45 protein-coding genes and 1 tRNA gene are annotated in these 52772 nt (G+C 57.2%); 9 read left to right on the top strand and 37 right to left on the bottom strand.

All coding sequences use genetic code 11. From position 1 onward, the window contains the following. Positions 1-246: 246 nt before the first annotated feature. From ACNKU7_RS18500 to ACNKU7_RS18475, 6 genes are all read right to left on the bottom strand, one after another. A complete protein-coding gene (locus ACNKU7_RS18500; RefSeq protein WP_418298469.1) occupies positions 247-591 on the bottom strand; it encodes a hypothetical protein in 345 nt (114 codons plus the stop codon). Positions 592-1145: 554 nt separating this feature from the next. Beyond that, positions 1146-1751, bottom strand: coding sequence for a hypothetical protein (locus ACNKU7_RS18495; protein ID WP_418298468.1), 606 nt, complete (start codon positions 1749-1751; stop codon positions 1146-1148). Positions 1752-1806: 55 nt separating this feature from the next. Then, entirely contained in the window at positions 1807-2205 is a 399-nt protein-coding gene (locus ACNKU7_RS18490) for a hypothetical protein (RefSeq protein ID WP_418298467.1), read from the bottom strand. 1697 nt (positions 2206-3902) lie between these two features. Next, positions 3903-4313: a hypothetical protein gene (locus tag ACNKU7_RS18485; RefSeq protein WP_418298466.1), complete on the bottom strand. Its 411-nt coding sequence runs from the start codon at positions 4311-4313 to the stop codon at positions 3903-3905. Between the two features lie 144 nt (positions 4314-4457). Then, positions 4458-4904, bottom strand: a complete 447-nt coding sequence (locus ACNKU7_RS18480; RefSeq protein ID WP_418298465.1) for a hypothetical protein — start codon at positions 4902-4904, stop codon at positions 4458-4460. Positions 4905-5739: 835 nt separating this feature from the next. After that, positions 5740-6549: a S1 family peptidase gene (locus ACNKU7_RS18475; protein WP_418298464.1), complete on the bottom strand. Its 810-nt coding sequence runs from the start codon at positions 6547-6549 to the stop codon at positions 5740-5742. A 395-nt stretch (positions 6550-6944) separates the two neighbouring features. On the opposite strand from ACNKU7_RS18475, the gene ACNKU7_RS18470 reads away from it, so the two are divergent. Further along, on the top strand, positions 6945-7925 hold the full coding sequence (locus ACNKU7_RS18470; protein ID WP_418298463.1) for an integron integrase: 981 nt from the start codon (positions 6945-6947) through the stop codon (positions 7923-7925). A 54-nt stretch (positions 7926-7979) separates the two neighbouring features. Here the strand turns inward: ACNKU7_RS18470 and groL are convergent, their stop codons facing one another. The 3 genes from groL to ACNKU7_RS18455 all read right to left on the bottom strand — a co-directional run bounded on the left by groL (position 7980) and on the right by ACNKU7_RS18455 (position 10649). Next, positions 7980-9620, bottom strand: coding sequence for a chaperonin GroEL (gene groL / locus ACNKU7_RS18465; RefSeq protein ID WP_418298462.1), 1641 nt, complete (start codon positions 9618-9620; stop codon positions 7980-7982). A gap of 47 nt (positions 9621-9667) precedes the next feature. Next, a complete protein-coding gene (locus ACNKU7_RS18460) occupies positions 9668-9961 on the bottom strand; it encodes a co-chaperone GroES (protein WP_105104448.1) in 294 nt (97 codons plus the stop codon). A 217-nt stretch (positions 9962-10178) separates the two neighbouring features. Continuing rightward, positions 10179-10649 (bottom strand): FxsA family protein, encoded by a 471-nt coding sequence (locus ACNKU7_RS18455; RefSeq protein ID WP_418298461.1) that lies wholly within the window; start codon positions 10647-10649, stop codon positions 10179-10181. 254 nt (positions 10650-10903) lie between these two features. On the opposite strand from ACNKU7_RS18455, the gene cfa reads away from it, so the two are divergent. Continuing rightward, the gene (gene cfa, locus ACNKU7_RS18450; RefSeq protein WP_418298460.1) at positions 10904-12049 is read left to right on the top strand and encodes a cyclopropane fatty acyl phospholipid synthase; all 1146 of its coding nucleotides are present in this window, start codon (positions 10904-10906) and stop codon (positions 12047-12049) included. 143 nt (positions 12050-12192) lie between these two features. On the opposite strand, the gene ACNKU7_RS18445 is transcribed toward cfa, so the two are convergent. Then, positions 12193-12954 (bottom strand): SDR family oxidoreductase, encoded by a 762-nt coding sequence (locus ACNKU7_RS18445; RefSeq protein ID WP_418298459.1) that lies wholly within the window; start codon positions 12952-12954, stop codon positions 12193-12195. Between the two features lie 55 nt (positions 12955-13009). Further along, positions 13010-14026: a DUF481 domain-containing protein gene (locus tag ACNKU7_RS18440; protein ID WP_418298458.1), complete on the bottom strand. Its 1017-nt coding sequence runs from the start codon at positions 14024-14026 to the stop codon at positions 13010-13012. Between the two features lie 44 nt (positions 14027-14070). Between ACNKU7_RS18440 and ACNKU7_RS18435 the strand changes: the two genes are divergently transcribed. Continuing rightward, entirely contained in the window at positions 14071-14439 is a 369-nt protein-coding gene (locus ACNKU7_RS18435; protein WP_418298457.1) for an MGMT family protein, read from the top strand. Between the two features lie 33 nt (positions 14440-14472). On the opposite strand, the gene ACNKU7_RS18430 is transcribed toward ACNKU7_RS18435, so the two are convergent. From ACNKU7_RS18430 to ACNKU7_RS18400, 7 genes are all read right to left on the bottom strand, one after another. Further along, complete coding sequence (locus tag ACNKU7_RS18430) at positions 14473-15831, bottom strand: AmpG family muropeptide MFS transporter (RefSeq protein WP_418298456.1); 1359 nt, start codon at positions 15829-15831, stop codon at positions 14473-14475. Between the two features lie 65 nt (positions 15832-15896). Continuing rightward, the gene (locus ACNKU7_RS18425; RefSeq protein WP_418298455.1) at positions 15897-16493 is read right to left on the bottom strand and encodes a YbhB/YbcL family Raf kinase inhibitor-like protein; all 597 of its coding nucleotides are present in this window, start codon (positions 16491-16493) and stop codon (positions 15897-15899) included. Positions 16494-16538: 45 nt separating this feature from the next. Next, complete coding sequence (locus ACNKU7_RS18420; protein WP_418298454.1) at positions 16539-17546, bottom strand: threonine ammonia-lyase; 1008 nt, start codon at positions 17544-17546, stop codon at positions 16539-16541. Between the two features lie 36 nt (positions 17547-17582). After that, complete coding sequence (gene ampE / locus ACNKU7_RS18415) at positions 17583-18509, bottom strand: regulatory signaling modulator protein AmpE (RefSeq protein ID WP_418298453.1); 927 nt, start codon at positions 18507-18509, stop codon at positions 17583-17585. A 68-nt stretch (positions 18510-18577) separates the two neighbouring features. Then, a complete protein-coding gene (gene ampD / locus ACNKU7_RS18410) occupies positions 18578-19153 on the bottom strand; it encodes a 1,6-anhydro-N-acetylmuramyl-L-alanine amidase AmpD (RefSeq protein WP_418298452.1) in 576 nt (191 codons plus the stop codon). Positions 19154-19347: 194 nt separating this feature from the next. Continuing rightward, positions 19348-21768 (bottom strand): DUF1631 domain-containing protein, encoded by a 2421-nt coding sequence (locus ACNKU7_RS18405; RefSeq protein ID WP_418298470.1) that lies wholly within the window; start codon positions 21766-21768, stop codon positions 19348-19350. Positions 21769-22278: 510 nt separating this feature from the next. After that, positions 22279-24558, bottom strand: coding sequence for a DUF1631 domain-containing protein (locus ACNKU7_RS18400; protein WP_418298451.1), 2280 nt, complete (start codon positions 24556-24558; stop codon positions 22279-22281). 445 nt (positions 24559-25003) lie between these two features. Here ACNKU7_RS18400 and nadC point away from each other — a divergent pair, with 445 nt between their 5' ends. Then, complete coding sequence (gene nadC, locus ACNKU7_RS18395) at positions 25004-25864, top strand: carboxylating nicotinate-nucleotide diphosphorylase (protein ID WP_418298450.1); 861 nt, start codon at positions 25004-25006, stop codon at positions 25862-25864. A 17-nt stretch (positions 25865-25881) separates the two neighbouring features. On the opposite strand, the gene ACNKU7_RS18390 is transcribed toward nadC, so the two are convergent. From ACNKU7_RS18390 to ACNKU7_RS18320, 15 genes are all read right to left on the bottom strand, one after another. Further along, positions 25882-26970, bottom strand: coding sequence for a glycosyltransferase family 2 protein (locus ACNKU7_RS18390; RefSeq protein WP_418298449.1), 1089 nt, complete (start codon positions 26968-26970; stop codon positions 25882-25884). Beyond that, a complete protein-coding gene (locus ACNKU7_RS18385) occupies positions 26967-27341 on the bottom strand; it encodes a GtrA family protein (RefSeq protein WP_418298448.1) in 375 nt (124 codons plus the stop codon). Before ACNKU7_RS18385 ends, ACNKU7_RS18390 begins: the two co-directional genes overlap by 4 nt. Positions 27342-27378: 37 nt before the next feature. Continuing rightward, positions 27379-28860, bottom strand: a complete 1482-nt coding sequence (locus tag ACNKU7_RS18380; protein WP_418298447.1) for a hypothetical protein — start codon at positions 28858-28860, stop codon at positions 27379-27381. 83 nt (positions 28861-28943) lie between these two features. Further along, positions 28944-30314 (bottom strand): isoprenylcysteine carboxylmethyltransferase family protein, encoded by a 1371-nt coding sequence (locus ACNKU7_RS18375; RefSeq protein WP_418298446.1) that lies wholly within the window; start codon positions 30312-30314, stop codon positions 28944-28946. 103 nt (positions 30315-30417) lie between these two features. Further along, complete coding sequence (locus ACNKU7_RS18370; protein ID WP_418298445.1) at positions 30418-32208, bottom strand: glycosyl hydrolase family 18 protein; 1791 nt, start codon at positions 32206-32208, stop codon at positions 30418-30420. A 526-nt stretch (positions 32209-32734) separates the two neighbouring features. Continuing rightward, a complete protein-coding gene (locus ACNKU7_RS18365; RefSeq protein WP_418298444.1) occupies positions 32735-33601 on the bottom strand; it encodes a sulfite exporter TauE/SafE family protein in 867 nt (288 codons plus the stop codon). Then, on the bottom strand, positions 33602-33823 hold the full coding sequence (gene ccoS / locus ACNKU7_RS18360; protein WP_418298443.1) for a cbb3-type cytochrome oxidase assembly protein CcoS: 222 nt from the start codon (positions 33821-33823) through the stop codon (positions 33602-33604). Positions 33824-33840: 17 nt separating this feature from the next. Next, the gene (locus ACNKU7_RS18355; protein ID WP_418298442.1) at positions 33841-36372 is read right to left on the bottom strand and encodes a heavy metal translocating P-type ATPase; all 2532 of its coding nucleotides are present in this window, start codon (positions 36370-36372) and stop codon (positions 33841-33843) included. Continuing rightward, entirely contained in the window at positions 36369-36908 is a 540-nt protein-coding gene (locus tag ACNKU7_RS18350) for a FixH family protein (protein ID WP_418298441.1), read from the bottom strand. Before ACNKU7_RS18350 ends, ACNKU7_RS18355 begins: the two co-directional genes overlap by 4 nt. A 127-nt stretch (positions 36909-37035) precedes the next feature. Beyond that, positions 37036-38451: a cytochrome c oxidase accessory protein CcoG gene (gene ccoG, locus ACNKU7_RS18345; protein ID WP_418298440.1), complete on the bottom strand. Its 1416-nt coding sequence runs from the start codon at positions 38449-38451 to the stop codon at positions 37036-37038. A gap of 184 nt (positions 38452-38635) precedes the next feature. Further along, positions 38636-39544 carry a cytochrome-c oxidase, cbb3-type subunit III gene (gene ccoP / locus ACNKU7_RS18340; protein ID WP_418298439.1) on the bottom strand — a complete coding sequence of 303 codons (909 nt, stop codon included), beginning with the start codon at positions 39542-39544 and terminating at the stop codon, positions 38636-38638. Continuing rightward, positions 39541-39765, bottom strand: coding sequence for a cbb3-type cytochrome oxidase subunit 3 (locus ACNKU7_RS18335; protein ID WP_418298438.1), 225 nt, complete (start codon positions 39763-39765; stop codon positions 39541-39543). Before ACNKU7_RS18335 ends, ccoP begins: the two co-directional genes overlap by 4 nt. A 13-nt stretch (positions 39766-39778) precedes the next feature. Then, complete coding sequence (gene ccoO, locus ACNKU7_RS18330) at positions 39779-40396, bottom strand: cytochrome-c oxidase, cbb3-type subunit II (protein WP_418298437.1); 618 nt, start codon at positions 40394-40396, stop codon at positions 39779-39781. A 12-nt stretch (positions 40397-40408) separates the two neighbouring features. Then, positions 40409-41869 (bottom strand): cytochrome-c oxidase, cbb3-type subunit I, encoded by a 1461-nt coding sequence (gene ccoN, locus ACNKU7_RS18325; RefSeq protein WP_418298436.1) that lies wholly within the window; start codon positions 41867-41869, stop codon positions 40409-40411. 144 nt (positions 41870-42013) lie between these two features. Then, positions 42014-43234: an argininosuccinate synthase gene (locus ACNKU7_RS18320; protein WP_418298435.1), complete on the bottom strand. Its 1221-nt coding sequence runs from the start codon at positions 43232-43234 to the stop codon at positions 42014-42016. Positions 43235-43586: 352 nt separating this feature from the next. Here ACNKU7_RS18320 and pyrC point away from each other — a divergent pair, with 352 nt between their 5' ends. From pyrC to ACNKU7_RS18300, 4 genes are all read left to right on the top strand, one after another. Continuing rightward, on the top strand, positions 43587-44633 hold the full coding sequence (pyrC, locus tag ACNKU7_RS18315; RefSeq protein ID WP_418298434.1) for a dihydroorotase: 1047 nt from the start codon (positions 43587-43589) through the stop codon (positions 44631-44633). Positions 44634-44699: 66 nt separating this feature from the next. Then, positions 44700-45371 (top strand): ribonuclease T, encoded by a 672-nt coding sequence (gene rnt / locus ACNKU7_RS18310; protein ID WP_418298433.1) that lies wholly within the window; start codon positions 44700-44702, stop codon positions 45369-45371. Positions 45372-45553: 182 nt separating this feature from the next. Then, a complete protein-coding gene (locus ACNKU7_RS18305) occupies positions 45554-46516 on the top strand; it encodes an extracellular catalytic domain type 1 short-chain-length polyhydroxyalkanoate depolymerase (RefSeq protein WP_418298432.1) in 963 nt (320 codons plus the stop codon). Between the two features lie 204 nt (positions 46517-46720). Beyond that, a complete protein-coding gene (locus tag ACNKU7_RS18300) occupies positions 46721-46918 on the top strand; it encodes a hypothetical protein (RefSeq protein WP_418298431.1) in 198 nt (65 codons plus the stop codon). A 198-nt stretch (positions 46919-47116) separates the two neighbouring features. Here the strand turns inward: ACNKU7_RS18300 and secF are convergent, their stop codons facing one another. The 4 genes from secF to queA form a co-directional block, all read right to left on the bottom strand. After that, positions 47117-48118, bottom strand: a complete 1002-nt coding sequence (gene secF, locus ACNKU7_RS18295) for a protein translocase subunit SecF (protein WP_418298430.1) — start codon at positions 48116-48118, stop codon at positions 47117-47119. A 10-nt stretch (positions 48119-48128) separates the two neighbouring features. Continuing rightward, complete coding sequence (secD, locus tag ACNKU7_RS18290) at positions 48129-49997, bottom strand: protein translocase subunit SecD (protein ID WP_418298429.1); 1869 nt, start codon at positions 49995-49997, stop codon at positions 48129-48131. 206 nt (positions 49998-50203) lie between these two features. Then, entirely contained in the window at positions 50204-51319 is a 1116-nt protein-coding gene (gene tgt, locus ACNKU7_RS18285; protein WP_472439835.1) for a tRNA guanosine(34) transglycosylase Tgt, read from the bottom strand. Between the two features lie 47 nt (positions 51320-51366). Next, positions 51367-52422 (bottom strand): tRNA preQ1(34) S-adenosylmethionine ribosyltransferase-isomerase QueA, encoded by a 1056-nt coding sequence (queA, locus tag ACNKU7_RS18280; RefSeq protein ID WP_418298427.1) that lies wholly within the window; start codon positions 52420-52422, stop codon positions 51367-51369. 165 nt (positions 52423-52587) lie between these two features. On the opposite strand from queA, the gene ACNKU7_RS18275 reads away from it, so the two are divergent. Beyond that, positions 52588-52674: transfer RNA gene (locus ACNKU7_RS18275), tRNA-Leu, on the top strand. Positions 52675-52772 lie beyond the last annotated feature (98 nt).

Below are 52772 nucleotides of genomic sequence, written 5' to 3'. Positions count from 1 at the left end.
CTTCTTACCCATGGTGCACCTCCGTGTTAGGCCGAAACCTAACTATACAAGGTGTCTACTAAGCGTGGGTAAGTCTTCACCATAACGCCCACAGCAGGGGCGGCTTACCTTATGCGCGTTTTGCGCAAAAATAGGAGCGAAGCGACTTGCGCAAAATGTGCATAAGGTAAGCCGTCCCGCAGAGGCCCCGTCAGGGGCCGGCGCAAACTGCCTGTGTTTGTTAAGCAGTTCTGGCAGAGAATTAAATTACTCTACGCACTTAAAATTGATGAATACAGTGCTAGATGTAGCTGCAAATGTCAGATTGCCATGTGTAGAGAACGTAGGATTAGACTCTGACGATCCAGCATCCAATATTGCATACTTACCATTACATGCTTCATACATTTTCTTGTATGCATCCTTTTTCCTTGCATCCCTCACTGCCGCAGCCCCCTCATCCAGATATTTGACGGTGCCGAAGTTGTCTGAGCCAGCATTCACTGGAGCGTACTCAGATGGAATAGAGCTCACACCAGGAGCTTTAACCAGCGTTGCGCTGGTACATCCACTGAGAAGTCCTACAAGTAGTACTGCTGATATTTTCTTCATTTTTATACCTACTTTTGGTTGTGTAATTGCTTAACGCTGCCGGCAGGGGCAGCTTACCTTGTGCGCGTTTTGCGCAAAAATGGGAGCGCAGCGACCTGCGCAAGACGTGCTCAAGGTAAGCTGTCCCGCGGAGGGCCGAAGGCCCGGAGCAAATTGCCCGGCCTTGTTAAGTATTCGCACGGAGCACCCTAATACGTGTTATGCCAAAGAAAAGAAACACCAAGGAAAACAACCCGGAACTACCAGCTAGGATTAGAGCCAATTGCGGCTGCCGGCACCGAAACTCGTCATGGAATAACGAAAAATTTCCCTTGCAATAATCGTGCGCCAGGTGAGAAGAAGAAACAACCCACATAAGCCCGTACAATGATACGAGCATAAAAATTCCGAACAGTGATACTAGAGCGATTCCCTTCTTCATAGTTTTACTGACACTTAACGCCGCGCTCAGCCGCGGACAATTTTGGGCGCTTTATGCGCAATAATCGGAGCGCAGCGACTGCGCATAAAGTGCACAAAGTTGGCCGTCGGCCTGCAGCGCCTTGTTACGTTTTTTAGGTCGGCCACGCAATATCTTTGTACTCCACAAGCCTTAACCGGAACCGAAGTGTAGATAGCGGGCTATCACCAATTGCCAATTCAACTGACAGATTCAACGTTTTAGCATCTTTGAATGATGAATAATCACTCTTTCCAGTACCGAAAAGGCGGATACTCTCGATAAGAAAACCGCTGTCCCGTAGTTCGCGATTTGTATAATAGTTCTTATTCAACTGCAGAGTTTCAACTTTTCCTGATACTGGATCTGTCAAGGAGGCGCTCTTAATAAAGATTTTTTCCGGTTTTTCAGAGAGCACGACTAACGAAGAGTATTGAACAGGGAATGATGATGTAAATGTTCGAAAATTTGGGACCACCTCAAAACCAGCTACATCATTAATTTCGCCACCATAAATAATTGCCTGCCGAATTTCGTGTGTTTCAGCATTTCGATAATCTTTGATACTTACGACTGAACATCCAGCATGAAGCAGGCAAGCTATAAGCAAAAAATATTTGATGTTAGCCTCCTTGAAACGTAACGCCGCCAGCAGGGGCAGCTTACCTTGTGCGCGTTTTGCGCGAAAATGGAAGCGTAGCGACCCGCGTAAAACGTGCACAAGGTAAGCTGTCCCGCGGAGGGCCGAAGGCCCGGAGCTTTACTGCCTGGCCTTGTTAGCTGGGTTCCCACTCGGTCCGTATTGTCATAAAGGTATTTATGGTACAAATGACCTGATCCGAGTACAGGCTGCCATTACAAGTAATATTTTTAATCTTGTTATCCGACGCTTCCGCTGAACTCCCACAATACAGCATTATTTTATGCTCAATTGGTTCAAACATAACAAAGTCATGATGAAGATTTTCCGGGAACGGATCTAAGTATGCCTCTAAATCATATTGAGAATCTGGAAACTTCCCGGTGCTCTTAAAATGCTCTTTTGTTGCCTCAATAATTTTTATCATTGTTTTCTTCTGGAATTGGACATCGCCTTCACAAGGCGAATCTTCCCACCCAAAAACAGTAAATGGCAGAAAAAGTAGGACTGCAATTATTCCGCAGCGCATGTTCATGGTTCCTTCACAGCTAACGCCGCGCTCAGCCGCAGCTTACTTTGGGCGCTTTGTTGCGCGAAAATAGGAGCGTAGCGACTGCGCAACAAAGTGCTCAAAGTAAGATGTCGGCTGCAGCGCCTGGTTATGGCTGACGCGCTCCGAAGTACCTACGGGCACCGAATGCGCCGAAGCTCCTTAAAAACGAGGAAAGATTTTCCAGCTTCCCCCAACCAATTATTCTCTTATTTGCACTCCGCATTACTGCAGCGGAGTTGCCGCGATTCCTGCGGACTTAAACGAAAGCACTAGGAACGAAACTGCTTGATTTTATCATGGCAAATAGCCAAATACTGCGGGCCAAAACAGTGCTTTCAATTACACGCGGGCACACGCCACAAATTTTACCGCCCGGCACCATAACGCCGCGCTTAGGGGCGGCCGGAGCGTAGCGTAGGCCGTCCCGCGGAGGCCCCGCAGGGGCCGGAGCATGCTACAGCGCCTTGTTATGGTATGCCGCACTCCGGGCCCGCTTTCCGGCACTTTGCCAGCCACTACTTGGCTGGCCACCGCCCATTAAAACGAGGAAAGAATACCGCACCTTCCCCAACCAATATTTATCTTACTGGCACTCCACGATACTGCAGCGAAATTGCCCTACCCTACTGAACCACAGCAAACGCTCTAGGAGCGAAACTACTTAAATGTGCCTGGCATAAAAGCCGAATACTGGATTCCAAAACAATGCTCAGAAGTACCAGAAACACAAACACTAATTTTTACCGACCGGCACCATAACGTTGCTAGCAGGGGCGGCCGACGCGTAGCGTTGGACGTCCAGCCCAGCCCCGAAGGGGATGGGCGAGCCTGCCTAGCCTGGTTATGGCTGACGTGCTCTGGACCAACTACTAGCACTCTGCCAGCCACGGCTTGGCTGGCCACCGCCCGAAAATTGCGAGGAAAGAATACCGCACTTTCCCCAACCTGTTTTTATCTTATTGGCACGCCACGATACTACTGCGGAATAGCCTGATCCTACCAAACCAGAGCGAACACTCTAGGAACGAAACTGCTTGAATGCGCTCTGGCAAAAAGCCAAATACTGGATGCCAAAACTGTTCGGAAAACTTGCAGCGGCACAATTATTAATTTTTACCGACCGGCACCATAACGCCGCGCTTAGGGGCGGCCGGAGCGTAGCGTAGGCCGTCCCGCGGAGGCCCCGAAGGGGCCGGAGCATACTACAGCGCCTTGTTATGGTATGCCGCACTCCGGGCCTGCATTCCGGCACTTTGCCAGCCACGGATTGGCTGGCCACTGCCCATTAAAAACGAGGAAAGAATACCGCACTTTCCCCAACCAATTTTTATCTTATTGGCACTCCACGATACTGCAGCGGAATTACCCTATTCTACCGAACCACAGCGAACGCTCTAGGAACGAAACTGCTTGAATGTGACAGGCATAGAAGCCGAGTACTGGATTCCCAAAACAATGCGCAGAAATGCCAGCAATACAAACACTAATTTTTACCGACCGGCACCATAACGCCCGCAGCAGGGGCGACCAATGCTGTGCACATATTGTGCTAAAAAGGGAGCGCAGCGACCAGCACAATATGTGCACAGCGTTGGGCGTCCCGCGGAGGCCCGAAGGGCCGGAGCAATCTGCCTGCGATTGTTATGAGGGATTATGGGCACACAGGCTCCAGGCATCCCTTACTCTATAGCTATTGAGAGGGCAATAGATTTTCCATGGCAATTATCTCCAAAATGAATCACCGTATCTGCTACCTTTGCCGCTGATTCGCAGAGAAGAAACACTGTACGGAGATGGTCTTCACCTCTAATGGCTGATGGATAGAACTCTCCAGTAATAACTGAATCTTTTTTCATCTGTACAGTAAAACTAGCAAATTCGTATTCACCCATTTTGGTAGCAGTAGTGACTTCAATGACCTTACAGCCTGGGTATGCGTCATCTTCTAAAAATTCATAACTAATCCCAATCTCTTGGGCGGCTTGAAGATCAGCATTAATCAGTGGGTGATCGATTTCTCCGCAAGATGTCATCGAAGCACAAGTAGAGCCCGAAAATAATACAATTACGAGTAAAAGTAACTTCTTCATAGCAACTCATAACGCCGCGAGCAGCGGCAGATTACTTTGTGCGCTTTTTGCGCGAAAATGGGAGCGAAGCGACCTGCGCATAAAGTGCACAAAGTAATCTGTCCGGTGGAGGCCCGCAGGGCCGGAACGAACTGCCTCGCCTTGTTATGAGTTTTTCGCCGGATACGCCCACCTAAATTCACAGGCCTTTTCCTCTGCTCCACAGAACTGAATAAACAAGCTTGCAAATTCGAAGTTGTAGCGTGACATAGGATTTTGCATACCCAGCAACGGATCATATTCCTTCTCAAAGAATATCGCTGGCTCACCAAGCTTTTTTTCTATTTCCGCTCTTGAACTACCAAAATTAATAGATTCTGGAATTTTACCTACTTTATGAAGCACGCTAAAACCCTTTGAAAAAGGATAAAAAACAACCATCTCAATGAGGTTTGTTTCATCATGAACTTTAAATTCCAAGCCTATATCGTCATATGAGTAATACGTCTCTGGGCTAATATTCTCGACATTTTCAGCCGTAGAGAGCTCTTCCTTCAAGAACGGAAACTGAGCCAAAACGTCATCGTATGGACAGTTTATTAGATGGTGCATGTATTACTCATAACGTTGCTAGCAGGGGCGGCCGACGCGTAGCGTTGGACGTCCAGCCCAACCCCGTAGGGGGTGGGCGAGCCTGCCTAGCCTGGTTATGGCTGACGCGCTCCGGACCAACTACTAGCACTCTGCCAGCTACGGCTTGGCTGGCCACCGCCCAAATATAAAGAGGAAAGAATACCGCACTTTCCCCAACCTGTTTTTATCTTATTGGCACTCCACAATACTTCAGCGGAACCGCCCTATTCTGCCAAACCCGAACGAACACTCTAGGAACGAAACTGCTTGAATGTGCCGTGGCAAAAAAGCCAAATGCTGGATGCCAAAACTGTGCGCTAAAATTACAGCCGCGCACAAATATTAATTTTTATCGATCGGCACCATAACGCCGCGCTCAGCCGCAGCTTACTTTGGGCGCTTTGTTGCGCGAAAATAGGAGCGTAGCGACTGCGCAACAAAGTGCTCAAAGTAAGATGTCGGCTGCAGCGCCTGGTTATGGCTGACGCGCTCCGAAGTACCTACGGGCACCGAATGCGCCGAAGCTCCTTAAAAACGAGGAAAGAATTTCCAGCTTCCCCCAACCAATTATTTTCTTATTTGCACTCCGTATTACTGCAGCGGAGTTGCCGCGATTCCTGCGGACTTAAACGAAAGCACTAGGAACGAAACTGCTTGATTTTATCATGGCAAATAGCCAAATACTGCGGGCCAAAACAGTGCTTTCAATTACACGCTGGCACACGCCACAAATTTAACAGCCCGGCACCATAACGCCTCCATAACCGGCAGCCGGAGCGCAGCGTAGGCTGTCCGGCGCCGTGAGGCGCGAAGTTCATGGATTTGTTAGCAGGCTTTGAGCTATGGACTCCAGCGCTGCAAGTTCAGTTGCTTTGATGACATACCCTAAATTGTTGGGCATTGACGTAAAGCTCATTGGCTTATTCTGTGTAGGAACTGGCGTTAGTACGATCTCACCGCTTGCTGTGTGCTGAGGACCGGCGTACAGAACACCTAGAAGTTTTATACGTGTACCCATATTAAGGTTTCCATTCCTATCCGCATAACTTCCAAAGTTTGCTAAGTAAACCGGGCTGCCACTAGAACCAGGAAAACAAGCCATATCCACAACAAATTGTTTTTTACCCAAATAGTCATTTTCGGGCACGGTTGCAATAATGCCTCGCCTAGCAATTGAACCATTATTTGTTGAATCCCAGATTCCATTTGGGTAGCCAATCATTGTTACTTCTTCCAGCGGAAGAAGCTCAGAAAAATTTGTATCAGTGGCTGCAATATTCTTATCTAAATGAACTAAAGCAGGCTGGCTTTTTTTGTTTTTAAAATATTGGTGAATTGGTGCCGCTAACAATGCGCACAAGTCGGTTTCTGGATCAGGGTGATAAATTACATTGTTTTTAATTGGGTAAGTAATAACCTCAAAATTGCCGGTTTCATTACCATTGGCGTCTGCGACGCTAATCGGAAGAGAGACAGACACCGCCCCATCAATGACATGCTTATTCGTGACGATTGCAGGAACATGCATACCATCTTCTCGTCGCGCAAAGCTATAGGCAAATCCAGTACCCGTGGCAACTTGCCCGTTATTTAGTGTTGCCTCGATTCGTACAACAGACTTCATTAGCTGATCTAGCGGATGCACTCTCACCTCCTAAGTCTACTTCTGGTGGTTAACTCGGCCTGCTAACATTTTAATCGTAGTCCCCAAGACTACTATTCTGTGAATACTATTCCTAGCGCCATTTAATTCTATAAACACCAAAAAATTCAAGTCAATACAACGGTTTAAATTGGCTCACTCTATTCAGCATTAAGCCGGAAATGGGTCGCCACGACCACTATCTCCGGACACAGCTACTTTTGTAAGTCTCTGATATTTATAGGCTTTTCCTATATTTCAATTCGTTTTTACGAAATAGTGGTCGGCACAAGTGAAATATAGGTTGATTCTCAGTCAGCTTTAACCAAAATACTGTATATAAACCCAGACCCAGGATCGATGCAAAGGAATGCATGATGGACGATATTCCGGTCCCCCTACCCGCGCGCCCCAGCCGATTTATGGATCGCTTCAGGGCGTTTATCCGTTCACGTCATATGGCCTACAAAACGGAAAAGACCTACTGCTTTTGGGTTAAGGACTTTATCCGGTTTAATGGTATGCAACGCCCTGAAGACTTGGGCAAGAAACAAGTAGATGAGTGGCTCGGCCATTTGGCTAATCGCCGCTCTGTTTCTATTAATACTCAAAAAACGGCGCTTAACGCCGTTGTATTTTTATACAAACAGTTTTTAAGTATTGAGCTCGGTGAGCTTCAGTTCGAGAGAACCAGCAAAGGCAAGCGGCTCCCTGTAGTATTTACTCACGAGGAAGCGGTGGCCGTATTGCAGAATATGGAGGGGCATCAAAAGCTGTCGGCTAGCTTGATGTACGGTTCCGGCTTACGCGTGATGGAGGCGGTTAGGCTGCGTGTTCAGGATGTGGACTTCGGCCATCAATGCCTTTTTGTTCGTGAAAGCAAAGGTGAGAAGTGGCGGCGAACCCTACTACCTAACTCACTTTTACAGCCACTGAAAGCTCAGGTGGAGTTCGCTCTGGCCCTGCATGGTCGCGATTTGGAGCAAGGTTTTGGTGAAGTCTATTTGCCAGGTGCGCTCGCCAAAAAATATCCACGTGCTGCAACAAGCCCCGGTTGGCAGTATGTGTTTCCCGCAGCTGAGAGAGCGACAGACCCCCGAAGTGGTATAATTCGGCGCCACCATATTGGCGAACAACAGGTTCGTAGGGCTGTGGCAAATGCATTGAGGGCTGCCGGTATCCGCAAAAAGGCAAGTTGCCATACGTTTCGGCACTCATTTGCCACTAACTTGCTTTCAAAAGGTACAGATATTCGCAACATCCAAGAGCTTTTGGGGCACACGGACGTCAATACCACAATGATTTACACCCATGTCGTCGGTGTTCACGAACGTGGTGTGGTAAGCCCACTGGATTGAGCCATAAAAAACCCCGCAAAAGCGGGGTTTTTTATGGCTTGGCTGGAGGCCGACTTACATCATGCCGCCCATGCCACCCATGCCACCCATGCCGCCCATGTCAGGCATTGCGGGCTTTTCTTCCGGGATGTCAGCAACCATGGCTTCGGTGGTGATCATCAGGCCAGCGATAGAGGCCGCTGCCTGCAGTGCAGAGCGGGTTACTTTCGCAGGATCCAGGATACCCATTTCCAGCATGTCGCCGTACTCACCGGTAGCAGCGTTGTAACCGAAGTTACCGGAACCTTGCTTCACTTTGTCTACGACAACAGAAGCTTCGTCGCCAGCGTTGGCTACGATCTGGCGCAGCGGCATTTCCATCGCACGCAGAGCAGCAGCAATACCGTGGTTCTGGTCTTCGTTGTCACCAACTACCTGGATAGCCTGGGTAGCACGTACCAGTGCGGTACCGCCGCCAGGTACTACGCCCTCTTCCACCGCTGCGCGGGTTGCGTGCAGGGCGTCTTCTACGCGGGCTTTCTTCTCTTTCATTTCGACTTCGGTGGCCGCGCCAACCTTGATCACCGCAACACCGCCAGCCAGCTTGGCTACGCGCTCCTGCAGTTTCTCTTTGTCGTAATCGGAGGAAGATTCTTCGATCTGTGCGCGGATCTGCTTAACACGCGCTTCGATGTCGCCAACGTTGCCGGCGCCGTCCACGATTACGGTGTTCTCTTTGGACAGGGTTACACGCTTGGCGGTACCCAGGTGCTCCAGAGTGGCGCCTTCCAGTTCCAGGCCAACTTCTTCAGAGATCACAGTGCCGCCGGTCAGGATAGCGATATCCTGCAGCATGGCCTTGCGACGATCACCGAAGCCCGGTGCTTTTACGGCTGCAACTTTCACGATGCCGCGCATGCTGTTCACTACCAGGGTAGCCAGCGCTTCGCCTTCTACGTCTTCAGCGATGATCAGCAGCGGCTTGGAAGCCTTGGCTACCTGCTCCAGCAGCGGCAGCAGGTCGCGGATGTTGGAGATTTTCTTGTCGACCAGCAGGATGAACGGGTTGTCCAGCTCAGCGGTCATGTTTTCCTGGTTGGTGATGAAGTAAGGAGACAGGTAGCCGCGGTCAAACTGCATACCTTCCACTACGTCCAGCTCGTTCTCGAGGCCGGAACCTTCTTCAACGGTGATTACACCTTCTTTGCCGACTTTCTCCATCGCTTCAGCGATGATGGTACCTACGTTTTCGTCGCTGTTGGCGGAGATGGTACCCACTTGAGCGATGGACTTGGTGTCTTCACACGGGGTAGACAGGCTGGCGATGTGGTCAACGGCAGCGGCTACCGCTTTGTCGATACCGCGCTTCAGATCCATCGGGTTGAAACCGGCGGCTACAGACTTGAGGCCTTCGGTTACGATGGCCTGGGCCAGTACGGTCGCAGTGGTGGTGCCGTCACCAGCAGTGTCAGAAGCCTTGGAAGCAACTTCCTTAACCATCTGCGCGCCCATGTTTTCGAACTTGTCTTTCAGTTCGATTTCTTTGGCTACAGATACACCGTCTTTGGTGACGGTCGGAGCGCCGAAGGACTTGTCCAGAACCACGTTGCGGCCTTTAGGACCCAGGGTGGTCTTAACGGCGTTCGCCAGGATGTTTACGCCGTTCAGCATTCTCTGACGAGCGTCGTCACCAAATTTTACGTCTTTTGCTGCCATGATCTTATTTCCTCAATTCTGTGTGCGATGGTGGTTTGGAGTGCTTATCAGCCTTCCAGAACGCCGTAGATGTCGCTTTCGCTCATGATGATCAGCTCTTCGCCGTCCACCTTGAGGGTGTTGCTGTCGGCGTAACGGCCGAATACTACGGTGTCGCCCACTTTTACTGACAGCGCGCGCACGTCGCCATTGTCCAGCAATTTGCCTTCGCCTACGGCAACCACTTCGCCCTGATTCGGCTTTTCTTTAGCAGCGCCCGGCAGAACGATGCCACCGGCGGACTTAGCTTCTTCTTCCTTACGGCGTACTACGACGCGGTCGTGTAAAGGACGAATTTTCATGGATTGGCTCTCCATTGAGTCATTTAGGGTTGCAATTACAAGTGCCCCGCCGTTAAGGCTGACGGGCGCCCCAGCTCCCGAGGGAACTGGGTAAAAATCAGAAGTGAACCCTATCTGAGGGCTGCGGAAAGGATTTCAACAGTGGCGGGAAAAAAAATTCAAAAAAGCCGCCAATCGAAGCTCGGCGACAGGCCGCAAGGTCAAAATTTAAACAAACCTAGCGCTTTTGATCCGGATCGTTACGATCCTCACGCTCGTAGTCACCTTCAATCACGTCATGGGAGCGCCCCGGCTCTTGGCCGGGCCCATTGCCCTGACCATATGGCCCGGTACGTACCACCACCACGTGACTCAGAAGTTTCCCTAGGAACAGGTGCCGAATCCCGGGAATCAGGCAGGCAAAACCAATGGCGTCGGTAATAAAACCCGGGGTCAGCAGTAACGCGCCCCCCACAGCCAGAAAGATGCCTTCGGCCATTTCCCGGGCGGGCATCTCCCCGGCCTGCATTTTCTGCTGCGCACGCATCACCGTGGACAAGCCCTGGCGTCGCAGCAGCGCCAGCCCGACCACGGCGGTCAGCAATACCAGGCCGATTGTTGGCAGGGCGCCGATTTTCTGTCCAACGCTGATCAGTACCCACATCTCCAGGATCGGCATGACGATAAATAGAAGCAACAATGGGCGCATAACGCGTTCTCCAAAGGACAATTACACGACTCTACTCGCAAAATCCGGGCGAATTCGGGTATTTCCAGTATGCTTATCAACTGCAGTAATTGGTACGTATTCCCAATACTTTTGCCGATAAAAGGTATCGGCCGGCCTTAGCCGGCAGGATTCAGGCTCGCAGTGTAGCCACTCACCGTCATGACGCGCAAATCGCCGTTGAGCACTGAAGCACGGCGGACGGAACTGCAAGAGAGGATCGCAAGAGAACCGCTATGGACAGCGACACCAGCCCCACCGCGCCCCCGAACATCAAACAAAGCCGCCATTTCCTCGCCGACCTGCTAGCAGGGGCGGATATCCAGATTAATGGCGACAGGCCCTGGGATATGCAGGTGCACCGCCTCGAGGCCCTCGACGAGATCGTTGCCAGGCACAGTCTCGGCCTCGGCGAGACCTATATGCGGGGAGAGTGGTCTGTGCCGGCGCTGGACGAATTTTTCTACCGGATCCTGCGCGCAAACCTGCAGGCCAAGCTCAAACCCTTCCGTAACCTGTGGCGAATCGGCCGTTCATATCTGTTGAACCTGCAAAGCCGCCGCCGGGCTTTTCAGGTGGGCGAGCGGCATTACGACCAGGGAAACAGCTTTTATCAAGCCATGCTGGACAGCCGTATGACGTATAGCTGTGGCTACTGGCGGGAGGCTGATAACCTGGAGCAGGCACAGACCCACAAGCTGGATCTTATCTGCCGCAAGCTGGGCCTGGCTCCGGGTATGCGCTTGCTGGATATCGGGTGTGGTTGGGGCAGTCTGGTGAGTTACGCGGCCGAGCACTATGGGGTCGAGTGTGTGGGGATTACAGTATCCCGGGAGCAACACCAGTATATCGAGGAGCACTATGCACACCTGCCGGTGACAGTGCACCTTAAAGACTACCGCAGCCTGAACCAGCCCTTTGACCGCATCGCCAGTGTCGGCATGTTTGAACACGTCGGGCGCAAAAACCACCGTGCGTTCATGCAGGTCGCACGGCGCTGCCTGAAGAGCCAGGGCCAGCTGCTATTGCACACCATCGGCAAGAATCAACGGCACTCCATCACTGACGCGTGGATAGACAAGTACATCTTTCCGAATGGCGACCTGCCCAGTAGCGGCCAGATCTGCGATAGCGCGGAGGATCTCCTGATCGCCGAAGACCTGCACAATTTCGGCAGTGACTATGACAAAACCCTGATGGCGTGGCACAGCAATTTTGAACGCAGTTGGGAGAAATTTGCTGACCGGTACGGCCAGGAATTTTACCGAATGTGGCGCTACTATCTGCTCTCCTGCGCCGGCGCCTTTCGCGCGCGCCATATCCAGCTGTGGCAGTGGGTTTTTTCCGACAGAGTGGAAGGCGGTGTCACGCGAGTTGTCTGACACAGCGCGCACAAGGGCGCTGGAATACATCTGTGCGGCCAAGTGGCAATTAGGAAAACCACCAGATCACAAAAAAGGCGAGCTTGCGCTCGCCTTTTTCTTTTCCCCGCCGGCTTGTTGAACCGAAGGGTTGAAGATGCCCGTTACATCCGGGCACCACCATCAATTTCAATTACGCGGCCTGTGAGATAGTCATTGTCGATGATAAACGCTACCGTGCTGGCGATTTCATCCGGCTCGCCGATACGGCGCAGGGGCACCTGCTTTACCAGGCCTTCCAGTATTTCCGGGCGCATCTGTGCCACCATATCCGTGCCGATAAAGCCCGGGGCGATTGCCGCCACACGCACGCCGTAACGCGCCAGCTCTTTTGCCCAGGTCACGGTCATGGTTGCCACGCCGGCCTTGGAGGCGGAATAGTTGGTCTGGCCCATATTGCCGGATCGGGACACACTGGAGATGTTCACGATCACACCGCCATTGCCCGCTTCCGCCATGATCGCAGCGGCCGCTCGGGTGCACAGGAAAACACCGGTGAGGTTGACGTCAATCACTGACTGCCACTGCGCCAGTGACATACGCTCGGTGACCTTTCCTTCCTTCACCTTCAGCAACATGCCATCGCGCATGATCCCGGCATTGTTCACCAGCACATCCAGGCTGCCAAAATCTTTGGCAATTGCCGCGAAGCCGTTATCAACCTCCTCCTCAGAGGCCACATTCACGACATAGCTGCGCGCCTCTGCGCCGAGCTTTGCACAGGCCGCAACACACTCCGCCAAGCCGTCTTGATTGACATCCAGCAACGCGAGACGCGCACCGCGCTCCGCAAAATACAGAGCCATAGACCGGCCAAGCCCCTGGCTCGCACCTGTAATGGCAATAACACTGTTGGTCACGTTCATCTCAACACCTCTAATTATTATTGAACCGGGGCCGTGCCCCGCTTATCCGTGCAGGCTACCAGGAGTAGCCGACACCGACGGTCATCTTGGTATCTTCTTTTTCACTTTCCAGGGAAGGCGTGTTGTCATACTGCCACGCGTACTTCAGCTCCATCAGGATGCCCTTGACCAGCGGTGTACGCACGCCAATTTCCGCGTTGCTCTGGTAGTCTTCACTGCTGTCGAACGACTGCAGCACTTCCTGGTTGTAATAGACCTCGGGACCGAGGTCGAACTTGTAGCGGAAGTCCCACGCGGTTCGCCCTGCCGCGTAACGCTTGCTTGGATCCTCGGCGAGCGTCGGGTCGATAAAGTCTTCTTTCAGGCTACTCACACCGCTCTGGATCGACAGTGCCGACTTGTCCGTGTCAAAGAACAGGAAGCCGAGACCGAGACCGACCGTGGAGCTCAATTCGAGGTTTCTCGCCTCTTCATGCAGAAACGAGCTGTTGCCCGCGGCAAACCATTTCTCGGCGAAGATCCAGCGCAGGTCGTAGTTCAGTCGGTACTTCTCCAGCCCCTGCACTTCTACGTTGTTCTGGTTCTGGTATTGGGTGCCGACAATGTGGTGGAAGTCATCGTGACGAACATCAAAATTGGTGTTTACATCCCAGTCTTCCCGCTCACGGTTACCGTTTTCGAACACACCCGCGGCGCTTACGTTGCCGTGAAAAATCACCGGATTGCCGACAAAGTTGATGTAGGGTTCGGCACGGTCAATCGCCGGAAAATCCATTACCCAACCATCGCCCTCGTCACAATAAAGCTCCCACTGCTCCCGGCGGTGCCCCGCCAGTGCACAGGGCTCCTCGCGCCCGGCGATCTTGAGATCTTTATCGGTTTCGAGGGAAAGGATCTTGTCCTTCACTATGGTGATATCCCCAAAGGTCTCGGACTTCCACACCACGTGCTCCCGCTCCACCAGAACCAGATCCCCGTGGATTCGGTCGCCATTGGTCAGGGTCAGCACCCCGGCACTGGCGGCCGGGACAAGCGCGATGAAAAGCGTGAGAATGGGGAGAAATCGGGGCACAGCGAAAAACACGAAACAACCTTGCGATAGCCTGGAATTATTAAATGCGAAATAGCAATAGCGTCGAGAAAGGGAAGATATCAACACCCGCATCGGCAAGCGGCCATGATGCCACAAGTCGCATCTGCCTTGCACTGGCACAGGTGCCCTACGGCAGGGTCGTGACCTATGGAAAACTGGCAGAACTGGCAGGGCTGCCCCGGGCAGCGCGCCTGGTCGGACAAACGCTGCGCAAGCTTCCCAAAGAAACGAAATTGCCCTGGCACCGCGTGATCAATGCCCAGGGCAAAATTTCCCTGCCTGAGCCAGCTGCCGGGCGCCAGCGAGACTGCCTGCTGAGTGAAGGAATTGTGACCGTTAACGGCAAGATAGACATGCGCCACTATGCATGGCCGAAGCCCGAGGAACTCTGAAAAATTTCAGGGAGCTATACCGGCAGAACCGGATCAGCCAGCCACCTTTTTCCCCTGCAGCATTTCTTTGTCACGCTCCCGCCACCAGATGTAAAAGGCGAGCAGCACAGCCGGCAAGCCGAGAATCGCCACAAGGATGAAAAAGGATTCATACCCCTGTGCATCCACGACAATACCGGAAAAACCGCTGATGAATTTGCCCGGTAACGTCATCAGGGAACTGAATAGCGCATACTGCGTCGCGGTATAGGACTGGTTGACCAGGCTGGACAAGAACGCGATAAACACCGAGTTTGAAATTCCCGCGCTGATATTATCTGCGCTGATCACGATCGCCAGCCAGGTTTTGTCTGGGCCAATCGTGGCCAGGTGGGCAAACAACAGGTTCGTTGCGGCAACCATGGCAGCGCCCAGTATCAGGGGGCGCAGAATACCGAACCTCACGACCATTGCCCCGCCCAGGAAAGCACCGATCATGGTGCAGAAAAAACCAAACAGCTTGCCAATTTGCGCGATGTCATCCTTGCTGAAGCCAAGGTCGAGGTAGAACGGGTTTGCCATGACCCCCATGGCGATATCACTGACCCGGTAGATGCCAATAAACAGCAGCAGCACAAGCGCGAACCGCCCATTGCGCTGGAAAAAGTCGATAAATGGGCAGGCAACAGCGCGCACAAACCACTCGCTGACCCTCCCGTGCTTGCCGCTGCCCAGTACCCGGTCCACCCACTCGTGCTGGAACTCCTGGCCTTGCGCCCGAGCCTTTTGGTGATCGGGCTCAGAGACCAGCAGCGTCGTGATTATCCCCACACTCATCAGCGCGGCCATCGACATGTAGGCGATGCTCCAGCTCGCATATTCGGCGATGAACAATGCACCGGCACCGGCGATCAACAAAGCCACCCGGTAACCAAAAACGTACATGGCGGCCATGGCGCCCTGATACTCAGTGTCTACCGCTTCGATCCGATAGGCGTCGATAACCACGTCCTGGGACGCAGAGCAAAAGGCCACCAGGATGCCGAAGCCAAATACCGCGGGCAGCGCAAGCTGTGGATTCAGCTGGCTCATGGCCAACAGGCCGAAGGCTATACCCAGCTGCGAGAGCAGGATCCAGCTGCGCCGTTTACCCATCAGCCTGGTCAGGAACGGCAGGCGCAGGGAGTCGATGATTGGGGCCCAGATAAATTTGATCGAGAAGGTAATACCAATCCAGGCGGTAAACCCGATCGTGGTTCGGCTGACGCCGTAATCCCTTAACCAGGCGGTAAGGGTGGAAAATACCAGCAGCAGGGGCAGCCCCGCGGAGATCCCGAAAAAAAACATCCCCAGCACTTTTGGCCGCGTATAGACCTTGAGCGCTTCGCCCCAGGTCATTTTATCTTGCTGCATGACTGGCTCTGCTTCCTTATAAAACGGCTATCTGGTTGCGCTAGCCGACCCCAAACAGCGTTAATTTATTCCCGACCGTACTTCACTTCGAGTTGCGCTTCAGCCAGCTTGTTCGCATTAATGTAATAGCCGACCATGGCTGCGGGACTGTTTTCATCAAGGGGCAGCTGTTCCACCTTTAGCGCAAACACTTTGAACTGGTAGCGGTGATCACCGTGACCTTGCGGGGGGCAGGCACCACCGTAGCCAGGGCTGCCAAAATCCGTCCGGCTCTGGATGGCTTCCGGGATCAACCCGGACTTGGGATCACCGGCACCTTCCGGAAGCTCAGTCACGCTGGCTGGGATATTGAATACCACCCAGTGCCACCAGCCACTGCCCGTGGGCGCGTCCGGGTCGTGCATCACCACCGCGTAACTTTTTGTTCCTTCCGGCGCGCCCTGCCAGCTCAACTGCGGCGAAATATTTTCGCCGCTACAGCCAAAGCCGTAATAGACCTGCGCCGCCTTCAACCGCCCGCCGGTTTCGAGAGTCGACGAGCTCACGGTGAATTCCGCGGATGCCATTGCTGGCAGGAATACCCCCGCAACAAGCAACAGGGCTGCAACCAGTTTAGCAGCAACATTACCGCTGGCATCAGCGGCCCCAGAATTACGCTTCACACGCACTTTCATACTCCCAAATCCCCCTTCCGTGAACAGGTGTTTTCAGATGAGCAATTCACCAATTGCCGTAAGATCCATATTGCCCCCGGTCAACACCACCGCGACCTTTTTCCCCTTGAAACGCGCCGGGTGCGCCAAGACTGCAGCCAGGCTGACGGCGGCAGACGGCTCCACCAGCTGTTTGGTTCGGGTCCAGATCAACGTCAATGCCTCGCGAATATCGTCCTCGGAGACAGTGACAATATCGTTGACCGTTTTGCGGATAATCGAGTAATTCCGCACGCCGAGCGTTGTGCGCAGGCCGTCGGCAATCGTTTCCGGTGTTTGCTCCGTCACCCTCTGTCCGCTGCGGAATGAGCGCTGGGCATCATCGGCACCGGCGGGCTCGGCGCCCAGCACTTTAATTTCCGGCGCCAGCGCCGACGCCGCCAGCCCCGTTCCCGCCAGCAGGCCACCACCGCCAACCGGCGCCACAATCAGATCCGGGGTAAACCCCAGCTCGCGGCACTGACCAATGATCTCCTGAGCCACCGTTCCCTGACCCGCGATCACCCGGCGGTCGTCAAAAGGCGGGACAACATGCGCGCCGGTTTCGGCCACCAGTTCCGCCAGCGTTCCTTCCCTCGCCGCCAGCGTAGGCGCACACAGCACAATATCGGCTCCATAGGCGGCAACTGCCGCCCGCTTGGCCGCTGGCGCGTTCTCCGGCATCACCACCGTGCACGCAAGGCCCTGCTCGGCCGCCGCCCAGGCCAGCGCTGCACCGTGGTTGCCGGAACTGTGTGTCGCCACACGCCGAGTGCCCGCGGGCAGTTGTGCAACAGCGTTTGCCGCACCGCGCGCCTTGAATGCGCCAACCTTCTGCAGGTGTTCGCACTTGAGAAATATTTCTGCGCCGCAGGCTGTGTTCAGCGCGCGGCTGGTCAGTATCGGGGTACGGTGGATTTTGCCAGCCAGAACCTGGGCAGCCGTGAATACCTCCGCAGCCATTGGAAGATCTTCCTCCGGGTTTTCCCGGCCAGTCACCAGTGCCTGATCAGACTTTGACATCAAACAACCTCTGTCATTGACGGAAACTGCAGCCACTCAGCTGCCAAAAATTACATAGAGCGCCAACACGGTCAGCCACATCAGCAAAGCGCGTGCCAGCAGCGCCTGCAGGGCCTCAACCTCGGCGCCACAAACCCGCTGCCCTTCGCTGACCGCGGCACCTGCGCTGCACTCACTGGCATCAATCCCGCCGAGGGCGCCCTCCAGGTAGTACTCAAGAACTTCCGCTGAACCGCTCTGTTTACAGGTCAAATGCTCGCGCCAGGCCCGATAGCAGCCGGCAAAGTTACCCACGATTGCCAGGGTAAACCCGAGCACTCGAACCGGTACCCACTCCACTAACCACAACCATTGCCGCGCCAACTGTACATCTGCACCTTCTATGGACGACACGGCCTCAGGCCCGCCCTCTGCCTCGCTCTCTGGCTTATCGCCCTGGACGTAAAGCTGGCTCAAGCGGTAGAGCAAAGCCCCAGGCACGCCTGCAATCAGGAACCAGAACAATACTGCAAACAGGCGCTCAAACGCGCGGTAGGCGGCAGCGCGGAACACAAGCTGGTGCAGGGTGCGGGCGTCAGTGACCTGGCCCGCATCCATACCTTTCAGCAAAGGCTCAGCAATCAGGAATGCCGCCTCCAGATCCCCCTGGTACCAGGCGCGCAGATAGTTGGAAATACTGTCATTAAAATTGCCGCGCCCGAAGCTATACAGCAGCAAGGGCACACTGACCAGCAGAACCCCCAGGCCACCCAGCAGGCTCTCGGCCATAACCAGTGCCGCTGCCGCGACCAGAACCGGTAGCAAAATGGTGACACCAAACTGCAGGCCCGGTCGCGCTGACAAGTAGTCGCGACGACCGATTGCATTTCGCCAGCGCGTAAACCAGCCGTCCCGTTGCAAGGGACCACCAGAACCCCAGATTTGTACCAGCGCCAACGCCAGCAATACGATTAAAAGCGCCATCGCGCCCCCCACGTGAATTTATTGATTGCGATATTGTATCTGTAGCCTGGTCGCTACCCCGGTTGCCATCAGGCCAGGGGCGCATCCCCGGTCAGGTCATCCAACTTGGCGAAAAAGAGCTTCCAGTCAAACCCGGGGCCGGGATCCAGCTTGCGACCGGGTGCGATCTCCGAGTGCCCGGCAATACGGCTTTTATCAATAGCCGGAAACGCATCCATGATGGCCAGGGTTACTTCTGCAAGGGAGTCATACTGGGCCTCGGTAAAGGTGTCGGTATCCAGACCTTCCAGCTCGATACCAATGGAAAAGTCGTTGCAGTTCTCGCGCCCACAGAATGCCGATTGCCCCGCATGCCAGGCTCGGTGGTGTAGCGGCACATACTGGGTAACCCGGCCCGTGCGGTCGATCAGCAGATGAGCGGATACCTGTAGCGAGGCGATCTCGGAAAAATAGGGGTGGGCGTCAATATCCAGCTGACCGAGAAAGAACTCATCAATATAAGAGCCGCCGTACTGCCCCGGAGGCAGACTGATACTGTGCACTACAAGGAGGTCTATTTCTGTGCTGTCAGGGCGACTGTTACAGTGCGGGCTCGGCACACGCCTCACCCCAGACAACCAACCTGACTGGACCTGATATTTCACAAATGGAATCCCATGCAGTTTTGAGCCAAAGGGTATTCTATGGAAGGGGCGGGATTACCGCCACCGGCAGAGTCCACAACGGATCGGCGCAGTGAAATATCGAATGGCCAGAATGGAACGAAAACCGGCCGGGGTGAGCCCGGCCGGTTTGAGCGCATATCAGGCGGTGCGGGGGTTCATTGCCCCATTTACCCTCAAACGCTGATTGCGATCTTGCTGTCGCCGCAATTGCCAACCACATACTGGAGTGCACGCTCGAACAGGGGACCCTGCTCCAGCGGCAACAGTACTTCATCACGCAGGGCCTGGGCGAGTTCCAGGCGCGAATGGACGGCCACTTTCGCACCCGAGCGATTGACGAACATGAACTGATCCAGGTCACTGATGATCGCCGCCAGGCGGCACCTCACCGGCAGCTTCTCCGGCTGGCGCAGCAAGAACCAGCTGTCCTTCAAATGATAGGTCTGCTGCCAGTGCTCATCGTCTTTGGGCAAAGGCTGCTTCGCCTCACTCTTAGCCAGCGGTGCCACTTTGGCAACTTCCTGCAGAGACTCGACATCAGGCAGCGCCGGCTCACTTACCGGCAGCTCTCTCGGCTCTTCAGCCAGATCAACAGCCGCAACCGCGACCTCTTCAACTTCTGGTATGGCGAGAATGCTGTCCGCCTCACGGCGCAGCTCCTGAACCAATCGCTCACGAATGCGCCGCTCGCGTTCACACTCGACGCGCTCAGCGAGGTTCTCGCGCTCCCGATACAAGACATTGAGCCCGCCCATCAATCGCTGGCGGTCTCCCGGACTTAGGGAGAGAGACTGCGCGCCCTCATCCAGGCGCCGCCGCAAATCCGGCAAAAGGCGCTGCATCTTGGCACGGCTCTCCGGCATCGGGGCGACCACACTCCAGATCAGATCCCTTGCCGTGAGCACATGGAGGCGCCAGTTGCCACTGTCAGTGCCCTCTTTCAGGCAGGTTCTGAACAGGACACTGTTCCACACCCGATTGAGCCACTCGTGCACAATCTTCGGCAGCTTGCGCTCGGCCGTCAGGGCATCGAATACGGCCGCCACCCGGGCCTTGGCCGCTTCGACGCGCGCGGTGCCCTGGGCTTCATCAATAGTGCGCCGCTCCATCACCGCAGCGCGCTTGCGCTCGCGCGACGCGTACTCACGAAAAGATTCGAGCAGCCGGACAAAAACACTTTCGTCCTGCTCGAACTCCGCGAGTACACCTTCAACTACGGAACAAACCTCACGATACAGTGGATCGTTGAGGTAATTTTCCCCGGGCTGCCAGCCGATAGCGGCATCGGCGAGTTCATTCAGGAGTCGTCGGGCAGGATGTCCACCCTTGCTGAAGAACGCTTTGTCGGCCACGGCCAGCTTCAGCATCGGCAACTGCAGGCGAATCAGCTGAACCTTGATCGGTTCGGCCAGATTGCGGTCTTCCAGCATGAAGGAAAACAGCATGTCCACCAGGCGGATCACTTCGCTGTCCAGCTCGTGCAGGGAGGCACTCTGCTTTGCCTCTACCAGCCGCTCCTGTAACAGGGCAGTCACGTTGACCAGCTCACCCGTGGCAGCAGCCTGCAGGGGAATACCCATCTGCAGCTGCCCCAGGTGTTGTAGCAGTGTGGGTGTGGCCAGTGGCGCAGCGCCGGAACCGTAGGGCATCAAGCCGGGAGCAAATTGACCGGCGCCCCCTTGTGGAGCTGAACCCATATTACCCATGGTACCCGCGGCGCCAGCCATGGCAGCACCGCCGTACATTGGGCTGTCCCCAGGTGCAGCCTGCGCCTGCCCTGGCATACCCGCCTGCCCCGGATTGCCTGCCTGCGGGGCCTGCCCGCGTGCGGCGGCACCGGGCGCAACCGGGCGCCCGTGGCGACTGCGATGACGCAGCGGATCTTCCAGTGTGGGCAGGACTCCCATTTCCACCAATGCGGTGTTACAGGCTTGGTACAGTTCACCCAGCCGGTTCACCAGTTGCGATTCGAACTTCTTGAAAACCGTCATGCGGGCGCGCAGTGAGATATCGACCTCGCCCAGAGCATCGGCAAAAGCGCCGCATACGCTGGCCGGCCCCAGCGGCAGGTTTTCATCATAGACCTTGCAGGGGAGCACCGTATCGAGGCGCAGGGACAGCGCTGCGATGGCCTCAGCATGGTCGCGTTTGACATTGGCGATCATGGTGCGAATGACAACCTGCTGCTCCAGGTCATCGTCTTTCACCAACGACAGGCCGCTCACGGAAGAGACTGCACTCAGAGAAGCTTCTTCCCCGGGAGTGTCATTGCGCGGCTCGTAAAATCGCTCTTCGATTCCGTCGCAAAAGCTGTCCACAAGCTGGCTGAGTTCTATACGCAAAACGCGTATCGCCTGAAACAGGCCATCCTGCTCTTCCTGCTGGTGCGCTTTTTCCGCCATGGAAAAAAGGGAGTCGTCGACCTGCGCGAATACTTCTTCCGCACGCGACTTAAGCCAGTGCACAGCCTTCTGGTTGATTTGTTTCACGGTGTTGGATAGTTGGCGGGGCGCCGGGTTTCGGGTATCTCGTCTGGTACCGCGGGCGCCTCCGCTTCCGGCAATAACCAAAAATTCTTTTTTTTCTTTTTCCATATCGTCCATGCTCACCCCCGGTACCGTCCTGGTACAGGTTGCTTTTGTGATTCCGCCAAATATCCGTACGGCGGTGACTTTTCTCTCTGCTATATCCAAATACCAACCCCCCAGTCAGACATCTTAGCTTACCGGGGTACTGCATTAGCGATTATTCTCGCACCTCAAATGCCACGCACTTCTAAAAAAAAGTGGCACTATCGCGCAATATCGAGCAATTAGACGAAGCACGCAAGGGCCCTTTGGAGCCAAATTGCGGGAAATTCATTTGAGTTAGTAGGTATTTACTACCAAGTCAGGAGAGTCAGAGTGTAAGGAGGGGATTCTGCCTAAATGCGACACGAGTCACAACGAGCTAAGGCAAAACTCAGTTGATTTATATGACATTTTTATGTCTGGTTTCAACCAGAAAAATAAGCTGGCGGAGATCTTTTTTCGGAAAGCTCGTAGCCTTTGCAAGTGACGAACGGGAAACCGGGCACAGGGCATTGCCCGGCGCCCGTCGTTCCATCAGCTCAATTCCCCACGGGATTTGCGCACATTGCCAATAACTGACTGCAGCGCCCGTTCGAACAGCATGCCGTCATCCAGCGGCAGCAGTTCTGCCTTGCGCAACGCATGGGCGAGTTCCAGGCGAGTGAACTCGGCCACTTTGGCACCATTGCGATTTACAAAGATGAACTGATCAATATCCCTGATGACCGCAGCCAGGCGGCAACGGAACGGCTCTTCACCTTCCCGCTTGAGTTCAAACCAGCTGCCCTGCGCCAAACGGTAGGTCTGCTGCCAGTAGGAATCCGACTCAGAGAGCGCGTCTTCGCCAGCCGCAGGTGAGGCACTTACCGCCACTTCCGCCACGACCTGTTCCAGCTCTTCCATCTGCGGCAGTTCCACCACACTGGCGGCTTCTGGAACTGCAGGTTCAGCTGCCTGTGCGGATGCCAACTCTTCTCGCACTTCGCGACGCGCCTCCTCGCGAACCTCTTCCTTCGCTTTGAGCGCGCGCTCAGCTGCCACCTGTTGTGCCAGCGCGAAGCGCTCCCGGTAAACGTCTTTCAAGCCCGCGAACATGCGGCGCGCGTCGAAGCTGTTGAGGGATACCGCTTCGACACCCGCCTTGAGGCGTTCCTGCAACGCAGGCAGCAGCCCGAGAAGCTGCTTGCGGCTTTCCGGCATGGGCGCGTGCACGCTCCATACCAGATCCCTTGCAGTGCGCACTTCACGGCTCCAGCTTTCGCTCTCGGTTCCTTCCTTGACGCAGGTCAGGAACAGCATGTTGCTCCAAACCTTGTCCAACCACTCAACCACCACTGGCGGCAGGTCACGCTCAGCCACAAGCGCATCCATCACGGCAGCCACGCGGGCGCGAGCCGCTTGCGTCTTCGCTTTGCCATCGGCCTCGTCGACAATGCGCTGCTCCAGCTTCTGCGCGCGCTTGCGCTCGCGCAGGATGAATTCCCGCAAGGATTCCAGAAGCAGTGAAAAGATATTGATATCCTGATCAAACTCGGTCAGCACGCGGGACACAACCTCGCTGACCTTCTTGAACAGAGGATCTGATTCGTAGTTCTCGCGCGCCTGCCAACCGGTACAGGCATCCGCCAGCTCATTCAATAACTTGCGTGCGGGATGTCCGCCCTTGCTAAAGAAGGACTTGTCAGCAATCGCCACCTTCAACAGCGGCAGTTGCAGGCGCCCAAGCTGGGACTTGATCGGCTCGGCGAGATTGCGGTCTTCCAGGATGAAGGAAAACAGCATCTCGACCAGTTTGATGATATCGCTGTCGACCTTGGCCAGGGCCGCCGACTGCTGCGCCTCAACCAGTCGGCTCTGCAGCAGGCCGCTGACGTTCAGCAACTGCACACCGCTGTCGGCGTAGTCCTGGGGCAAGTGGGATTGCAGTTCCCCAAGGTGATTCAGCAAATCCTGCGCCGGCATGGGCGCAACGCCGGCGCCAACCGGCATCAGGCCATAACTGCCGGGTGCGCCATAGCCAGTATTTGAGCGGCCACTGTCGGCAGGTGAAGTTTCCTGCTGCTGGCCGGCTTGGGGCCTGGCTTGCGAACGGGTCTCAGGTCGAGCCTGGCGCGCGGCGCGGCGCTGCTGTTTCAGCGAGGGAAGTACGCCCTGCTCGGCAAACAGATCGTTACACTGATCGTACATCTGGCCGAGACTGGCCATTACAACCTGCTCGAACTTTTTCAGGACCGTCAGGCGCGCGCGGAAATGCAGATCCAGGGTTCGCACCGCCTCGACGAATGCATCGCAGATACGGTCCGGCCCCAGCGGATTGTTCTTGTCGTAGATTTTGACCGAGAGAAGTGTATTCAGGCGCAGTACGATTTCAGTCAGGGGCTCGGCAAAATCGCGCTTGGCGTTGGCCACCATCGTGTCCACCGCAACCAGCTGCTCGAGATCATCATTGTGCACCAGGGAAAGATTGTCGGCAGAGTACTGATCCTGGGACTCGGCTTTACTCAGTTCAGAGATCCGAAAGGCGCGGGTGACATTATCCCCGAACTGCTCGACCAGCCGACGGCGCTCAACGCGCAACAGGCGCAGTGCCTGGAAGAGGCCATCCTGCTCATCCTGTCCATGTGCCTTTTCCGCCATCGCAAACAGCGAGTCGTCCACCTTGGCAAAGACCTGCTTGGCCTGCTCTACAAGGTAGCCAACGGCCTTTGCCCTTACGGCCTCTGCCGCCGCTGGTAACGCTGCTTCGCTCTTGGTCACACCACGCGGCTCTCGCAAAATACCGGAAAGGGTTACCACATTATTAGTGTCTTTCATTGCCATACTGCCCTTCACAGGCCCCAGCGGCATCCTCTGCCACCGGGTATCGCTTCATGCAGCAGGCTCTGGGAAGCCAGCTGCTCGCCTGTTGGATAAATAGTTATTGAGCGGCCCCTGCATTAGTGTCAGGAACCCGGCTAGAACGATTTAGCGCAATACCCACCCGCACTCACTACGCTAGGGCATCGCGCCAAACAACACGTTTGATTGGCCAGTCAGTCGATTCTACGGACTCTCGCGCCAGCAACACAACTGGCACGACCGTTTTTGCGACAAGTGTCACAGCGGCGCCAGGTGCAATGGCGGCTACACTTCGGGAACCGACCCCGGCCCCGGCAACAAAAGTGCATCACCGCCAGGTCGGGCACGGTTAATCGACCTACCCTGCTCCATTTGCGCCCGAATTTGCTAGTATTGCCGCCCCCAAGATCGAGGCCAGCCCATGACGCCAGCAGAAACCCGAATCCCCAATCTGACCCAGGACATTGTCGACGCCGTCAGCCGTGCGCTGGCCGAAGATGTGGGTGATGGCGACATTACCGCACAGCTCATCCCGGCCGGGCGCCAGGCCAGAGCGAGGGTGATCACACGCGAGGATTGCACCTTCTGCGGAAAGGCGTGGGTAGAAGAGGTATTTCGCCAGCTGGATCCCGAGCTGGAAATCACCTGGCATGTCGCCGATGGCGACCGTATCGGCGCCAACAGCACGCTATTCGAGTTACGCGGCAACGCCCGTACCATATTGACCGGCGAGCGCTGCGCACTGAACTTTGTGCAAACGCTTTCCGGCACTGCCACCACGGCGGCCCAGTTCGCTGCGTTTGCCCAGGGAACTGAGGTCAGGATCCTCGACACTCGCAAGACCATTCCCGGGCTGCGGACGGCGCAAAAATATGCGGTGCTCTGCGGCGGCTGCCACAATCATCGCATCGGCCTGTACGATGCATTCCTGATCAAGGAAAACCACATTGCAGCCGCCGGTGGCATCCACAACGCTATCAGCCAGGCACACGCCATCAAGCCGGGCGCCCTGGTTGAGGTGGAAGTGGAAACGCTGGATGAGCTGAAACAGGCACTGGATGGTGGCGCGGATGTCATCATGCTGGACGAGTTCAGCGATGCCGACACCAAGACCGCACTGGAAATGGCCAAAGGCAGGGCCAAAATCGAAATATCCGGAAGCGTGGATGCCGCCCGCTTACAGCAGCTCTCCTCGCTCTGCGTCGACTACATTTCCTCCGGCGCCCTGACCAAACACCTGCGCGCCATTGACCTGTCCCTGCGTCTGGAATCTGGTGCATAGTCCAGCGAAGAATCCCGCTACGGTGCGGAACCCGAGCCACGCTCTTCACGCACGGCCTGCCGAATGTCCACGTCCTCCGAGCCCCCAGCCCGCTCTGCTGCGGGCTCAGCGGACCCTGTGACCACTTCGCGCAAGTGGTAGCGCGGGCGCCGCTTTACCTCTTCATATATTTTCCCGAGATACTCACCGATCACGCCCAGACACAAAAGTTGTACGCTGCCGATAAACAGCACCGGAACCATGATCGACGCCCAGCCGGGCACCACACTGTCGGATAGCAGTTTTACAGACAAAACCCATGCGATCAGCACCAGGGACAATCCGCCGGTGAGCAATCCCATCACAGTAATCGCACGCAGTGGGGCAATGGAAAATGCCGTAACGCCTTTCCACGCGAGCGACAGCATCCGCCGCAGCGGGTATTTACTCTCGCCGGCAAGGCGCGGCCTGCGGGAATACTCTACGGTTGCCGCGCTGAACCCAAGCTCCCGGACCATACCGCGCAAAAACAGGTTGGTTTCCGGGTATTGCAGCAAGGTGTCCACCGCGCGCCGGGACATCAGGCGAAAATCCGCATGGTTGAACACCAGATCCACCCCCAGGCGCTGCATGAGCCAGTAGTACCCTTCGGCGGTCAGTCGCTTGAAGACCGTATCGGCATCCCGCTCCTTACGCACCCCGTACACAATGTCACTACCATCCAGATACGCATCGAGCATAGCGGCGATATTTTCCGGGCCATCCTGCAGATCTGCGTCAATACTGACGACCACATCTTCAACCGTCTGGCCCAGCCCGGCATACAAAGCATTCTGGTGCCCGCGGTTGCGCGATAGCGCCACTGCAACAACTCTTCGGTCTTCATTCGCCATGACTTGCAGCATGGGCCAGGTTCCATCGCGACTGCCGTCATCGACAAAATAGATGCGGGAACCCGGGTCTATTTTCCCTGCGTGCACCAGAGTTTCCAGTGTTGCCACCAGCTCCGCATGAGTGGCCGCCAGTACGGCTTCCTCGTTGTAGCATGGAACCACAATCGCGAGGGTCGGCGCACCGGAGCGCTCGGCAGAAAGCGGGCTGGTCAATGCCGGATCAAACTGTTTCATTCGGGCAACCGATATATCCAGTACTTGTGTAAAAGGTAGTTGAGAGCCAAAGTCACCGCCGTAGCGCACATCTGGGCGACCAGGTAATGCACAAACGGCAACAGCAGGCTGAAACACAGGGTATTGAGGGCCACGCCGCAAAGTGCCACCAGCACGAATTTAGGCAGTGCCTCGCGGTGCCTGTAATGCTTGCCAATGGAAAAGGTGAAGTAATAATTCAGGCCGTAGTTAAGCAAAGCGGCCAGGCTATACGCCGCAAAGGCAGCGAGCACTTCCGGTGCATCCAGCGCTTCGATCATCGCCACCAGCAACAGGTACTGAACCGCCGTAGCCACGCCTCCAGCGACGAGAAACTTCAGTGCTTGCGACACCGGGTCACGGTATGCGGCTCCCGGCCGCGCCGTGTCGTCAGACCGGAACATGTTCTTTGGGTCTGCCAGGCTTCGCCTCGGGATCCATTCGACTACCAGGAGAATCAACCGCGACCGAGGCCCGCGCCGCAAGCGACTCGACCGGGGTTGTCATCGCGCGCTCGCCACGCTCCGGTTCTCCCGTAGCAACCCGTCGCCGACGGGCAGACAACAACAGGGCCACTTGAACGAGCATCAGCCCTTCCGCCGGCTTTCGGTAGCGTCCCTCATTGACCGCAATGGGGAGAAGTCCCTGCACGACGATCCAGGTCACCAGCAGGCCCGGCAACATCCGCTCGCCCCGCAACCCCCGCCAGTAGAAAGCGGTGGCCAACAGAAGCACCAGGGCCAGCGGCGCCCACAGCCAGCGACTGTGATGTGCCAGCCGCTCCAGCGGGCGCTCGGGATTATTGTCTGGCCAGGAGGAACCGAAGAACAGATACACCAGATTCTCACCGGTGAGCCAGGCGTAGCGGGCCGGTGTCAGCGGATAGTTCCGGATAGCGCTCCGCCAATCCTCTGCACCCTTTTCAATGTCAATGCTTGCGGTCACCCGCCCGCTGCGATCTGTTGTCCATTCGGATAGTGGTGCCAGGGGCTTCTCGCCGGTCGAGGGCGAACCAAACCAGTAGTTCCACTCCGCCCCGCCATTGCGATACTGAATGTGGATTTCCCGGTTGCCCGAGCGCATGTACAGGGCCACCAATTGTCCAATGCCGTGCGGGGAAACAATATTCATCACCGCATAGCTGCGGTATGCCAGAGGCCCCAGCGCCAGTGCCAGCAGCGCGACGCTATAGCCGGCCTTGGCCAGTTTTTGCGGCTGCACCAACCAAAGCCAGGTGGTGACGACCGCAGCAAGGGGAATGGCAATACCGCGGGTGAGTCCGGCCAGGATCCACAGCACGACCATGCACAGGAAACTCGCCGTGGTCTGCTTTCGCCGGCACCGCCAAGTGGCGTACAGCGCGGCCCCCAACAGCGGTAACAGCAGGGTTTCCTGCATGAAATACGCGTAAATAGTGATCCAGGAGGGCAACACGGACAACGCCGCCCACACAGCGGTGGCCTGTAGCCGTCCTGGCAGCAGCTCACGCGCAAACCGGTACCAGATCCACGGGGTCAAACAGGCAAGCAGCGCAGTGTAGAGTGCAACAAGCAGCGGCTCGCCGAGGGTCAGCTTGCCGAGAACCGCAATATAGACCTGGTAAAGCACCGGATCCGTAAGGGACATGGGATCCCTGCGCAGCACCTCAGTGCCCTGCTCCCAGTGCCGCTGTGTGTCGCTCCAGATATGGTCGACCGGGTTGAAAACAGCAATATGCTCCACCCGCAGCCAGATACCCAAGAGGACAAGGAGATAGCAGATGGCATAGCCGACTGTGCGGCGGTCAAGCCGAATCGCGCGGGGGTCGAGACTAGATGTACCCCAGTGTCGCAGTCCAACCCAAGACTGCCCCTGTACTACTTTCAACATCATTATTTTCAATTTTTTATCACCCGGTTATCGGCAGTGGCCCATTCCTGACCGGCCCTGACTGCACAATATACCGGGTGTGATGATCATGAGGCCGCGGGCTTGTACGCGCTCCCTGGTTCCGACGGCCGATCCCCGGTGGGGTTTTCACCCACCAGATTGAACAGGTGCCCGGGGCGGAATTTCAGCACCGGCACCCAGCGTCCCACAAAGGCAAAGAGCCCCCGCGCTTCAATGTATCTGGCATAGGCCACATAGTCCGGATCCCAGGACAAATGGCGCTCTTCCGTGCGCGCTCGCATGAAATACACAAAGTTCACCAGCAATAGCAACACCGAATGCCGGAGCGCTTCACTGCCACTGGCGCTGACCATAAACGGCATCGATATCATCCACCATGACAGATTCTTGCTGATATAGGCCGGATGCTTGGTAAACCGGTAGGGCCCGTTGGTGAGAATGCCCCGGTGCGTCAGGTTGGAGAAGCGAATGCCAAAAGGAATACTCGCCCACACATAGATGGCGATCAGCAACAGGATGATGGATCCCCAAATGCCATACATCAGCGGCGTGTTCCAGAACCAGAACCCCCAGGCAGGGCCCTCGTCATACTTCAGGTAGGTGCCCGAAAACATACTCCAGAACGGCTGGTAGCTGATCAGCGCTACACCCCAGCCCAGGAAACTCGGCTCGGCAGTGCGGATATGGGAATCGAACAGCCGCAGGGTGCAGACGTAGCCCACGGTGACGAACAACAGGTCGATATAAAACAGGAAGTTGAAGGTAAAATCGAATACCGCCTTGAAGCTGTCCTGAAGTCGAGCAAAGTCAAAATTCAGCAGGGTATTCAGGTTATTGCCCATATACACAAACATCAGGGGCAGGAAAAACAGCTTTACCAGCCAGCCCAGGTACAGCTGCCCTATCGCGCGACCGGAGACATGCGCTCTGTTGCCCAGCAGCAGGCTTCCCAATTGCCAGTAGGCGTCGCGCGGCTGCTGCATGGCGCCGTCCACCAGGTAAAAATAGGGAATGGCGAGCAGCAGCCACCAGGGCAATACCGCGCGCACAACGGCGAAATAGTTGTCGTAGAAGGAGCCGTGGTATTCCGGGAACAGCCAGTACACGAAACCGACCGAGCCCACGCTCAGGTAGAACCCCATGAGTTTTATGGCGGTGCGGCGCAGGCTGCGGTTGCGACGCCGGAAATCCAGCCCGGCCGACGGATTGCGGTAGGGTTTGAGAAACAGCCACTCCAGCACAATAATCGGGAGCGCGAGGGCCGCGCAGGCGATCACCAGGCTCGTTGTGCGGACGGCAAAATCCTGGCCATATTCCCGCAGCCACACCACGGCCAGCAGGGATATTGCCAGTGCAATCAGGTTTATCGTGATGCTCGTAGGCGCCTTTGGGCACTCGATGGGATCTACAGCCGCAGCTTTCGTTATTTTTTTCATGGTACTGCCGGTATTTCAGGTGTTATCACATACCAAGACGTGACAGAGGGGCCTCAGGGCCCCTCTGTCGCGCTCCCTTCAGGGAGCAGTCAGGCCGCTAAAGTTACTGGTTATTGTGCATGGCTTCAATCAGTTCGCCATTGCCGGTATCACCGGACAGCTCCCAGAAGAAGGAACCGCCCAGGTTTTGATCAGCAATGTACTGCATCTTGCCTGCGATGGTTGAAGGTGTGTCGTAGCTCCACCAGTTGTTGCCACAGTGCGCATAGGCCGTGCCTGCGATGGTGCCGGTCGCCGGGCACGTATTGCGCAACACTTTGTAGTCCTCGATACCGGCCTCGTAGGTACCCTGTGCAGCACCGGTGGCAGCGCCGCCAGGTGCAGACTGGGTAACCCCGGTCCAACCACGACCATAAAAACCGATGCCCAGGTTCAGCTTGCTTGCGGGGATACCTTTGTTTTTCAACGCCTGGATCGCGTTGTCAGAGTGGAAACCCGCAATCGGGATGCCGCTATAGCCTGTGAGCGGCGAATGCGGTGCGGTGGGGCCGGTTTTTTCCCAGGCGCCAAAGAAGTCGTACGTCATCACGTTGTAGTAATCGACATACTGGGCCGCACCCGCATAGTCCGCCGCATCGATCTTGCCGCCGGCATTGCCGTCAGCGGTGATCGCTGCCGTTACCAGGTCATTGCCGAACCGGGCCCGAACCGCCGCCATCAGGTTGGAGAAAGATGAATAGCCACTGCTGTCGCAACTCAGGCCACACGCATTGGGGTATTCCCAATCCAGGTCGATACCGTCAAATACGCCGTCCCAGCGCGCATCGTGTACCAGCTGGTAGCAGGACTCGGCAAAGGCTTCTGGATTCGCCGCCGCCTGACCAAAACCACCGGACCAGGTCCAGCCTCCGAACGACCACAGCACCTTGATGTGCGGATACATCTGCTTCAGTTTGCGCAACTGGTTGAAGGAGCCACGCAGGGCGCCGTTGTCCCAGGTATCCGCCTGACCGTCCACACTCTGAGCAGCGCTATAGAAGCGGTCGTAGTCGGCATAGGCGTCACCAATGGTACAGCGGCCATTCTGCACGTTGCCGAACGCATAGTAGATATGGGTCAGCTTCTCCGCAGATCCGCTGGTGACAATGTTCTTCACATGGTAGTTGCGACCATACACGCCCCAGTTCACAAAGTAGCCACCGAGACGTTCACCGCCGCTGCTGGATCCACCACTGGATCCACCACTGGATCCACCACTGGAGCCGCCGCTGCTGCTGGTGCTGCCACCACTGGAGCCACCACTACTACTGGTACTGCCGCCACTGGAGCCACCACTGGATGAGCTGGAACCACCGCCGGTGCACTGGCTGACAAGCTTCCATACACCGTATTCACCGGACTGTGCAGGGTCATCCCCCTGGGTCCACCACTTCGCCTCGTACTCGCTACCCTGGTACTGAACGCGGTCGCCACCGTGGTATACATCGCTCGTACTCCACACGGGAATGGCACCACAGTCTTCGGAACCACCGGAGCTGCTGCTGGATGAAGAGGTGCCACCGGAAGAGGAACCGCCGGAGCTTGAGGTCGAGCCGCCGGAACTGGAAGTGGAGCCACCCGAACTGGACGATGAGCTGGAACCATCACAGGCCCCCAGGTCACTCCAGGCCTGGGTCCAGGCCCATCCTTCACCAGGGGCATAGGCACCGCCCTGGCCACACCAGCCACCCACGTCACACTGGTAAGCAACCGCATTGTTCTGAACGATATCGCCACTGCTATAAGGCGAGCCGTCTACGTACTCTTGTACACCTCCACAGTCGTAGGCCGCGGCATGTCCGCTGATCAATCCGAGCAGCAGTGCCGCCCCCGACAGAGACTGCATCTTATTCATGGTTATCCTCATTATTGTTAGTGTGCTTGGAAATACACCGGGATGCGACCCCGGCGGCCTCTTTCGCGGCCGTACATCCCCGCCGACTGCTCTAACCAGCCACGCCAAGAGGGCGTACAAACGGGCGATAAACCCGGGGGAAGTTGAGAAGACACGCCACTAATATGTCGCGGTGAAAAAACCACATGCGACATCACCACAAGTGACGCCAACACACCCCGACAGCGCTGTCTTTTAACATTGATAACGCTGTCATCTGCACTTAACCAAGATACAGCGAATCCCGGCACCGCATGGGGAAATCGGTGGCGAGAAATCGCGCAGATTCCTCAAAAACGCGACAAATTCGGTGACACTGAAGCTTTCAACGCCGACCGGCACTGAATTCAACCGGGCGGCCGGTGCGAGGGCAACCTGCGGTTACAGAACACCGCAAGCCAAGGGGAAGGAATTAGGGACTCAAAAGTAAGGAAAATAACGTCAAGTTAGGGCGCGCCAGGCCCCTTCTGGTGCGCTCAACGAGCGCTCAATGATGGTGACCACCCGGGTGATGCTCTTCTGCAGGCGACTCCTGCGAAACCGGGGCCATATGCTCGGTCTGCTCTTCGCCAGCCTGCTCCTGATGCGCATCGTGATGATCGTGCCCCTGAGAACCGGCGGGCATATGCTCGTGCTGCTGGTGCCCCGGCATGGAGTCATGCTGCTCGCCGGAGTGGTGCTGATGCCCTGAATGGGAAAGCCCGCCCCACAGGGTCCAAACTCCAAACAGCAAGATCAGCAGCGCCATCAGCAGGCGCACACCGCGTTTGCGCACCAGCGCGCGCAACTGCGCCGCAGCGGCACCCGTCGCCAAAACGGCAGGTACGGTACCCAGGCCGAAGGCCAGCATTGCCAGCATTGCATTGGTGCCACTGCCCTGTGCCAGGGCAAAGGTGAGCGCACTGTATACCAGGCCACAAGGCAACCATCCCCACAGCGCGCCGAGTGCGACGGCCTGGGACGTGGACTCCACGGGCAGCAGTGTCCGCGACAGAGGTTGCAGCCGGCGCCAGAACACCCGCCCACCGCGCTCGAGCCAAACCAGCCCTCGCCACCAGTCCGCCAGGTAAAGCGCCATGGCGATCAGCATCAGACCCGCCACGACCCGCAGCGGTGCCAGTGTTGCAGCCAGATCGGTGGCCACAAACGCGCCCAGTGTTCCAACCAGCAACCCCATCAGGGCATAGCTGGTGACGCGGCCCACCGAATAGCCGAGCAACCGCGACCACACTGGTTTTTGCCCGGGCACTGCCATGCCAAGCGCCCCGGAAATCCCCCCACACATGCCGATGCAGTGGCTGCTACCCAAAAAACCGATAGCCAGTGCCGCAACCAGAAACCCCCACTGCTCCACTTAGGGTTCTCCCGCTTCGCGCTGCCTGTCTTCACGGGAAACCTCGCCACCTCTGGCAGCGCCGGGCGAGCGCGATGTCTCGGACTCATCGTCAAACAGGATGCGACGGCCCTCCGTCTCCAGGTCGTCATATTGACCGTTGTTGACGGCCCAGAAGAAAAACTTCACCGCGAGCACGATAAAGACAATAACAATGGGGACGAGCAGGAAAATACTGTCCACGATTTCACCTCGGAAAATTAAGCGGTAGCGACCGGGCGCGCCGGACTGGATGTGCCAGGCGCAGCCGGCTGCCAGCGCGACAGGCGCAGGGCATTGACCACAACGATCAGTGAGCTCAGGGACATACCCAGCGCTGCCGCCCACGGCGGTACCAGGCCCATAAAGGCCAGAGGCAATGCGATCAGATTGTAGAGAATGGCCCAGCCCAGATTCTGGCGAATAATTGTGCGGCACTTGCGCGCCAATGCAAAGGCACGCGGCAACGCCTGCAGATCACCCTGCAACAGAATGGCGTCCGCGCGGGATTGTGCCAGATCCGCGGCAGTCATCATCGCCACCGAAACATCGGCGCCTGAAAGCACCGGTACGTCATTGATGCCATCCCCGACCATCATCAGGCGCTCCCCCTGAGACTGGGCCTCACGCACCTGCGCCAACTTTTGTTCTGGCGCTGCGCCACTGGTATAGCGCCGAATACCGGCCAGCTCTGCCAAACGGCCCACTTCCGCGGATTGATCGCCACTCAACAGCTCGGTCTCCAGCCCCTGGGCCCGCAGTTCCGCGACCGCAGCTCCGGCAGATTCACGCACCGAGTCGCCGAGCCCAAGCCAGGCAACCGCGCCACCGGCATCCGCCAGCAGCAACCACTGCCCGCGGCTTTTTGGCTGGGCTGTGGAACAGTTGCCTGCTGACAGTTCCAGCGCGAAATCCTCGCGCCCCAGGCGGTAAACCACCCCGTCGATCTCACCCTCTACACCGCGACCGGTAACCGCGCGCAATGCACTCGCACGCAGGTTGCCGAACCACGGGCGGAAGGCCCGCGCCAGCGGGTGATTGTTGCGAGCCTCCAGTGCCGCCGCAATATCCCGCGCACGCTCCTCGCTCACACCGTCTCGCAGCAGCTGAATCTCCTGCAGGCGTGGCTCGCCCTCGGTCAGGGTACCGGTTTTATCAAATACCACCCGTGAGATATTCGGCAATGCCTCTAGCACATGCCCCCGGGCAACCAGCAGCCCGAGTTCCTGCAGGCGCAACGTGGCCGCCGCAAGTGCAGCCGGGGTTGCCAGAGACAGGGCGCAGGGACAGGTCACCACCAATACGGAAAGCGCAACCCAGAAGGCATCTTCCGGGGCCCGCTGCCACCAAAACGCAAAGGCTGCCACCGAGGTCACCAGCACGGCAGCTACAAAGCGCCCGGCGATACGGTCGGCAAACGCCACCTGGGTAGGCTTTTCAAGTTGGGCGGACTCCACCAGCCGCTCGATTGCGGACAAGCGGGTATTTCCGCCGGCTGCAGTCACCCTCACCACCAGCGAGGAGTCGCCGTTGACGCTACCGGCGAATACCTGGCTACCGACTGATTTCTGCTGTAGCGCGGATTCCCCGGTCAGCAGTGATTCATCGATACCGCTCTCGCCCTCGACTACCTCGCCGTCAGCCGGCACCGTATCGCCGGGCCTGAGCAGTATGCGATCACCAACGCTGAGCGCAGCGACCGGTACGGACTCCACGTCAGCATCGCTGCCCACCGACACCTCCCCGCCCTGCTCCCGCAGGCGCAGGGCCGCCAGTGGCAGCAGCTGGGCCAGGCCGCCGCTGGCGAGTCCTGCCCGGTGCCGCGCGCGCATTTCTACCGAGCGCCCCAACAGCAGGAAGAAGGTGAACATGGAAACGGATTCGAAATAGACCTCGCCGGTGCCGAACACCGTCGCGTAAACACTGGCCCCGTAAGCCAGTCCAATAGCTAGGGATACCGGAACATCCATAATCAGATGCCGGGAGCGCAGCGCGCGCAATGCCGCGGCGAAAAAAGGCTGAGCGGCATAGCAGACCACCGGGGTCGCAACAATCAGGGACACCCAGCGAAAGAACTGTTCAAACTGCGCTTCAATACCTTTGCTGGCCCCAAAATACAGGGCGATGGCAAACATCATGACCTGCATGGTGCCCAGGCCGGCCACACCCAGCCGACGCATCGCCGCGCGCCGTTCCTGCTGAATCAGCTGCTCGCTATTGGCGGCCGTTGCGGCTGCCGGGCGGTAGCCAATTTCCGCCAGCGCAGCGAACAGCTGGCTGACGTTCAGCGTTTCCGGGGAAAACAGGACCTGTGCGCGCTGGGTACTGGCGTTCACTGAAACTTTGTGTACGCCTGGCAGCTGGGAAAGATGCTTCTCGATCAGCCACACACAGGCCGCGCACGTGATACCGCCGACCAGGAGGCTCGCTATGCGACAGTCCGCCCCCTCTTGCGCGTCGGCTTCGCGGACAAACGCGCCCTGAACTTCAGGAAGGTCATAAGCAGCCCAGCGCTCACCGACGGAATCGCCCTCGGGGCGCTCATTGTTTCGCTCACGGTAGCGGTAAAAATTGTCGAGCCCGCCGGCAACAATAGCCCCCGCCACGGCTTCGCAGCCGGGGCAACACATGGCGCGATCCGCACCGTCGATATACACCGAGTACTGGCTACCGGATGCAACCGGCAGCCCGCAGTGAAAGCAGTCGCCGGCGAATGATTCCGGACTGAGGGAGTTGTCTGTTGTGGCGGTCATTGGGCGGCGGGTTTAAGCGGCGCTCCGTTGCCGAGATTGAAATTGATTTCACCCTTCAGGCGCCAATCCGCTTTCTCACTGTGCTGCGGATCGAGTTCAGGGGACAACTGAAGGTACCAGCGGTGCTGCAGTGCCTGCTCCAGTTCACCGCGATAACGTCCGGGGGCCAGTTCCTGCAACACCACGTGAGTGTCCATGTCCGCGGCAACCGGGTGGCTCAGTGTCAGCAGAAGCTGTTCGGGGAAATCGATATCCCCGCGAAGATCCAGGGTGATGAATTTCTCAGCCTGATCCACTAAAACAAATCCTGCCAGATTGAGTTCTGCCGCGCGCTGATCCTGATGCGCGACAAAATGGTACATACGGCTGTCTTTGTAGTAAGTGTCGCTCACGGTGTCGTCACCGTAGCGCACCGCAATGGAAACCATGAGTGCCGACATAATGACAACCAGAATCAGTGGCGCCATTACCAGCCAAAACCAGAGTTCGCGGTAATACGGACGCGGACGCTCATTACTGTTAGGGTTCTGACTCACCTGAACACTCACCATGCTTTGTTAACTGCGTGAAAAGCACTGTCCGCTGTCAACGCAATGCGGCGCTGCCTGGAGCGCCGCACACGGGACAAATGCATTCGTTTGACTTTGGCCGGCGATCAACCGATCACTTCGGCCCGATAAATACCGTGCGGTGCCGGTCTTCCAGCTCCGGGGCATCCTTGGCTCGGATAACGATATCAATATCGTGCTTGGATTCCTGCAACTGCGACTCAGGCACGCTGACCCGAATAGGCACAGAGTAAACCTCTCCCGGTGTAACCGTAATGCCGCGCTGCATCCGCAAGGAGTAATCGTACCCGTCCTTGCCTTCGACCCGCACTTCGAATTCGTGGGGCTTCTGATCCATGTTGGTGATTTTCACCGTGTACACATTCTGCACCAAGCCCTGGGACAAACGGTACATGCGGGCTCCCCTGTCGCGCAGCACCTCAGCCTGCACAGGTGACCGGGTAACCACCTGCTGCACGAACAGACCAGTCATCAACAACATGACCAGGGCGTAACCCAATAGCCGCGGGCGGGAATAATTGGTCTTGCCCGTTTCCAGCTCGTCTTCCGACGTAAAGCGGATAAGCCCGCGCGGGTACTGCATCTTGTCCATGACGCTGTTACAGGCATCCACACACAAACCGCAGTTGATGCACTCGTACTGCATGCCGTCGCGGATATCGATATCCACGGGACACACCTGCACGCACCAGTAGCAGTCGATGCAGTCGCCCATACCCTCGGCTTTGTAATCCACCCCTTTCTTGCGCGGACCACGGGCCTCGCCACGGCGGGCGTCATAGTACACCGCAAGCGTATCCTTGTCGTACATAACCGACTGGAAGCGGGCGTAGGGGCACATGTACTTGCACACCTGCTCACGCAGGAAGCCCGCGTTCATATAGGTTGCGAAGGTGAAAAAGGCGACCCAAAAGACCCCCTGCGGGTGCGCGCTGAAGGTCGCGAGATCAACAACCAGATCGCGGATGCCGTAGAAGTAGCCGACGAATGCCAGCGCGGTTGCCAGCGAGATCACAAACCAGATCAGGTGGGTTCCCGCCTTGCGCAGAACCTTTTCCGCACCCCAGGGCGCGGCATCCAGTTTCATCCGCTTGGCCCGGTCGCCCTGGCAGATTCGCTCCCCCCACATGAACATCATCGTCCAAACTGTTTGTGGGCAGGTAAAGCCACACCAGACCCGGCCCAGCCAGGTAGTGACCGCAAACAGGCCAAAAGCCGCAATAATCAGTAACCAGGCAAGCAGGAAGCCATCCTGGGGTCCGAACGTGGTCCAGAAAATATGAAACTTGCGCGCGGGCAGATCGAAATGCACCGCCTGGCGACCATCGATGTTCAGCCAGGGGATAAAGAAGAAAGCCAGCAGCAACGGCAGGCCGGTGTATTTGCGAATACGGGTGTAGACGCCACGAATATGGCGGGTGTAGATCTTGTCTTCAGACTCATAGAGCATGCGGTAGCGAACTTCGCCATCGCCTTCCTGCTCTTCCCGGGTTGGAATTCTATCGCTCACAAAACCTCGCTTACCCGAAGTATTAGGGTCGGGTCAGATGCTGCAGTGACTAGCAATGAGGCTTGTTATTCTTCCCTGCGGTGCCCTTCCCGGCATCCCGCCTGAAGCTTCCCCAAAAAGGGAAGACTCCAGGCGGTGCAATCCATCTATCGGTACCGGATCCAGTGGTACCTTTCAGCAGCCGTTACTGCTGAACTTCATCCTGGCGTGACAGGCTGTAGACATAGGCCGCTACCAGGCGGATTTTGTCTTCGCGCAGCTTGTCCTTCTGAGCTGGCATCTGGTTGCTGCGTCCACCGCGGATGGTGTGCTGGATCTCTTCACGGCTGCTGCCGTAGAGCCAGATGTTGTCGGTCAGGTTCGGCGCGCCCAGCGCCTGATTACCCTTGCCGTCCGCACCGTGACACGCCATACATACAGTGCCGAAGATCTTCTGGCCCTTGGCTGCCATGGCCGCATCGTGCTCCAGGCCGTTCATGCTCAGGACATATTCCGTCGCATCCTTAACGCCCTGTTCACCGATGACCGGGCCCTGCGGAGGCATCATGCCCTGGCGACCGTTGTGCAGGGTTTCCAGAATTTTTTCCGGAGTACCGCCGTACAGCCAGTCACTGTCAGTCAGGTTCGGGAAGCCGTAATTGCCGCCGCCATCAGCACCGTGACACACGGAGCAGTTGTTCGCGAAGATCCGAGCACCCATTTTCAGTGCTTCACGGCTCTCGGCAATTTTCTCGATCGGCTGGTCTGCATACTGGCCGAAGGTTTCCTTGAATTCCGCCTGTGCCTTGGCCTGATCGGCCTTCAGGGCGCCAACGGAGCTCCAGCCACCAAATCCTTTGAAGTTACCCAGACCCGGATAAATCGCCAGATAGGCCGCAGAGAAAACCAGTGTCAGGATGAACAGCAGGAACCACCACTTGGGCAGTGGGTTATCGTACTCTTCAATGCCGTCGTAAACGTGACCGGTTGTGCGGTTCTCCGGGTCATCCTGGTCGCTCACCGCAACTTTGCGATTGGCGAACAAAACCCAAGTTACCAGTGCGAGATTGGTAAGGGTGAGCACAATTACCCATACACTCCAGAATGTACTCATTTTTCCTGCCCCTGTTCCTGTTTGGCTCCGTCTTCGTCATCGGAGCGGGATTCACTCTTGCGAGCATCCTCTTCAATTGATTCCTGTTCGTCGGCAAACGGCAGATTTGCATCCTCTTCGAAGCGCTTTTTGCGCTTCGGCGAGAAGGCCCACCAGCAGATCGCCAGAAACGCAAGCGCCCCCAGGACTACACCGATTTGCCGCAATACATTGATATCCACTTGATACCTGCCTTTAACGCTTCTGCTGAACCAGAGTGCCCAGCTGCTGCAGATAAGCCACCAGTGCGTCGATCTCGGTTACCCGGCCACCCACGAATGGCTTGCTCGCATTGGCAATGTCTTCGTCGGTGTAGGGCACACCCGCAACACGCATAGCGCGCATCTTGTCCGCAGTGTGCTCACCAGTGATCACGTTATCGAACAGCCACGGGTACGAGGGCATGATGGACTCGGGCACCACGTTACGCGGGTTGTACAGGTGCGCGCGGTGCCACTCGTCGGAGTAGCGTCCGCCAACACGGGCCAGATCCGGGCCGGTACGCTTGGAGCCCCACAGGAAGGGATGCTCGTACACGTGCTCCTGGGCCATGGAATAGTGGCCGTAACGCTCCACTTCCGCGCGCAGCGGACGGATCATCTGCGTGTGGCATACGTGGCAGCCTTCGCGGATGTAGATATCCCGCCCTTCCAGCTCAATCGCGGCCAGGGGTTTGAGCCCGGCGATGGGCTCATTGTTGTCCTTCAGGAAAAGCTGGGGAACGATCTCCACCAGAGCGCCAAAGCTGATCGCGACAATGATGAGCACGATCATCAGGCCGATGTTCTTTTCTACGATGTCATGATTCTTCACGATTCGTTCCCCTTATGCAGACTTCGCGGCCGGCAGATGTTCATCGTGACGCACCTCATCTTCGTTAGGCTCGTCGGTAACGGTGCGGAATACGTTGTACGCCATCAGGAACATACCGGTCAGGAACAGGGCTCCGCCCAACCAGCGCACGACATAACCCGGGTGGCTTGCGATCACACTTTCCACAAAGCTGTAAGTCAGGGTGCCGTCGGCGTTGAATGCACGCCACATCAGACCCTGGGTAATACCGTTCACCCACATGGAAGCGATGTACAGAACAGTACCGATGGTCGCCAGCCAGAAGTGGGCATTGACCAGCTTCACACTGAACATTTCCCTGCGGTTCCAAAGCACCGGCACCAGGTGATACAGGGCACCAATAGAGATCATTGCAACCCAACCCAGGGCGCCGGAGTGCACATGACCAACAGTCCAGTCAGTGTTGTGGGACAGCGCGTTCACGGTCTTGATGGACATCATCGGACCTTCGAAGGTGGACATACCGTAGAAGGACAGGGACACCACCAGGAATCGCAGGGTCGGGTCGGTGCGCAGTTTGTGCCAGGCGCCGGACAGGGTCATGATGCCGTTGATCATGCCGCCCCAGGACGGTGCCAGCAGGATCACGGACATGATCATCGCCAGGCTCTGGGTCCAGTCGGGCAGTGCCGAGTAGTGCAGGTGGTGGCCGCCAGCCCATACATAGATGGAGATCAGCGCCCAGAAGTGCACGATGGACAGCTGGTAGGAATAGACCGGGCGACCCGCCTGCTTCGGCACGAAGTAGTACATGATGCCGAGGAACGCCGCGGTCAGGAAGAAGCCCACCGCGTTGTGGCCATACCACCACTGGATCATCGCATCCGCGGTACCGGCGAAGATCGAGTAGGATTTGAACGCACTAACCGGCACCGCCAGGCTGTTCACAATGTGCAGCACCGCAACGGTGATGATGTAAGCACCGAAGAACCAGTTGGCTACATAAATGTGGGAAGTGCGACGCTTGACGATAGTACCGAAGAAAACAATCGCATAGGCAACCCAGATCAGGGCGATCAGGATGTCCAGCGGCCACTCCAGCTCGGCGTATTCTTTCGCGGAGGTCAGGCCCATCGGCAGCGTGATCGCTGCGCCGACAATCACAATCTGCCAACCCCAGAAGGTAAACGGAATCAGCCAGCCACCCCACAGGCGCGTCTGGCAGGTACGCTGTACCACGTAATAGGAGGTGGCAAACAGCACACTACCACCAAACGCGAAAATCACCGCGTTGGTGTGCAGGGGCCGCAGGCGGCCGAAATGGGTAAAGGGCTGCCAGATGTCGTTCAGTGCCGGCCACGCCAATTGCGCGGCGATCAGCACACCAACACCCATGCCAACAATGCCCCAGACCACCGACATGATGGTGAACTGGCGCACGATGTTGTAGTCATAGTCCGGCAACTTGCCGGTCTCTGCCACCGTTGTCGTCATTGTGTAACTTCCGTTGCTTTTTAAGATTCGTTTCCGTCAAACGCGCGAGAACTTGCCGGCAAAGTAGCGGCTTCCCCCTTCACGGTAGACCGGGCAGGCACAGAAGCGATGATTTAAACGCATCAATCACCGCTTCAGACTGATTTAGATCAAGTCCCTGCCCTTACCCGCCGCGATGCGCAGGCGGAGTGCGTTCAACTTGATGAAGCCTTCGGCGTCTTTCTGGTTATAGGCACCGGCATCATCTTCAAAAGTGGCAATGCGCTCGTCAAACAGGCTGTCGGCTGAACGACGACCCACCGCACTTACGCTGCCTTTGTACAGCTTCAGGCGCACTTCCCCATTCACGACGGACTGGGATTCATCAATTGCAGCCTGCAGCATCTGGCGCTCCGGGGACCACCAGTAACCGTTGTAGATCAGCTTCGCGTAGCGCGGCATCAGCTCATCTTTCAAATGCGCCACTTCGCGGTCGAGGGTAATGGACTCGATCGCACGGTGTGCTTTCAGCAGGATGGTACCGCCGGGTGTTTCGTAGCATCCGCGGGACTTCATGCCCACGTAGCGGTTTTCGACGATATCCAGGCGACCAATACCGTTGGCGCCTCCGAGCTTGTTCAGCTTTTCCAGCAGCGTGGCAGGGCTCATGCGCTCGCCGTCGATGGCAACAGGGTCACCTTTCTCGAACTGCAGGGTAATGTAGGTGGGCTGATCCGGCGCCGCTTCCGGGCTCACGCTCCAGCGCCACATATCCTCTTCCGCTTCCGCCCAGGGCTCTTCCAGAACACCGCCTTCATAGGAAATGTGCAGCAGGTTGGCGTCCATGGAGTACGGGGACTTTTTCTTCTTGTTGGAAAAATCCACCGGGATATTGTGCTGTTCGCAATACTGCATCAACTTTTCGCGGGAGGTCAGATCCCACTCGCGCCAGGGAGCGATCACCTGGATGCCCGGCTTCAGCGCGTAGGCGCCAAGCTCGAAGCGCACCTGGTCGTTACCCTTGCCGGTCGCACCGTGAGAGATGGCGTCCGCGCCGGTTTCGTTGGCAATCTCGATCAGGCGCTTGGCAATCAGCGGCCGTGCAATCGAGGTACCCAGCAGGTATTCACCCTCATAAATCGTGTTTGCGCGGAACATCGGGAACACGAAATCCCGCACGAATTCCTCGCGCAGGTCATCGATGTAGATTTCCTTCACCCCTAGAGCCTGGGCCTTGGCGCGTGCAGGCTCCACTTCCTCACCCTGACCGATGTCGGCGGTAAAGGTAACCACCTCGCAGTTGTAGGTATCCTGAAGCCAGCGCACGATCACAGAAGTGTCGAGACCGCCGGAATACGCCAATACCACCTTTTCGATCTTGCTCATTACTATCCTCTGTATATAGGGAGTAAGCCGTTACCCGGGCGTGGTTTCCTGTAGGCGCAGCAAGCACCACGAAAACACGCCACTGTCAAAATGGCTCGATGCGGGAGAGATTATTATTGGAAGAATACCCACGAACGGCGGTTACCCCGCCTTTTTCGGGGCGCGATTGTAGCGCCTCGAAACCGATACGACTAGCTCCACCGTTTCGGCGGCAAAAGTAAACAGCACAACTGTTTACTTTATATGCAAACTGCCGATCGAAGAGGCATTTACCGCAGTTTTCGCATTTTTCTGACGCTTCAGGTAGGATCGGCGCCGCGATCGAACCGCCTGTAATTATTCGGTGAACACTATGCAGCAAATCACCCTCCGTGCTCCTGACGACTGGCACATCCACCTGCGTGACGGCGAGGCCCTGGCCCGCACAGTCGGCGATGCCGCGCGCCAGTTCCGCCGCGCCATCGTCATGCCCAACCTGGTACCGCCTGTGGTAAACGCGGCCGATGCCGTCGCCTACCAGGCACGCATCGAGGCGGCGGTGCCTGCAGGTGCGGATTTCACCCCGCTGATGGTGATCTACCTGACCGACAAAACCTCGCCGGAGACAGTCCGCGAAGCCCACGCCGCTGGCGTAGTGGCGGCCAAGCTCTACCCGGCCGGCGCCACCACCAACTCGGATTCCGGCGTCACCGATATCGCCAACATCTACCCGGCGCTGGAAGCAATGCAGGAATGCGGCATGAAACTGCTCCTGCACGGAGAGGTGACCACCAGCGACATCGATATCTTTGATCGGGAAAAGGTCTTCATCGACAACATTCTCGGCCCGGTGGTCAACGACTTCCCGTCGCTCAAGATCGTGCTCGAACACATCACAACCGCCCACGCGGTAGAGTTTGTCACCAATGCGCGAGAAGGGGTTGCCGCCACAATCACCGCACACCACCTGCTGTATAACCGCAACCACATGCTGGTGGGCGGCATCCGCCCGCACTACTACTGCCTGCCGATCCTAAAGCGTGGCGATCACCAGAACGCTCTGATCGAAGCAGCCACCAGCGGCAGCCCGAAGTTCTTCCTCGGCACGGATTCTGCACCTCACGCACAGGGTAAAAAGGAAGCCGCGTGCGGCTGCGCCGGCTGCTACACCGCATTTAGCGCTATCGAGCTCTACGCAGAAGCCTTCGAGCGCGCGGGCAAACTGGACAAGCTCGAAGGCTTTGCCAGTGAGTTTGGCCCAGACTTTTACGGCCTGCCCCGCAACAGCGGTACTATTACCCTGGCGAAAGAGCCCTGGATCCTGCCCTCCGGCCTGCCGATGGGCAAGGATTCACTGATCCCGCTCAATGCGGGTGAAACCCTGAACTGGCGTGTTGTGCGCGCTGACGGCGAGCAATGAGCGCCGGCTTCCGGCGCAACGCAGCAACCGAACCGAAAAGCAGTTAAATTCGACCAAGGAAACTCCGTGACTCCCGCAGAAGAACCCACTGGCCCCAAGAGCTTACTGGCACAAAGATTCCGAGGATTTCTTCCTGTCGTGCTGGATCTCGAAAGCGGTGGGTTCAACGCCCGCACTGACGCCCTTCTGGAGATCTCCGCCGTCATCCTGAATATGGATGAGCATGGCACCCTATATCCGGAAGAAACCCACAGCTTCCACATCGAACCGTTCGAAGGCGCCAATATCGAGCAGTCCGCACTGGACTTTATCGGTATCGACCTGGAATCGCCGGAGCGGGATGCCTGGCCCGAGGAGATTGCACTGCCGGAGATGTTCCGCAAGATCCGCAAGGCGATAAAGGCCCATAACTGCACCCGCGCGATCATGGTGGCTCACAATGCCCACTTTGACCTGGGCTTCGTCAACGCCGCAGTTGACCGCTGCGGCATCAAGCGCAACCCATTCCACCCCTTCTCCTGTTTCGATACCGCGACCCTGGCCGGGCTCGCCTACGGCCAGACGGTTCTGGCCAAAGCCTGCCAGACCGCAGGAATCGAGTTCGATAACAGCAGCGCACACGCCGCAGACTACGATGCGGAAAAAACCGCAGAACTCTTCTGTGGGATCGTGAACAAGTGGCGGGAGCTCGGTGGCTGGCCATTGATTGCCGAAGCGGATTCCGAGACGCCCTCCTGAGGCGCAACCCCGTGAGTGGATATCACGGGTCAAACTGACCCGTCGCTGGTGATCAGACTGCCCAACCGCCGTGCACCTTCACCACGGCGGCCATACCATCTACAACCAAAGTCTCATTCCCCACCGATGCCCGGTCTTTTAGGCTGGTTGCGCCCAAAATAACAATAGTGGTGGTACCTGCGATGACGCGCCCCAACCGTATTTCCGGAGCATTCCGACACCCCCTCACCGCACTCACTATCGCAGCTCTCTGCGCTTCGACCAGCGTCCACGCTGGCAGCTGGGAGCAAAATGCCGCGAGTGGCGGCTTCAGCAAGGTGCACATATACACGCCTGACAGCCATTCCAGCATCGGTGAAGGGCGGTCACTGATGATCTTGCTGCACGGCTGTGTACAGCCCATCGACAACTATCTCGGCGCAAACCTGGAAGCCGCCGCTGAGGAGCTCGGCATGGTCATTGCCGTTCCGGATGCCGAGCACAAGGCGGGCTACAGCTGCTGGGCCTACTGGGAAGAGCAACGTGACAGGGAGCACGGCGACTATCGCCTGCTGGTACAACTGGCACAAACCCTGGCCGCCGACCCGGAGCGGGAAATCGACCCGGCCCAGGTCTATATTGCCGGCCTGTCCTCCGGAGCGACCTTTGCCCACACCACGGCCTGTCTGGCCCCTGACATCTTTGCCGGCGCTGCAGCCAGCGCAGGCCCCAGCATCGGCACCAGCCCGGCGGGCGCACTGGGCAATTGCGAGATTGCCGATGTCGCCCAGCGCTGCGCGGACTATGCCGGTGCTTACCAACATCATTTCGAAACCCAGGTTTTCGCCGTTGCCCACGGCAGCGAGGATTCCGTCGTCGATCCCTGCTACCTGGAACAGAATGCCAAGGGGATGGCCAGCCTCTACGGGGTTGAGCCCAAAGCCGAAACTGAAACCCTGCAGGAGGGAGATGCTTCCGCCGAGCTCGCCCTCTGGCAACAGGGCCGCGTGGGTATGTTCACCCTTGCCGGTGTGGGCCACAGCTGGTCTGGGGGCCCCGGTGCGAGCGGCCAGTACATAGACGCCGGCGGAGTGAATCTGGCACTGCAGCTGGGCCGTTTCTTTCAGCAAAACAACCGTCGCGCCACCAGCCAGCCTGCGAAGTAGCCGCAACCGCCAGCCGGGATCTGGCCGCGGCAACAGGGTCGCCACCTGGCGAGCCACCCAGCATAAGGGCCTCACCATACGCCGCTAGCGGGCGCCGGAGCAAAGCGCCGCGAGCCCGCTAGCCTCCCCACACAAACCAATGGGTGATTTTTTGCACAACTTGATGTAGAATGCGCAATTCACGCATAAAAATTGGACATAATTGTGGCTAAGAAAGCTTCTAGCGCTTCAAAGCGCGCCAAGGAAACCGCGGCTCCGGAATCTCGCGAATCCATTGAAGCCCAGGTGCAGGCGTTTCTCGCCAACGGCGGCAGGATCGAACAAGTGCCCAAAGGCGTCAGCGGCCAGACCAACACCTCCGGTCCGCGCCATATAACGCTGGGCAAAAAGCCCCGCAGCTGAGGCTCAGCCTGCGTAGCTGGTATCGCGCAGGCCATCCCCCTGAATCACCACCCCTGAACAGTCGTCCGGCACAATAGAGCCGGGGCTACACCAGTGGGCGCAAGCCGGTGAACCATCCAGCAGCGCGTACAGCACAAAACAACCAGACATAAAAAAAGGCGGGAGAACCCGCCTTTTTTTATGTCTGGGAAACACCAATCAGGGCATTTCTTCCAGCTCAGCACCCTCTTTCACTGGCGGCATCAGATCCTCTTTCGAGACCTTCAACGCCATCAACGCGTTGATCGCGACGTATACCGAAGAATAGGTACCAACAACCACACCGACAATCAGCGCCAGTGAGAAGTTGTGAATCAGCTCGCCACCGAAGAACTGCAGGGCCCACAACACCAGCAATGTGGTGAAAGAGGTCATGAAGGTCCGACCCAAGGTCTGGCTGATGGAGATATTCATGATCTCCTCGGTATCGGCCTTGCGCACCCGACGGAAGTTTTCCCGCACCCGGTCATATACAACAATGGTGTCGTTGATCGAGTAACCGATAACTGCCAGCACCGCTGCCAGTACCGTCAGGTCAAAGTCGAGTTTGAACAGGGCGAAAAAGCCCAGCACGATTATCACGTCGTGAATCAATGCCACTACCGCGCCTATGGAGAACTTGTACTGGAAACGCAGCGCCACGTACGCCATCACCACCGCCAGCGCAAACAGCATGCCGAGGCCACCGTCATCGCGCAGCTCTTCACCCACCTGCGGGCCGACCATTTCCACCCGGCGCAGGTCAATGCGACCATCCGTGCCCTTGCGCAACTCGGCAACGACGTTATCGCCGATGGACTGTGAAGCCTCCTCATCCCCGGCACTGCGCTGGGTCATCGACTCCGTCACCTCCGGCGGCAACTTGATCAGCAGCTCGTTATCCGAGCCGAAACGCACCACAGAGGCGCCCTTGAAGCCCGCAGCATCCAGCTGGCTGCGTACGCTTTCGAGTTCCGGGGCCTTTTCGTAACCCACCTCAATCTGGGTACCACCGGTAAAGTCCAGCCCCAGCTTCAGGCCATTCATGGCCAGCGCGCCGAGGGACAAAACCACCAGCAGGATAGACAGTGCGGCTGCCAGCTTGCGCCAGCGCATGAAATCGTACACACGCTTGCCCATGTATTCGGTGATACGGCCGTTTTCTTCTTTGGTCTCTTTCATCACCGGCTCCTTAAATCCAAAGCTTCTGTACACGGCGGTTGCCGTAGAACAAGTTAATCAGTGCACGGGTACCCATGATGGCGCTGAACATGGAGGTCAGGATGCCGATAGAAAGGGTGACTGCGAAGCCCTGTACCGGGCCAGAACCGATGGCGTAGAGGATCACTGCCACGATCAGCGTGGTGATGTTCGCATCCACAATGGCACTGTACGCATTGTCGAAGCCAGCACTGATCGCCGATTGTGGCGGCATGCCATTGCGCAACTCCTCCCTTATTCGCGAGAAGATCAGCACGTTCGCATCCACCGCCATACCGATGGTCAATACCATACCCGCGATACCCGGCAGGGTCAGGGTTGCCCCCAGGATGGACATCACCGCCACCAGCAATATCAGGTTTACCGCCAGCGCGATATTCGCCGCCAAGCCAAACACCCGGTAGAACAGCAGCATACAGATCACGACAGCCAGCAGGCCGATCTGAACCGACGTCACTCCGACTTTGATGTTGTCCGCACCCAGGGATGGGCCGATCACACGCTCTTCAACAAAGTACATTGGCGCAGCCAGGGCACCGGCGCGCAGCAGCAGGGACAGCTCCTGGGCTTCGGAAGCTTCCAGGCCAGTGGTGCGGAACTGCTTGCCCAGCGGGCTCTGAACCGTGGCCAGGCTGATGATTTTCTTGTCATCCACACGCTTCTGCACAATGACTTCATTGCCGTTTTCGTCAATGGTCTTTTCCGGCAGGAAGCGGCTTTCGATAAACAGCGTGCCCATGCGGCGGCCGACATTCTTCCAGGTTGCGCGGTGCATCATTTCACCACCGCGGGAGTCCAGGGTGATGTTGACCTGCGGCATACCGTTTTCGTCGTAACCCACACGCGCATTGGTCACTCGCTCGCCGGTGATGATCACTTTGCGCTCAAGCCAGGCACCACCGAAAGCGGCGCGCTCGCGCTCATCGCGGTACTCGAAGTATTCCTTGTTGGTCACCAGCGCATCCGGCTTGGCTTCCATACGGAACTCGAGGTTCGCAGTCTTGCCGATAATACGCTTGGCTTCGGCGGTGTCCTGCACACCCGGCAGCTCAACCACGATGCGGTTGCGCCCCTGGCGCTGCACGATCGGCTCCGCGACCCCCAGCTCATTCACCCGGTTGCGCAGGGTCGTCAGGTTCTGGGATACGGCATAGTCTTCCAGCTGCTTGATTTCCTGCTCGTTCAGGGTCGCGCGCACTTCAAGGTTCGCACCACTGCCAGCTTCCTGCAGCACCAGCGTGTTCGGGAACTCTTTACGCAACGTCCTTACCGCCAGGTCGCGCAGCTCTGCGTCGCGGAAACGGGCAACGATCTCGCGATCATCCACCAGGTCCACACTGCGATAGCGGGCCTTGGCCTCGCGCAGCTTGGACTTAACTTCCGCGGCATAGCCTTCCATATTGGTTTTGACGATGGAGTTGGTATCCACTTCCATCAGGAAGTGCACCCCACCCGCCAGGTCCAGGCCGAGCTTCATGGGGCTGGCGCCCATATTCATCAGCCACTCGGGCGTGGTCGGTGCCAGGTTCAGGGCCACCACGTACTCGCTGTGTCCGAGAGCTTCCTGAATAGCGCGTTTGGCCGGGAGCTGCTGTTCGATGGACTTCAGGCGCAGCAGTACAGATTTGTCCTGCACCTCGCCGCCAAAGTAGTCAATGCCCGCATCAGACAGGGCTTTTTCCGCCCGAGAGAGGACTCCCTGATCGATTTTGAGGGCGCTTGATTGGCCTGAGATCTGAACTGCCGGATCCGGTCGGTAAAGATTGGGGGCTGCGTAGAGCAGACCCAGACCGGTAATGATCAGGATCAGGAGATATTTCCAGAGGGGAAAGCGATTCATGCTGTACTCAATTGTTGGAATGGTCCGCTGAGCGGACTCGTTTTTAGCGATTCCCGGGGATATGCGGGCGCATTGGCGCAATTACAAGGCCAAGCTGCCCTCCCGCTGCCCGAATCGGCCGGCGCACTCTAGCGGCGCCGGCAGTAAGTGGGCGGTGGCTGATTATACGGGGATAGGAAGTGGGTACAAATGCAGGTGCCTGCAGATCACCCCAGCGCAGGCACTTCTCGCCCCAGACCCGCATAAAAATCAGCCACGAAGCCTTCAAGGTCCCCCGCATCCAGCGCATCGCGAATACGCTGCATCAGGCGCTGGTAGTGGCGCAGGTTGTGAATGGTATTCAGCTGGGAGCCCAGGATTTCGCCGCACTTGTCCAGGTGATGCAGGTAGCTGCGGGAGAAATTCTCGCAGGTATAACAGTCGCAATCTTCCTCCAGCGGACGGGTGTCGTGGCGGTGTACCGCATTGCGGATCTTGATCACCCCGGAGAAGGTGAACAGGTGGCCATTGCGGGCATTGCGCGTAGGCATTACACAGTCAAACATGTCCACACCACGGCGCACTGCCTCGACGATGTCCTCAGGCTTGCCCACCCCCATCAGGTAGCGCGGTTTGTCCGCAGGCAACTGGTGGGCGGTGTGATCCAGCACCTTGATCATCTCGTCTTTGGGTTCACCCACCGAGAGGCCGCCAATGGCATAACCATCGAAACCGAGCTCGGTCAGGCCCGCCAGGGAAATGTCCCGCAGCTCCGGGTACATCCCGCCCTGCACAATACCGAACAGTGCCGAGGGGCTGTCACCGTGGGCGTCCTTGGAGCGTTTTGCCCAGCGCAGGGACAGCTCCATGGATTTGCGCGCTTCGTCCGGGGTAGCCGGATATGGGGTGCACTCGTCAAAGATCATCACAATGTCGGAACCCAGGTCCTTCTGCACCTGCATGGACTCTTCCGGCCCCATAAACACCGGGCTGCCGTCCACCGGTGACTTGAAGGACACGCCCTCTTCCGAAATCTTGCGCATCTGCCCCAGGCTGAACACCTGGAAGCCGCCGGAGTCTGTCAGGATCGGCCCATGCCACTGCATGAAATCGTGCAGGTCGCCGTGGGCCTTGATGACCTCAGTGCCCGGACGCAGCATCAGGTGAAAGGTATTGCCCAGAATGATGTGGGCACCGATCGCCTCCACATCCCGCGGCAACATGCCCTTTACCGTGCCATAGGTGCCCACCGGCATAAACGCCGGGGTCTCCACCACGCCGCGGGGGAAGCGCAAGCGGCCGCGACGGGCCTTACCTTCGGTGGTGTCCAGCTCAAACTGCATAAAACACTGGCGACTCACAGGATTCTCCTCAAACTGTTCGCGGGCGCTTATTCGCGCCCTACTTCCGCCGGATCCACAGCGGGATTCCGGTCGATCAACATGGCGTCGCCATAACTGAAAAATCGGTACTCTTCTTCCACCGCCACCTTGTAGGCGTTCATTGCATGCTGGTATCCCGCAAAGGCGCTTACCAGCATCAGCAGGGTGGATTCCGGCAGGTGGAAGTTGGTGATCAGGCGATCCACTACCCGGAAGTTGTACCCGGGATAAATGAAGATCTCGGTTTCACCTACGGTAGGCTGCAGCGCACCGGAAGCCGCGGCGCTCTCCAGGGCGCGCACACTGGTGGTGCCCACGGCGATCACACGACCACCGCGCGCACGACAGTCCGCTACCGCCTGGCACACGGCCTCAGAGACGTTCAGCACCTCGCTGTGCATCTTGTGCGTATGGATATCGTCCACCCGCACCGGCTGGAAAGTACCCGCACCCACGTGCAGGGTCACAAACGCGGTTTCGATCCCCCTTGCCTTCAGGGTCTCCAGCATCTCTTCGTCGAAGTGCAACCCGGCGGTTGGTGCGGCAACGGCCCCTGCATTTCGGCTATACACGGTCTGGTAACGCTCGCGATCTGCCTCGTCGTCCGGGCGATCAATATAGGGAGGCAACGGCATGTGACCGAGCCGCTCCAATACCGGCAGCGCGCCCTCTTGTGGAAACTCCAGTTCAAACAGGGCGTCGTGGCGCGCGACCATTTGTACCACCGTATCGTCTTCCAGCAGGATCTCACTGCCCGGTTTGGGGGATTTGCTGGAGCGCACATGGGCCAACACCCGCCGGTCATCCAGTACCCGCTCCACCAGAATCTCCAGCCTGCCACCACTGGCCTTGCGCCCGAACAGGCGGGCCGGGATCACCCGGGTGTCATTGAATACCAATAAATCACCGGGCTCCAGCAGATCCGGCAGATCCGCGAAACGCCTGTGCGCAAGCGCGCCACTGGGGCCTTCAAGACACAGTAAACGGCTGCCGCGACGCTCTTTCGCCGGAACGCGGGCGATCAGGGAATCGGGCAAATCAAAATGAAAATCCTGGCGACGCATGCTCTCAAGTGTAGGTTGTGGTGAATCGGGCGCGAAGATTAGCCGAAAGCGTCCCCACAGCCAAATCGGCTACCAATTTCCATAGCAAATATTGTTGACCAATGAAGTCTCGTCGCTATAATCGTCGATCTTCTGAGGGGCCAAATTGGGGTTCCACATCAGATTGCCAGAGTGGTGAAATTGGTAGACACAGGGGATTCAAAATCCCCCGCCCTTAAAAGCGTGCCGGTTCGAGTCCGGCCTCTGGTACCAAACAAAGAAAGGCCCGCATATGCGGGCCTTTTTTGTTTGTGCCGGAGGTCGGTGAGAGCCGGCACCCCGGTTCGACCGATTGCGCTTACAGCGCAATC

This window comes from Microbulbifer weihaiensis, assembly GCF_048323715.1.
GTDB lineage: Bacteria > Pseudomonadota > Gammaproteobacteria > Pseudomonadales > Cellvibrionaceae > Microbulbifer.
Note: the sequence above shows the minus strand (reverse complement) of the source record. Positions and strands in the feature narration are given on the sequence as shown.

Bases quoted from the DNA above. Each gene is read 5' to 3' on its own strand.
- ccoN (WP_418298436.1), bottom strand. From the start codon at position 41,869: ATGACGACAACGGTGGCAGAGACCGGCAAGTTGCCGGACTATGACTAC.
- ACNKU7_RS18430 (WP_418298456.1), bottom strand. From the start codon at position 15,831: ATGCAGCAAGATAAAATGACCTGGGGCGAAGCGCTCAAGGTCTATACG.
- ACNKU7_RS18370 (WP_418298445.1), bottom strand. From the start codon at position 32,208: ATGAATAAGATGCAGTCTCTGTCGGGGGCGGCACTGCTGCTCGGATTG.
- ACNKU7_RS18420 (WP_418298454.1), bottom strand. From the start codon at position 17,546: ATGTCAAAGTCTGATCAGGCACTGGTGACTGGCCGGGAAAACCCGGAG.
- secD (WP_418298429.1), bottom strand. From the start codon at position 49,997: ATGAATCGCTTTCCCCTCTGGAAATATCTCCTGATCCTGATCATTACC.
- groL (WP_418298462.1), bottom strand. From the start codon at position 9,620: ATGGCAGCAAAAGACGTAAAATTTGGTGACGACGCTCGTCAGAGAATG.
- ACNKU7_RS18470 (WP_418298463.1), top strand. From the start codon at position 6,945: ATGGACGATATTCCGGTCCCCCTACCCGCGCGCCCCAGCCGATTTATG.
- cfa (WP_418298460.1), top strand. From the start codon at position 10,904: ATGGACAGCGACACCAGCCCCACCGCGCCCCCGAACATCAAACAAAGC.
- ACNKU7_RS18435 (WP_418298457.1), top strand. From the start codon at position 14,071: ATGCGAAATAGCAATAGCGTCGAGAAAGGGAAGATATCAACACCCGCA.
- ACNKU7_RS18305 (WP_418298432.1), top strand. From the start codon at position 45,554: ATGACGCGCCCCAACCGTATTTCCGGAGCATTCCGACACCCCCTCACC.
- ACNKU7_RS18355 (WP_418298442.1), bottom strand. From the start codon at position 36,372: ATGACCGCCACAACAGACAACTCCCTCAGTCCGGAATCATTCGCCGGC.
- ACNKU7_RS18390 (WP_418298449.1), bottom strand. From the start codon at position 26,970: ATGAAACAGTTTGATCCGGCATTGACCAGCCCGCTTTCTGCCGAGCGC.
- ACNKU7_RS18375 (WP_418298446.1), bottom strand. From the start codon at position 30,314: ATGAAAAAAATAACGAAAGCTGCGGCTGTAGATCCCATCGAGTGCCCA.
- ACNKU7_RS18500 (WP_418298469.1), bottom strand. From the start codon at position 591: ATGAAGAAAATATCAGCAGTACTACTTGTAGGACTTCTCAGTGGATGT.
- nadC (WP_418298450.1), top strand. From the start codon at position 25,004: ATGACGCCAGCAGAAACCCGAATCCCCAATCTGACCCAGGACATTGTC.
- ACNKU7_RS18320 (WP_418298435.1), bottom strand. From the start codon at position 43,234: ATGAGCAAGATCGAAAAGGTGGTATTGGCGTATTCCGGCGGTCTCGAC.
- ACNKU7_RS18455 (WP_418298461.1), bottom strand. From the start codon at position 10,649: ATGCGCCCATTGTTGCTTCTATTTATCGTCATGCCGATCCTGGAGATG.
- pyrC (WP_418298434.1), top strand. From the start codon at position 43,587: ATGCAGCAAATCACCCTCCGTGCTCCTGACGACTGGCACATCCACCTG.
- ccoP (WP_418298439.1), bottom strand. From the start codon at position 39,544: ATGAGTACATTCTGGAGTGTATGGGTAATTGTGCTCACCCTTACCAAT.
- ACNKU7_RS18480 (WP_418298465.1), bottom strand. From the start codon at position 4,904: ATGCACCATCTAATAAACTGTCCATACGATGACGTTTTGGCTCAGTTT.
- ACNKU7_RS18400 (WP_418298451.1), bottom strand. From the start codon at position 24,558: ATGAAAGACACTAATAATGTGGTAACCCTTTCCGGTATTTTGCGAGAG.
- tgt (WP_472439835.1), bottom strand. From the start codon at position 51,319: ATGCAGTTTGAGCTGGACACCACCGAAGGTAAGGCCCGTCGCGGCCGC.
- ACNKU7_RS18475 (WP_418298464.1), bottom strand. From the start codon at position 6,549: ATGAAGTCTGTTGTACGAATCGAGGCAACACTAAATAACGGGCAAGTT.
- ACNKU7_RS18445 (WP_418298459.1), bottom strand. From the start codon at position 12,954: ATGAACGTGACCAACAGTGTTATTGCCATTACAGGTGCGAGCCAGGGG.
- ACNKU7_RS18380 (WP_418298447.1), bottom strand. From the start codon at position 28,860: ATGATGTTGAAAGTAGTACAGGGGCAGTCTTGGGTTGGACTGCGACAC.
- ACNKU7_RS18490 (WP_418298467.1), bottom strand. From the start codon at position 2,205: ATGAACATGCGCTGCGGAATAATTGCAGTCCTACTTTTTCTGCCATTT.
- queA (WP_418298427.1), bottom strand. From the start codon at position 52,422: ATGCGTCGCCAGGATTTTCATTTTGATTTGCCCGATTCCCTGATCGCC.
- ampE (WP_418298453.1), bottom strand. From the start codon at position 18,509: ATGGCGCTTTTAATCGTATTGCTGGCGTTGGCGCTGGTACAAATCTGG.
- ACNKU7_RS18405 (WP_418298470.1), bottom strand. From the start codon at position 21,768: ATGGAAAAAGAAAAAAAAGAATTTTTGGTTATTGCCGGAAGCGGAGGC.
- ACNKU7_RS18485 (WP_418298466.1), bottom strand. From the start codon at position 4,313: ATGAAGAAGTTACTTTTACTCGTAATTGTATTATTTTCGGGCTCTACT.
- secF (WP_418298430.1), bottom strand. From the start codon at position 48,118: ATGAAAGAGACCAAAGAAGAAAACGGCCGTATCACCGAATACATGGGC.
- ACNKU7_RS18460 (WP_105104448.1), bottom strand. From the start codon at position 9,961: ATGAAAATTCGTCCTTTACACGACCGCGTCGTAGTACGCCGTAAGGAA.